Here is a 57,671-nt window from a genome sequence, read left to right on the forward strand (position 1 = left end):
CCCCACCCCCACCAACCCCAGGTAAACCCTCGTGAGTGTTTATCAGGGTTAGAACCCGGATAAACACTCACGACCCCCACCCAGCCAGGCTGGAAGGCGACAAGAAGGGAAAAGGCCCCGGACGAAGGCTCGATTTTACAAAGGGTGGGGGCGGCCGGAAACTCTCCGGTGCGGGGAGGCCCCGACTGCCTGCAGGGAGTGGCATGAGCATGGCTGTGGGGGTCTCCCCGGCTCCCTCCCCGAGGCCGCCCCAGGGCCCCCTTTGTCAAATCGAGCCGCCCCGCCCACGACAAGGAGCCCCAGCGCAACAGCAACAGAAAGGCCAGAAGCCAGACACCAAAGCGACCCGAAGGCCCAGAAGCCCAATGCCAAAGCGACCGGAAGGTCAAGGACTACCAGCCCAAGGCGGCCGGAAGGTCAAGAGCCACTGAACCAAGGAGACCCGAAGGAACCGGCCAAGCACAAGCCGACCGGAAGGGTCCGAGCCCAAGGACAAAGTGAGCGGAGAGCCCCAAATGCGGTCACAGAGTCAGCAGGGCCTGAACCGGCAAATGATCGGAAGGAAACTGCCCGCCCTGAGAGTAGGTGTTGATCCCAGCGGCCTGAACGGCAAACCCGTTTCGAGCCAGAATCCAGTCGATCCGGGCTCCGTCCGGCACAAGCGGGCGGTAACCGTGGAAGGTCGCGTAAAGCGGAGTCCGACGTTCAGCCGCAGCGACCCAGGTGTCCGTCAACCCGGCGCCTCCCATCAGGATGTCGTAGGTCGGAGTGCTTTCGGCGGCCGCGTTGAAGTCCCCGGTCAGCACCACGGGCAAGCCGGGAGCCAACGCGTTGATCCGATCCCGGACCAGCTCCGCGCTACGCTGACGGGAATTCTCCGACTCGTGATCGAAGTGCGTGTTGACGACAACGAACTGCCTGCCGGTACGAAGATCCCCGAACCGCACCCAGGTCACCATCCGGATGACGTTGTTGCCCCAGGACTTCGACCCGATGACGTCCGGGGTGTCGGACAGCCAGTAATGATCGAACTCCAGCGGATCGAGCCGCCGGGAGTCGTAGTAGACAGCCATGAACTCGTCACGGCTGCCGCCTGCCCGGCCCATCCCGATCCAGTCGTAATACGACGGCAGGTCGCGTTCGATGTCCTTCAGCTGCCCGTACAGGCCCTCCTGCGTGCCGAGCACGGTGGGTTGCTCACGACGCAGTAACTGGGCCATCACCGGACGCCGAGCGGCCCACGAGTTCGGCTCGGTCGCGGACGCGTAGCGCAGGTTGAACGACATGACGTGCAGCGCGTCCCCACGGGCGGGCCCGATCACGGGAGGCTCAGCCGCTTCGGCCGGCCGGACCATGCCGAGGGAGATCAACGCGGCGGCGAGCAGGCTCATGATTCCCAGTCTGGTCATGCCAGCTCCACCTGGTCGAGTTCGGCCCAGCGAGCGCGGTACTGGAAGCGCAGGGTGTTCCAGCCGGGATTGAGTGTCACGTCCAGCCCGGCTTCGGACCAGTTCTCCCAGCCGGTGTTCGGATAGGTCAACACCAGTTGCGTGCCACCGTTCACTGTCACAGTGTGCTGCGCATCGCCGTAACCAGCGGCATATCGGACGTACGCGGTGTAGTTTCCCGCGCCTGGCGCGTAAACGGTGATGTCGACCCAGCTGTCGGCGTAGTCGAGCTTGGCGACGACCGCGTTCTGCGAAGCGCCCGGTACGCCGGTACGGACCTCCGCGTGGTTGATGGCGCCTCGTTCGGCTTCATACCGGACACGGCTGCCGCGCACGATGGGAAAGTCGTTGGCCCAACCCAACTCCGCGACGTACATCCACCGCGCGTTGCCGACCCAGCCGTGGAAGAAGATGCGGTTCGGATGCACGTCCGCGCCGCCAGGTCCTTGTACCGCGCCGTTGACCGTGGCCGTGGTCATCAACGGCCGGAACGCCTTCGTGTAACCGCCGCGGATCGAGGGCGACACGGCATAGCTCGTGAAGTAGGTGTTCCCGCCGTACGAGCCGCCTGAGTAGAACAGCACGTACTGCGACGCCCGGCGGACGAGCACAGGTGCCTCGATCACTCCCGCTTCTTCCGGGCGGTCGTTGCGGATCAGCTCGGTCCGTCCGCCGATGAACGTCACGCCATCCGCCTGAACCTGTTGCAGCCACACGATCGCAGGCCTGCCGACGGCGTTGCCGTCGTTCTTGTACAACAGGTACCGCGCGCCGTTGGTGTCCACGAAGCTGCTGGGATCGATGTCGCCACCCTCGGCCGCGTCGCACACGAGCGGAGCGCCGCTTGTGGCTGTGAACGGCCCGGTTGGGCTAGTGGATGTGGCCGCGCCGATGCACATCCGTCCGGTAGCGGTGCTCGGGCCCGTGAAGTACATGAGGAATCGGCCGTCACCGCGTCGGGAGACGTCTGGTGCCCAGAAACCGCCGTTCCCGGCCCAGGACGGTCTTATGGGCAGGGCGTCACCGCGCACTGTCCACGGCCCGGACGGCGATGGCGCGCTGGCCACCGGCACGCGCCCGGCCCAGCTGCTGGTCGAGTACGCGTAGTACGTGCCGTCGACCTGGAGCACGTCCGGGTCGGGGAAATCCGCGTTGATCACCGATGCGGGCGGCACCGCCGCGCCGGCAGCACTTCCGCTGACGAGGAGAGAGAGGACAATCGCAGGAACCAGGAGCATGCGCATACGGCTGCCTCCAATGCAGGGATACTCCCTGTCATACAGCAACCAACTCACGTCCGAAAGTGTCAATCCTTGACCACGTGGTGAACGCTGAAGTGGTGCGCAGTGGTTTTTCCGCCTGTGCGGGCGGGTAGATCACGAGGTGGTGACTGAATCGAACGAAACTTCCCCGCGGTCGGCGGCAGTCGGCCTGCTCGCCGACCCCGGACTGCCCGCGGTGCTGGCAGACCTGCTGCACGACACGCTGTCCGACCGTCTCCGCGCTGAGGCCAGTGACGCGGTGAAGTGGACTGTGGACACAGTGCACGAGCCGTTCGAGGCGATGTATCCGGACGACGACCAGCTGATGGGCAAGGCACGCCAACATGTCCGCGACACCGTGTGGGACCTCGTGGTGTGCATCACCGACCAACCGATGTGGGACGAGTCGGGCGTTGTCGTCGCCAGCCTGCACACCGACGAACGGGTGGCCGTGGTTTCGTTGCCCGCGCTGGGTGCGTGGGATCTGCGCCGCCGGTTGGGTGACTTGGTGGTGCGGATCATCGCCTATCTGACCGGATTGTCGTCGCGGTTGCCCGGCGACGTGGTGCACGAATCGCCCTACGTGGACATTGTGCGGCCACGCCGGTGGGCCGTGGCGCGACTGCTGACGGGGATGGTCCGGATGAACCGGCCGTGGCAGTTGTTCTGTGGCCTGTCCAGGGCGCTCGCCGGTGCGCTGACCGGGATGACGTTCGGCGTGCTCTACTCGACGATCTGGACGCTCGGCGCGTCACTGGGGCCGTGGCGGCTGGCCGCGTTGACCACGGTGGCCGTCGGCGCCTTGACCGTCTGGATCGTCGCCGGGCATGACCTATGGGAACGTCGGCCGCACGTGCGGCTGCGTAATGCGAGTACGGTCGTCACGATCCTCGTGGGTACGGTCGCGTTCTTCCTGGCCATGTTCCTGATCGCGCTGGCCGCCGTGGCGCTGGTCATCCCGCCCGACTACCTGTCGAACACGCTCGGCCACGCGGCCGACGTGTCCGACTATGTGATCGTCGCACTGATGGCGAGCGTGCTCGGCACGATCGCCGGGGCGGTCGGCTCGGGCCTTGAGGACGACGTCACCGTCCGCGAGGCGACCTACGGCTACCGTGAGCAGCAGCGCCGCCGTCGAGTCGAACGCGAGGCCGAGGACGGCACGACGCCTACCCGCCGGTACCGCCGGAGTTGAGGTATCGGTCGGCGACAACGGCGGGCTGTTCGACGGGTTTGCCCGCGTCGATCGACCACGCCAGCCGGATGTACTGCGCGTGTGTCCACACCAGCGGTGTCGCGGACGTCGTCGGCGTTCCCGGTCGTTCACCGGGCGGTGCCTGGTGGTCCCATACCTGTTCCGGAAGCATCATGCCGTCGTTGGCGGTGGCCGCGATGGCGCGCAGCCGGGACTTGGCGGTGTGCGGCTTTCCGGCCAGCAGTTCGTATTCGCCGCGTTCTCCCGCGAAGATCGGCCATAGCCTGCCGTACGTGCGTTCTCCGCCGATGTCCCACGGGCCGCCGTCGGCGCGTTCGCCGTAGCCGTCGTTGGTGAACCGGTGCCAGAACTGCCCGGTGGGCGTGATCTCGCCCAGCACCCGGTCGACGACGGCGACGGTGTTGCGGATCGTCGCGTCCTGGGGGGATTTCACACCCAGCCGGACCAGTTCGAGGAAACTCGGGTCTACCTGGGTTCGCTGATCGACCGTGCCGGGGTAGTTGTCGCCGGGGTTGTACGCGGTGCCTTCGTTGGGCCTGCCGTCCTTGGTGAGCCGGAGGTAGTACGGCTGCGCTGAATGCGGCCCGTTGCTGGTGACCGTCCACGACTCGACGCGCGCGGCCCAGTCGTCGGCGATGGAGCGGTACCGCTGGGCGGTGGCCGCGTCGCCGGAACGCTCGATCATGTCGGCCGCGCACACCAGGCCCGCGATGGTCGCGGCGATCGTGCCGGGGGAGTAGCCGCTCTGGTTCTCCCAGCGTTCCTGCTGGCTCCACGGCGCCGAGAACCCGTCCTGCTCGTAGCCGACGATGAAGTCGGCGGCCCGCCGGACCATGGAGATCGTCTTCTCGTCCCGCCGGTCCAGGTGCCACGCCAGCACAATCGGCAGCGCGGACTCGTCGAGCTGGATGCTCGTCCAATAGGGACGGCCGGAAACGGTGTTGTTCTGCGGGAAGTGGCCGTCCGGTTGCTGCACGCCGATGAGGTGGTCGACAGCGCGGTTCGCGGCGTCCCGATCTCCCGCCGCGATCAGCGCGGTCGCGACCTGGTACAGATCCCGCGGCCACACCAGGTGGTACGGCCCCGGTGTCGGCGACAGTTCCGGATTCGTCCCGAACGCCCACGGCTCGGAGGGGGACGCGATGAACGCGCCGCGGTTGTGTTTGTCCTCACTCGCCGCGAGAACCAGCAGAGACGAGTCGTAGACGGCCCGCTGGGCGCTGGCCGGGGTCTTCAGGCCACGCAGATACTCCTCCCAGCCCTGGACGTAAGCACGGCGGACGTCGTGGAAACGTTGCTGCGCGGACGCTCGGGCGGTCGCGATGGCGCTCTGCTCGTTCTCGCCATAGCCGAGGACCACTACGACGTTCCGGTCGCGTACGCCGTCGACCGTCAGCTGCCCTGTCTGCCCGAGATTGCCCGGCCCGGCTTGGGGATAACGGGAGGTCAGAGCGCGATGGCGGGACAGGTCGGTCCATCCGTCGCTCGTACCGAGATAGCCCGAGGAGGTCGCGGAGAAGGGCGGCTGGGCCAGGAGCGCGCTCGCGGCGGACCCGTCGGTGGCGACCAGTGCGTCACCGACCGATTTTCCCTGGTCGTCGGCGCCTTTGGCGGACAGGGTCGGTTCGTGGAGAACGTAACTGTGCAACGGGCGGTGCGACCGCAGCTCGAAGCTGACCATCACCGACGGCCGAGCGGGATCGGTGATGTACGTGATCGTCGCCGTCCAGCCGCGTCCCCGCGCGATCCGGCGGTAGGACAGCCGGTCCTGGTCGGTGCGTACCGGCACGTCGGACACGCGTTGCACGAACGTCTCACCGTCCGTGACCACGAAGTCAAGGCGGCGGGCGGCCGGCGTGGACAGGTCCGGGTGGAACGTCTCGGTCAGCCCGCCGCGGCCGAGGGTGAACCAGACCGGGCTGCCGGCCGGGCGGGCCGTGCCGAAGCCCTGCTTGTCAGCGGGCGGATAGCCGGGGTTGACGCCGGGAGCGCCGGGTGGCGTGCCGGTGTCGCCGAGCGCGGGTGGAGCGATCATGATGAACAGACCTGCCAAGGCGGATAACAGCCGACGCCGCACTGCGTCCCTCCGTGCCGGTTTCCGTGAGCCCCACTTGCGAGTCTCCTCGCCGCCGCGCGATCCGCAACTTGAAACCGGGGACGTTCGGCGCGGGACCGGAGCGGGTAACAACCGGACATGACGGTCTTCGGGATACATGCCTCGCACGAACAGGTTCACCCGACCGCGCTGCTGGCTGCCGTGCGGCGCGCCGAAGCCGCCGGGTTCGGCGCCGGCATGTGTTCGGACCACTTCTCGCCGTGGAGCGAGCGGCAGGGGCAGTCCGCGTTCGCGTGGTCGTGGCTCGGGGCCGCGCTCCAGGCCACGGACCTGCCGTTCGGCGTGGTCAACGCGCCGGGACAGCGGTACCATCCGGCGATCATCGCGCAGGCCATCGGCACGCTCGGCGCGATGTACCCGGGCCGGTTCTGGGCCGCGCTGGGCACCGGTGAGGCCAGCAACGAGCACATCACCGGGGGTGGCTGGCCCCGCAAGGAGATCCGGGACGCCCGGCTGCTCGAATGCGTCGAAGTGATCCGTGAGCTGCTGGCGGGCAACGAAGTCAGCCACGACGGGCTGGTCAGGGTCGACCGCGCGCGGCTCTGGACCCGGCCCGCCGAGGTGCCCAAGCTGGTCGGCGCCGCGGTCAGCGTCGCGACTGCCCGCAGGTGCGCCGCGTGGGCGGACGGCTTGATCACGGTCAACGCGCCCGCTGACCACCTGCGGAAGATGATCGACGCGTACCGTTCGGCCGGCGGTCGCGGCAAGCTGTACCTCCAGGTGCATCTCAGCTGGGCGCCGGACGACGAAACCGCAGCGGCGATCGCGCACGAACAGTGGCGCAGCAACGTGTTCGCGCCGCCTGTCTGCTGGGACCTCGAAATGACCGAGCATTTCGACGAGGTGTCGCGGACCGTCACCGCTGAGGAAGTCGCGCGGGTGGTGAACGTGTCGTCGCAGCCCGACCAGCACGCCGACTGGCTCCGTCAGTACATCGACCTGGGGTTCGACGAGATCTACCTGCACCACGTCGGCCAGGAGCTCGACCCGTTCATCGACGTGTTCGGTGAGAAGGTACTGCCTCAGCTGCGAAGGGACGCGTCGTGAGACTCACCCGGACCGCCGACGTCTGGTGGAAGGACGCCGTCATCTACTGCCTCGACGTGGAGACGTACCGGGACGGCAACGGCGACGGCTGTGGTGACTTCCTGGGGCTGACCCAGCAGATCGACCACCTCGCCCGGCTCGGCGTCACCTGTGTGTGGCTGATGCCGTTCTTTCCCACGAAGGAACGCGACGACGGCTACGACATCACGGACTTCTACACCGTGGACCCGCGGTTGGGGACGTTGGGCGACTTCGTCGAATTCGTCCGGACGGCCCGCGACCGGGGGCTGCGGGTGATCTCGGACCTCGTGGTCAACCACACGTCCGACCAGCATCCGTGGTTCCGGAGTGCGCGCTCGGACCGCGATTCGCCGTACCGCGACTGGTACGTCTGGCGTGACGAGCCGCCGGCGGACGGTCCACAGGGGATCGTCTTCCCGGACAAGGAGAAGAGCCTCTGGGACTACGACGAGCGGACCGGTCAGTACTACCTGCACCGGTTCTACAAGACGCAGCCGGACCTGAACGTCGCCAATCCCGCGGTGCGCGACGAGATCGCCCGGATCATGGGGTTCTGGATGGAACTGGGCCTGTCCGGGTTCCGGGTCGACGCGGTGCCTTTCCTGCTGGAGACCTCGGGCCAGCTCGACGCCGCCGAACTGCCCGACCCGCACGACTACCTGGCGGATCTGCGCGCGTTCCTGACCCGGCGCAACGGTGAGGCCGTCCTGCTCGGCGAGGTCAACCTGTCCTATCCGGACACTTCGCGGTTCTTCGGTGACCCGCGGAGTGTCGGCGACGAGCTGACCATGTGCTTCGACTTCATCGCGATGCAGAAGTTCTACCTCGCCATGGCCCGGCGCTCGGCCGCGCCACTGGCCGACGCGCTGCGGGAGCGCCCGCGCCCGCCACGTGACGCCCACTGGGCCACCTTCGTGCGCAACCACGACGAACTGACCCTGGACAAGCTGTCGAAGGACGAACGCCAGGAGGTGTTCGACCAGTTCGGGCCGGACGAGAACATGCGGCTCTACGACCGCGGGCTGCGACGGCGGCTGCCGTCGATACTCGGCGACGTCGAGCGCACGAAAATGGCCTACAGCCTGCTGTTCAGCCTGCCCGGAACCCCGGTTCTGTTCTACGGCGAGGAAATCGGCATGGGCGAGAACCTCGCGGCCGAAGGCAGGCTGGCCGTGCGCACGCCGATGCAGTGGAAACCCGACCCCAACGGAGGTTTCTCCACCGCGGACCGGGACCGTTTCCCCGGCCCTATGGTGGAGGGTGAGTACGGCCCTGAGCATGTCAATGTGGCCGATCAGCGGCGCAGCGACGACTCGTTGTTGTCCTGGATCAGGTTGTTGATCGAGCGGTATCGCGAATCACCCGAGCTGGCGTGGGGCGAGTACGAAGTGATCGACCCCGGGCACCCGGCCGTGCTGGCCCATCGTTGCAGTATCGGCGACGACATCGTGATCGCCCTGCACAACCTGGACGAGGAACCGGCCGAGGTCTCGTTGACGATCGAAGGCCTGGACGATTCCTCGTCGCTGACCGATCTTCTCGTCGACGGCACGACGAAGGTGTCCCCGGACGGTTGTGCGAAGGTCTCGCTCGGCCGTTACGGCTGCCGCTGGTTCCGCGTTTGCCCGGCCGAATGATGGTGGTGTGGCAGCTCTGCCGAGAGGTTGCTGTCGCTGTGATCAGGCGCTGGTGCCGACGGGTTCGCGCGCCGGCGGCGCCGGCAGCGCGGCCGCGGCGTCCCGGGCGCGGGCCAGCTGGGCCACGCCGTAGCCGCTGAGCACCGCACAGACGACGGCGAAGGCGATTTCGAGGTTCGTGGTGGCGAGCTCCTCGCCGAGCAGTGCGACTCCGATGAGGGTCGCGGAGGCCGGGTTCACCAGGTTGGTCACGGCCAGCGGAGCGCTGAGCCCGTTGCGGTACGAGCGCTGCGTGAGCACGGTGGCCACGACCGCGAAGGTCGCGATCGAGATCATCGCGAAGATCGTGCTGGGCCACGCCAGTGCTCCGGCACCGGTGTCGCCCACTCGCACCACGACGGTCTGGCACAGCGCCGAACAGACACTGAACGCCAGGCCACCGGCGATGGCCTCCCACAGCGTCGACGCTCCTGGCCGCCGGCCCAACAGGCCGAGCACGACGACAACGGCGACGGTCGCGAGGATGAGCATGGTCAGCTCAGCAGACGTGAGCGTGTCCGGCTTGCCTGTGGTGGTGACGAGCAGAGCGAGCCCGGCGAGGCCGATCACCGTGTTGGCCATACCGGTCAGTTCGAGCCTGGTGGCCTTGCGGTGTGCCGTCACCGCCGCCAGCGGAACGGCGATGACGAGCGTGAGCACGCCGAGCGGCTGGATCAGCGACAGCGGGCCGAAGTTGAGCGAGGTCACGTGCAGTGCGGCGCCGAGACCGTTGAGCCCGATCGCGAGCCATAACACCGGAACGCGGACCAGTTCGAGCACGGTGAGGTGGGCGTAGCGGGCCTGGATGAGCGCCGCCGCCGCGTAGGCGATGGCCACTGCCACGCACAGCACGATCGCGATGATCAAGTCGGTCATGGCAAGCAGTCGCCCAATCTCGGTTCGCCCGACGGAACGGGGGTGGTTAAGCGTCCTCGTTCGGACGTGCCGAGGGCCCGGGCCGCTGTGGCGCCAGGACGCTCCTTCTCACCCTATCCTCCTGACGATCACCGCGGGGCAGTTTCGCGGTGATCTCAGGAATATCCGGCGGGCGGCGTAGCGCACCGCGATCATGCGGGCACGGATCGTCAAGCCCATTCCCAGCCGATGCCGATGACTCCGGGTTTCACGGCACGTTCGGCGCGATGGACCCAGTGACCCGAGGTGACCGCCAGTTCGTCGCCGACGATGACACAAGCGTGGGGTTTCGGCTGGGTGAAGCCGTGGATGCGGGCGGGCAGCACGTCATCGGCGAACCGCACGCACAGCAGGAACACGTCGGCCGGATAACGGAAGCCACGGCGGTAATCGAAACTGATCGCCGGTGCGGAAACCGTGACCTCGTAGTCGAAGAAGTGGGTCTCGCCGAATCCGAGCCTGCGGTCGAACAGCAGTTCCGCGGCGATCACGGGTGCGTCGGCATGCCGACGCACCCGGCCGAGGCGGCAGTTCGTGCCGGCTTTCACCGCGATCTCCGCGGAATCGGTGTCCGGCTCGGCGCAGTACACCGCCAGGTGCCGGTCAGGACCGTCCGCGGTGGCCTCCACCACCAGCCGGGTGTGCACCGAACGGATCGTGCGATCCGCGCCGACCAGCACGCTGTCCTCCTGGCTGAACACGGCCAGCTTCGAGTCGGACGGACCGAGCATCGGCGTGACGGCCTCGGCCAGTGCTTCGGCAGGCCCGAGAATGCCGTCGTAGTAGCGGTCCCGCTTGGTCCAACGGCCACGGGGACGAGGCGGGCCGAGCAGGCCTGCCAGGGAATGCCGGGGCATTCCGAGGATGCTCTCGATGGCGTGCACGGCCCGGAGGGAATCGGCGCGTTCCGGTCTGCTGCGGCCCTGCTGCCAGTAGCTCAGGCTGGTCACACTGACCCGGATGCCGCGCTGCGCCAGCCGGTGCCGCAACCGGTCGAGCGTCAGGCCGCTGTCCTCGATAGCGGCCCGCAACGCGGAATGGAACTGCTCCGCCATCACGGCACCCCCGGGTGATTTTGTGAACGAACACAGTCTTCGTCCGCCTGATCCCTCCAACGCCGCACCACGCCGCTGGTCACGGCCGTTCACAGTTTTGCGGCACACGTTCAAGGACTGCGGCGGACCACTGAGCGCGTTGTTCGTCGCCCGCTATCTCGGCAGGAAATGGCGGGTCGAACTGGAAGGCACGGCCGGTTTTGCCGAACTGGCCCGGCAGGCGCCGCGCGAGGTGGTCAGCGACAGCGAGAAGGACCTGTTCACACGGAACTTCGAAGTCCGGCCGCTGGCCGACACCGGGCTCGGGTTGCCGTGGCCGGAGGGCGTCGCGTGGTGGATGGGCGGTGGCCCGCACGGCAACAGCGGGCAGAGCCGGCCGTTCAGCTCGATCGACTTCAACGGCGGCGACGGCCGTGTGCTGGCCGCCGGGCCGGGCAAGGTCTACAAGAGCTGTGTCCGTGGCCGTAGCGCGCTGGTGAAAGTCGTGCACCCCAACGGATACAGCACGACCTACTACCACATGTACGACCTCACCACGCTGCCTGACGGCTCCGACGTGCAAACCGGGACCTATCTTGGGCACATCGGCAACGAACTGCCGTGTGGTGGCTCGAGTTCGGGCGCCCACGTGCACTTCTCCCTGCTGCGTGGCAACACGCACGTCAGCGTGAACAACCAGACCATCGGCGGCTGGACGTTCTACGAAGGTACGCAGGCATACCGCGGCTACGCCATGCGCAACGGCGTGCGTGTCAACGTCGGTGGACGCGTGACCAACTACGGCGCAGGCACGTCACTGCCTACGGGCACGGTGAACGCCGGGGACAACACGACCGTCAACATCCGGTCCGGCCCGGGTTTGGGCTATGACGTGACGGGCACCGTCGCGGACGGCGCTGTCGTGCGGATTTCCTGCACGGCACGAGGTGACACGGTGGAAGGCGTGTGGGGCCCGACGGACCTGTGGAACAAGCTCGACACGAACGGGTGGATCAGCGACGGATTCGTGGACACCGGTTCCAACGACCCTGTGGCTCCTGCCTGTACCTAGCCGCCTGGGAGTCTCACGGTCTGACGCGCCCGGCTGGGCGATCAGAACGGGCGCGGCAGGCGGCCGCCCCGGTTTCGGGGTGGCCGCCTGCCGCGACGAGGCGCGGTTCAGTTCCCGGAGCCGACGATGGCGGTGACGCGGATTTCCACGCGCATGGCGGCGAGACCGAGGGCCGTCACGCCGGTCTCGGTCCAGATCGGCGCGCGGCCGCCGAGGCGACGGCGGAACTGCTCGGCCATGACCTTGTTGTGGTCGTCCCCGATGACGTCGTCTCCCGGTGCGACCTTGTGGTACGAGTTGACGTGGATGACGTCCTTCCAGGTCGCGCCGACCGTGGCGAGCGTGCGCTCCACGTTGTCGAAAGCCAGGATGATCTCGTCCTCCAGCGAGTCGGGGACGACCAGGTCGTCGTCCACCCCGGCCTGGCCGGAGATCTCGACCCGGTCGCCGACGCGGACGGCCCCGCTGTAGCCGAGGGCCTTGTGCAGCTTCTCGCCGAAGCCCGGAGTGATGCCGAAGGTGACGGTGCTCATGATGCCTGCTCTTCCTGTCCACAGTGCCGCGTTCGCTCCTGAATGAGTTCACGCGTAAAGTGACGCTAGCAAGCGATCACTTCAAGCGCAAAGTGATGAACTTCGCCGGAGGAGCGGGAAGAGCCATGAGCGGCACGGAGGAACACGAGGACCACGAGGAGCCGCGATGGCTCGACGAACAGGAGAAGGCGGCGTGGACGGGGCTGATCTCCCTTGTCCTGCTGCTGCCCGGCAAGCTGGAGACGCCGTTGCGCCAGCAACACGGCCTCACCCTGTTCGAGTACCTCGTGCTCAGCCACCTGTCCGAGGCCCCGCGGCGCACGCTGCGGATGGGCGAGCTCGCCTTCCTCGCCAGCGGGTCGCTCTCCCGCCTGTCCAACGTCGTCAAACGCTGCGAACAGCGTGGCTGGGTCGTCCGGACACCCGACCCGGCCGACGGCCGGTACACCCTCGCCGAACTCACCGACGCCGGCTTCGACATCGTGCACCGGGCGGCGCCCACACACCTGCGCTCGGTACGCCGCATCGTGCTCGACTCGCTCAACGCGACCGACCAGAAGGCCCTCACCCGCATCGCGCACAAGCTCCGCATCGTCCCCGACGACTTCCTCTGACAGCCGTGGACGTCCAGCCGGGAAACTTGTCCGATTTCTGACATTGATACCCGCCGAACGGCTGTACCACCGCGCACGGGTTCCATGCGTGGATGGAGGTCAGCGCTTTTCCAACGTTGTAAAAACGAATGGGGATCGGATCAATGGCGAGAGTCGTCACCACGCTCGTCGCGCTGTTGCTGGCGGTGGGCGTCGCATCCGGGACGCCACCGGCAGGTGCGGCGGAACCAGTGCACGGGCTGAAGGGCGAGTACTTCACCACGTCGGCGCCGGGAGCACGGGACTTCGCGAACCTCGCGGGCACCGTGCTCGATGCCGAGGTCAACCACGCCGACCTGACGTCGGTGTTCCAGTTGCTGTCCGGACGCACCGAACACACGACCGCGCGCTGGACCGGCCGCCTCACCGCACCGCAGACCGGCGACTACACCTTCCACGCCATTGGGGACAACGGGTTCCGCCTGTTCGTCGACGGCAAGCCGGTGATCGACCACTGGGTCGGTGACTGGGACCGCGAGCAGACCAGCGCGCCGGTGCCGCTGACAGCCGGCCGCCAGTACGACTTCCGGCTGGAGATGTTCCAGGACACCGGCGGCGCGAACATGTTCCTGCGGTGGTCGAGCGGATCGATGGCCAAGCAGATCGTGCCGGAGTCGGCGTTCACGCCACCGCCGGACTTCCAGGCGGTTCCCGCCACGGCGGCGGTGGATGAGCACGGCCGTGTGCTCACCGCGGAGTTCGACGGGCGCGTCACGAACCTCGGGGACCTGCGAAACCACCTCCGGGTGGAGGTGGACTCGACGCCGATGCCGATCGCGCTCACCAGCGCCAACCGCAACCGTGTCACCGTCAGGCTGAGTGAGCGAGTGCTGCGGAGCCAGCGGGTGCGCCTGTTCTACGACGGCGCGGGCGAGCTGGAGGTTGACGGCGAGAAGGTGCCGAAGACCGCGCGCACCGTGGCGAACGCGTCGAAGCAGCGGCTGAAGACGCCGTGGGGCGAGCAGTTGGACACACGCAACCCGTTGCCGGAGTACCCGAGGCCGCAGCTGGAACGCGACAAGTGGCTCAACCTCAACGGGCCCTGGGAGTTCGCGGCGGCGAAGGCCGGCCAGCAGCCGGTGTTCGGACAGCGCCTGCCCGAGCGGGTGATCGTGCCGTTCCCGATCGAGTCGCAGCTCTCCGGGCTGGAACGGCACGAGGACCACATGTTCTACCGCCGCACAGTGACCGTTCCCCGCGACTGGCGGATCGGGGCCGGGCACCGGTTGCGGCTCAACTTCGGTGCCGTGGACCACAAAGCCAAGGTGTGGGTGAACGGCAAGCTTGTCGCCGAACACTCCGGTGGTTACACCGCCTTCAGCGCGGACGTCACCGACGCGCTGCGCCGTGGCGGGGAACAGGAAATCGTCGTCGGTGTCACCGACACGACGGGTCCGCACCAGCCGAAGGGCAAGCAGTCGCGAAACCCCAGCGGGATCTTCTACACCCCGTCGTCGGGAATCTGGCAGACCGTGTGGATGGAGCCCGTTCCGGACGCGGCGGTCGACGAGCTCAAACTGACGCCGGACGTCGCGACGAGCACGCTGACCGTGGAGGTCGCTTCCGCGTCGAAGTCCGCCACCGTCATGGTTGTCGCGCGGGACGCGAAGGGCAAGCAGGTCGGCGAGGTCTCCGGTCCGGCCAACACCAAGCTGACGCTGCCGGTGCCGAACGCGCACCTGTGGACGCCGGACGACCCGTACCTGTACAAGCTGGACGTCACGCTCGCGAACGGCTCCAGCAGGGACAACCTGAAGAGCTACTTCGGCATGCGGTCTCTTGGCCTGGCGGACGTCGGCGGGCAGCGCAAGCTGACGCTCAACGGCAAGCCGTTTTTCTCGCTGATGATGCTGGACCAGGGCTTCTACCCGGACGGCCTGAACACGCCGCCCAGCGACGAGGCGCTGGTGTTCGACCTGAAGGCGCAGAAGGACCTCGGTTTCAACTCCGTCCGCAAGCACATCAAGGCCGAGCCCGCCCGCTGGTACTACCACGCGGACCGGATGGGACTGCTGGTGTGGCAGGACTTCGTGTCCGTCGAGGACGGCTCCGTGGCCGAGGGCCAGCAGGCGTTCCTCACCGAGAGCCGCGAGTTGATGAAGCAGCTGCACAACTCGCCGTCGATCGGCGCGTGGATCGTCTTCAACGAGGGCTGGGGCGAGTGGGACCGTGAGGTCACCGGTCAGATCACGACCGACGTCAAGGCGGCGGACCCGAGCCGGATCGTCAGTGCCCACAGCGGCGTGAACTGCTGTGCCTCCAAGGGCGACTCGGGCAAGGGTGACGTCATCGACCACCACGACTACAACAACACCGACCCGCCGCGCCCGGACGGCGTACGCGCCGTGATGGACGGTGAGCACGGCGGCTTCACGCTGCGCACGCCGGGGCACATGTGGCCGGGTGCTCCCGCGAACATCTACAGCGGTGTGGCGGACAAGGCGGCGCTGACGGCGAAGTACGTCGACAACACCCGCACGTTCTACCTCGGGCAGGCCCGAGCCGAACTCTCCGCGTCCGTCTACACCCAGGTCACCGACCTCGAGAACGAGCTGAACGGGTTCTGGACCTACGACCGCAAGCGCATCAAAGTCGACCCCGGCCCGGTCCGCGAGATCAACCAGCGGGTGATCGCCGCCGGTGCGGAGGCGGGCAAACCGTACCCGTACCCGGCTCGTGGTCAGTGGGAGCTGAACGAGAACAGGGGAGCGGTGGCCAAGGACTCGAGCGGTGGCGGCACTCCGCTCACCCTCAGCCCGACCGGCGCCGCGTGGACGCAGGGTGTGACCGGCTCGGCATTGCGGTTCAACGGTGGCTACGCCGAGACCCTCGGTCCGGTGGTCGACACGACCGGCGACTACACGGTCTCAGCGCGGGTGAAGCTGGACGAACTGCCCGGGAACTACGCCACCGCCGTCAGCCAGGACGGCAGGCAACAGGAGAACCCGTTCTACCTGCAGTACGGCCAGGGCGGGTTCGCGTTCAGCACACCGGGAGGCAACCGGGCCAGGTTCGAGACGACGCCTGAGCTCGGTCGCTGGTACCACCTCACCGGTGTGCGCGCCGGTGGCGAGCTGCGGCTGTACCTCGACGGTGAGCGAGTGGCCACGACCGCGGCCGGTCCGGCGTTGCTCAGCACCGGGGCACTGGCGGTGGGACGGGCCAAGTACGGCGGCCAGAACACCGACTTCTGGCCTGGCGCGATCGACGATGTGCGCGTCGTCGGCCGGGCGGCGGGCGACGCCGAGATCGCGGCCTGGTGACAGCGGTCCACAGTGGAACGTTGAGCACCTGACCGGCTCAGCCCGGCTCCGGCGTGGTGCCGTGATGGCGATCACGGCACCACGCACGGGAGTCAGGTACCGAACCGGAGCGGAAGTGTTGTCGGGCCATGGATTCCGAGGGGTGGGTGCCAGGCGACAGGACCGGTGATGATGGGCGGCCCCAGTCGTTCGGTCAGTGCGGGCAGTGCCTCGCTGAGTTCGGCGCGGGCCAGTGCGGCGCCGAGGCAGTGGTGCGGTCCGGCCCCGAACTGGATGGGCGCGGCCTGCGGGGTGGCGGTGATGTCGAACAGGTGCCCGTCGGGGAAGACGTGTGGATCGCGCTGGGCCGGAACCACCAGGACCGTGATCATCGTGCCGGTCTTCAGGTGCAGGCCGCGGTAGTCGAAGTCCTCGGTGGCGAACCGGTAGACCGTGCCGGTGGACGGGCACCAGCGCATGATCTCCTCGATGGCGTTGCCGATCAGGTCGGGTTGCCGCGCCAGCAGCGTCCATTGCTCGGGGTGCTGGGCGAAGGCGACCATGGCGTTGGAGAGCTGGTGACGCGTGGTGTCGTGGGCGGCGAACACAAGCGTGACGATGAGGTTGCGTAGTTCCTCCTCGTTCACCTGTCCGTCGTCCCGCTGCACGGTGACCAGCGCGGAGATCAGGTCGTTGCCCGGCTTCGCCCTTTTCTCGGTGATCAGTCCGTTGACGTATCCGTACAGTCCGGTCACGGCGGCCTCGACCCGGGCCCGGATGTCCCCGCCGTGCGCGAGGCTGAACACCAGACCGATGTCCGTGGTCCACCGGCGGAAGGTCGAATGGTCGGCCGGGGGAACCCCCAGCAGTTCGGACAGCACCGCGAGCGGCAGCGGATCAGCGAAGTCGTCGACGAAATCGCATTCGCCCGCCGTGGCGACTTGATCGGCCAGTCGCTCGGCGGTATCGCGGATGAAGGGACGAAGATTGTTGACCATGCGCGGCGTGAAAGCCTTGCTCACCAGTCCTCTCAGGCGGCGGTGGTGGTCACCGTCGTGATTGACGATCATCGGCACGAACCAGTCGAAGATCGGTCCGTCGACAACTCCGTTCGCCGCGAGGTACTTGTCACCGCCGCCGTGGTCCATCCGCTGGTCACGCAGCAACTCCTGGGCCTCGGTGTACCGCAGCACGACCAGTCCGATCGGACTTTCGGCATACCAGTTGCCGTTCTGTGCCGCGATCATTTCCGGGCCCCGGAAATCGAACTCGGGGTCGATGACGTTGAGGAAGGGGATGGTGTCCGATGTCGCCGCTGATCGTGCAGCCGTTGACATTCCGCCTCCAAGCAGAGCAGTCCGCCTGTTCAGGGAAACGAGAAATTTCGAGTGTAGCGGAGAATCGCAGATCAATTGTTTGCCGAAAGGAAGTCGCCCGTGGTGGGTGACGCCTTCTCCGCACCGGCACCCATCGTTGCCCCGGAGCCGCGGGCCACCAGGTCGAGCCGCTGTCCTGGCGGAGTCGTCGGCTGATCACAAGAATGCCGCAAGCGCCCGGTGGGACGCTGGCTGGACCTGTCGGTGAAGGACTCACTCCTAGGGGGAATCCTGAACACGATCAAGCAGATGGCGGAAGAACGCCGGAACATCCAGGCCCCGCCGGCTCGTCCCGGCGAGCACCGCGGCAAGTGTGTCGGGGTGTACGAGGTCAGCGGGGTCCGCAAGGTCGTCCGTGTCCTGTTCGCCAGCGGATTTGTCGTCACCGCGTATCTCGGCGCCAGTGCCGTGACACCCGAGGTGGGATCCGATGTCGTGGTCGCGGGCGTGCTGGGCGGCGACTCCTCCGGGCAGGGCCGGGTGATCGACGCCGGTGACCCGCCTTATCCGGACCGGCCGGCCGCCCGCTACCAGATCGCCTGACGAGATGACGGCCGATCGCACGGTATCCCTGGTGACACTGGGCTGCACGCGCAACTCGGTCGACTCGGACGAGCTCGCCGCCCGGCTGGACCAAGCCGGGTGGCGGTTCGCCGAGGCGGACGAGGCCGCGGTGGTCATGGTGAACACCTGCGGGTTCATCGAGACAGCGAAGAAGCAGTCGATCGACGCCCTGCTCGCCGCGTCCGGGTCGGGCGCCAAGGTGGTCGCGGTCGGCTGCATGGCCGAGCGGTACGGCAAGGAACTCGCGGACGCGTTGCCTGAAGCCGATGCCGTGCTGTCGTTCGACGACTACCCGGACATCGGCGAACGTCTGGACGACGTGGTGCAGGGCAATGCCAGGACCGCGCACACGCCCCGCGACCGGCGCACGTTGCTGCCGTTGACACCGGTGCGGCGCAAGGAATCCACAGTGCACGTTCCGGGACACGCGCCCGCCGGCGGCCCACGGGTTCTGCGGCACAGGCTCGGCGGCGGGCCGGTCGCGCCGTTGAAGCTGGCGTCCGGGTGCGACCGCCGGTGCGCGTTCTGTGCCATTCCCAGCTTCCGGGGCGCGTTCGTGTCCCGGCCGCCGGACGACATCGTGACGGAGGCGCAATGGCTTGCCGCACACGGTGTTCGTGAGGTCATCCTGGTCAGCGAGAACTCGACGTCGTACGGCAAGGATCTCGGTGACATCCGTGCGCTGGACAAGCTGTTGCCGCGCCTGGCGAGCGTGGTCGACCGGGTACGGGTGAACTACTTGCAGCCAGCCGAGCTGCGGCCGGACCTGGTGGAAGTCATCGCCTCGACGCGCGGTGTGACGCCGTACTTCGATCTGCCGTTCCAGCACGCGAGCGGGCCGGTGCTGCGCCGGATGCGCCGGTTCGGCGACCGGGAACGGTTCCTCGACCTGATCGGGTCGATCCGGGCGGTGAACCCGGACGTGGGCATCCGGTCGAACTTCATCGTCGGCTTCCCGGGCGAGTCCGAATCGGACTTCGCCGAGCTGTGCCGGTTCGTCACGCAGGCGCGGCTCGACGTCGTCGGCGTTTTCGCGTACTCCGACGAGGAAGGCACCGAGGCCGCAGGCTTGGAGGACAAAGTGGACGCCGGAACGATCCGGGACCGGGCGGACGAACTGTCCATCCTCGCCGACGAGGTATCCGGTCACCGCGCCGAGGAACGTGTCGGCCAGACGATCGAGGTGCTCGTGGGACCCGGCTCTGAGGGGTGGGCCGGGCACCAGGCGCCTGACGTCGACGGCAAGGTCACGCTCAGCGGCGGTGATCCGCAGCCGGGTGACATCGTCCAGGCGGTGATCACCGGGACCCATGGGATCGACCTGTACGCGACTGTGCAGGAATGACGTGTGAGGGGTGCCGCACAGGACATGCGCGGCACCCCTCACACTCAGAGCGCCAACCGTTGCCAGGACTCCGTGTCCCGCAACAGTTGCCGGTCGTGCGTGGCGAGCACGACCGCCGCCGCGGTCACTTGCAGCGCGTCGGTCAGCTCGTCGACGAGCGTGGCGGACAGGTGGTTCGTCGGCTCGTCGAGCAACAGCACGTGGGGACGACCGGCCAGGACCAGCGCGAGATCGAGCCGTCGCCGGGCACCGACCGACAGCTCGGCCAGCGGCCGGCGAACGTCCTGCCGGTCCAGCAAACCCAGCTCGCCCAAGCCTGGTGCGGACTGTCCCGATCGGACGACTCGTTCGGCGTACAACTCCAAGGCGGTACGGCGGCCCGACGGATCGGACTCTTGCCCGAGCCGGCCGACCCGCACCGGCTTGGCGCGGTTCACCGTTCCCGTGCTGGGCGCCAGTTCGCCCGCCAGCACAGCGAGCAGCGTCGATTTGCCCGCGCCGTTGGGGCCGGTGACCACCAACCGGTCCGCTGAGTCCAGCGCCAGCGTGACCGGCTGTTTCAGTCGTTCAGCCACTGTCACGTTGTCCGCACGCAACAGTGTGGCGCCGCGGTACTCAGGCAGTTCCGGCATCGTGAACCGCGTCGGCGGTGGCGGCACCGCGACCACATGCGCCGCCAGCTCTTCCTGCCTGCGGTGCACGGCCCGGACCAGCCCAGGCGCCCGCGTCGCGCGGGTGTGCTTGCCATGGCCTTTCTCCGGGCGCCAGTTGTCACGCAACCTGTTCTGCGCCGCGGACAGGTCGTCGGCAAGCCGTTGCCGCTCAGCGACCTGGTCAGCGTGCAACGCTTCCCAGCGAGCTCGCTCAGCACGACGGCCTTCGACGTAGGCGGCGTAACCACCGCCGTACACCCGTGGCCTGCCGTCGCTGGACGGGTCCAGATCCACCACCGTGGTGGCCACGTCGGCCAGCAGGGCCCGGTCGTGGCTGACCAGCACGACCACACCTGGATAGGTGCGGAGCTGTTCGGTGAGGTGCTGCAGCCCGCTCGCGTCGAGGTGGTTGGTCGGCTCGTCGAGCAACAGCACCGAATGCCTCGCACCGAGCAGGCACGCGAGCCGCACCCGGTGGCGTTGCCCGACCGACAGGGTGCCGAGCTGGCGGGTGCGATCGTTGACAGCGGACAGCGCGGCCAGCGAGACCTCGACCCGCCGGTCGGCGTCCCACGCGTCGAGCGCCTCGGCCCGTGCCAACGCCGCGGCGTAGGCGTCGTCCGCGCCTGGACGCTCCTCGGTGAGCGCTTCGGTGGCGCTTTCCAGGTCGGCCAGTGCGTTGCGGACCGCCGCCAGTTCGAGGTCGATCAGGTCGCCGACGGTGCGGTCGGCGTCGAGCGGGATCTGCTGGTCGGCGACGCCGAGGGAACCGGCGCGGTGCACGTCGCCGCGGTCGGCGGGCAGGTCACCGGCAAGCACCCGCAACAGGGTGGTCTTGCCACGACCGTTCTCACCGACCACGGCGACGCGATCGCCCGCTGCGGCGACAAGGTCGACCCCGGCGAGCACAGGGCGCCCGCCGAAGGAGAGATGTACGCCGGACGCGCGGACGTGCGCCGCGCGCGCAGGGGCGAGCGAAAGGTGTGACGACATGAAGGAACTGCCTCCAGCGAAGAGGTGATACAGCAAGGACGAGGTACGGCACCGCGGTCCGCGGCACCGGTGGAGGCGTCGTCCCTCAGAGGAAGAGCAGTTGCTGTATCACGTCCGCCAGGTTAGATCATGTCGCCGGCGACCGTCATCCGGTTTTGTCCTACCGAACAGTGATGTTGGAGCTGCCGCTGCTCTGGTAGCCCTCGGTCGCCATGATCATGTAGTAGCGGAAGCTGCCGAGCGCCATTCCGGCCCGCGACCACGCGTCGAAGTGGGCTCCGGTGTTGATGCTGCCGCCCGTGCGGCGTTGTTGGCGGACGCTCCAGAATTGCGGGAATGTCTTCGTGCCTTCGACGGACGGGGCGTTGTAGCGCATTGTGCGATAGATGTCGTACGTGCCGCCGTCGCTGGTGATCGTGCCCCGGTGTTCGCCGGTCGGGCGGTAGTTGCCGAAGTTGTCGACGATGTAGTACTCGACCAGCGGGTTCGAAGTCCAGCCGTAAAGACAAAGGTAGCCGTTGCCGGACGGGCTGAAACTGCCGGAGTAGTTCACCGTGCGGCGGCTGCCATTGCTCCAGCCCTTACCGCAGACGAAGTTGCCGGTGTTGCGCCAGGAAGTGCTGTACTGGCCGCCCGAACCCATCGTCATCGACACGGTGTTCTGGGCATCGGTCCAGAAAGAGTAGTAGTACCCGTTGTGCGTGCCGGTCTGGTTGGTCGTGACGGTCTGGGCGTGTGCGGTGCCCGGGATCACGAGCGTGGACGTGGCCAGCGCCAACGCGCCGGCCCGGCCGATGAAACCGCGGCGGGTGAGTGGGTTGTCTTCCCAGTTCACGTCTTCCTCCTCGCTGAGGCCGACAGAATTTCCGGGCAGCATGAAAGACGCGGTTGTCTCACGATTGACGACCGGCGAATCAGCTCTCACGCGTGACCCGGATGGACAGGGGGTGAGTTCTGTCGATGGCGCCAGTATCGAACCAGCTCCGCAGAGTAGTCAACAACTTTCGGAAAAGTTTCGATAATCTCGGTCCTGCCGTGGATGCCCGGTTGACGCGTAATTCCTGGACAACCCGCCGATCTGCCTCGGGCAATCCGGAGTCGATCTCCACGGCGGCATTGAAAGATCATTTTTCCGGTCACGCGCGATCGAAACTTTCGATTCGGCGGTGCCCGCACTCACGTGTTCGTGTGCGATCAGTGAGCTGCGGCCGGGCAGTCGCACGGCCATGCCGGCTCCGCGCGGCCGAGTGCCAGTGCACGGCCGGACGTGGAGGTCAGCGGCCGGATATGACCCGGGCCAACTCTGGAATCAGTCGCATGTAGCTGTCGGAAGTGAGATGCAAGCCATCGTCTGCGAGCCCGTCGGTGCCGATGTGGGCACCTGTCTCCAGGCACCCTCCGGGCCCCACGGCCGACCGCAGAACCTCGCGATAAGCATCAAGCTCCCGATTGGTGCGCACGCCATTCTCTGACGTGACCGCTTCCCGGATCGTCGGCGGCAGAAAGCCCACCGCCCGGGCGCCTGCGAAAGCCTCGACAATCCCCGTGATGTTCGCGGCGAACTGGTCAAGCGGCACGTGCTTCCACGGAGCGCAGTCATTGGCGCCAAACGAAAGAACAACGACTGACCAGTCCAGCCGGCCGAGAGCGGGGGCACGGGCAAGGCCGTCCGAGCTGTCGAAACCGCCCGTGGCACAGGTGAAGACGGTGCAGCCCGCCCCGAGTTCCCGCTCCAACAGCTGAACGTGCGGCTTCCGAAGCCGGGCCACCATGCTGTCCCCGAACAGAAGCACGTCGCTCATGTGCACAGCCTATCGTCCGAAGGAGACGAACACGTCAGGTCGCCGTCGGGTTGCGGCCGACGGTGCTGGACGGAATTTCCAGGGTCTGGACGTTTGGTATAGGGTCTGGGTATGGAGTTCACCCAGGACGCGATCCTTGCCGCCCTGCACCCGGTGATCGAGGGGCTGGCGGCGACTTTCGGCCCGTCCTGTGAGGTCGTCCTGCATGACTACCGCAAAGGAAAGCATTCGGTTGTCGGCGTGGCCGGGCAGGTGACCGGGCGACGGGTGGGCGGCGCGATGAGTGAGATCGGGCTCGCCGTGCTGAGCAAGGGGCCCGAGGCGCAGAACGACCTCAACTACGTCACCCGGACGCCGGACGGCCGGGTTGTCAAGTCGTCGACCATGCCGCTGCGAGACGCTCAAGGCGAGGTGTTCGGGGCGTTGTGCGTCAACATGGACGTGACCGCGCTGCGCCAGGCCGGGGACATCCTCGGGGCGCTCGCCGGAACCGGCCCGGTGGAACTGCCGACGACGACGTTCACCAACGACTTCGACGACGTGGTCGACGCGGTGATCCGCAACCAGGAACTCGTCATGGGCAAGCCGTTCCCGGCGCTCAGCCGTGCCGAGCGGCTTGACGTGATCGACGCTCTCGACCAGCTGGGAGTCTTCAAGGTTCGCAACGCGGTGGCGCGTGTCGCCGAACGCCTCGGGATGTCACGTTCCGGGCTCTACGCCGATCTCGCCGCCGCCAGGAAGACAGGTGACACACGTGCTTGACGGTCCGGACACCCCTTTTCTGGCTCTGGATGAGGGAAAGCTCGACGCGAACATCGCCCGGCTGCGCGACCGGCTGGCGCGGCTGGACACGGCCCTGCGTCCCCATGTGAAGACCGCCAAGTCCATTGAGGTGGCGCGCAGGTTGTTCGACGGCGGGGCCGGTCCGATCACCGTGTCGACGCTCGCTGAAGCGGAAGCGTTCGCGGACGCGGGTTTCACCGACATCCTTTACGCCGTCGGCATTTCACCGGCGAAGCTCGGCCGGGTCGGCAAGCTGCGGGAACGCGGCGTCGATCTTGTCGTCCTGCTCGACAGCGTGGACCAGGCCGACGCGGTCGCCGGGGCGGGCATCCCCGCGTTGATCGAGATCGACTGCGACGGACACCGTGGCGGAGTACAGCCGAACTCGCCTGAGCTGGTGAAGATCGCGCAGAAGCTCGGAGCTCGGACGCGCGGAGTCCTCGCACACGCCGGTGAGTCGTACTTCGCCTACACGCCAGAGGCATTGGCCGCTGCCGCCGAGAACGAGCGGCGCTGTGCCGTGGAGGCCGCCGAAACGCTCCGCGCGGCCGGTCATGCGGTTGCCGTTGTCAGCATCGGCTCCACGCCGACCGCGCACTTCGTCGAAGACCTCACGGGCGTGACCGAGGTCCGGGCAGGCAACTTCGTCTTCTTCGACCTCGTCATGGCGGGGATCGGAGTGTGCCAAGTGGACGATCTCGCGTTGACGGTCGTGACCACCGTGATCGGGCACCAGCCGGACAAGGGGTGGATCATCACCGACGGCGGGTGGATGGCGACGTCCCGCGACCGGGGGACCGCGAGTCAACCCGTCGACCAAGGCTATGGCCTGGTCGCCGACATCAACGGTCGCGTCCACGAAGACCTGTTGATGACCGGCGCCAGCCAGGAACACGGAATCCTGTCCGTGCGTCCGGGCAGCACGGCCACACTCCCGGACATCCCGATCGGCACCCGGTTGCGTGTCCTGCCCAACCACGCCTGCGCGACCGCCGCGCAGCACGACCGCTACCACGTCATTTCGCCGGATTCCCAGCGTGTCTGGCACCGTGTCCGAGGATGGTGACCATGCGCTACTTGTCCGAGACCGAGTCGGCTTCCCTTGTCACGGAAGAACTCGCCTACACCGCGGTCAGGCAGGCGTTGATCGAGGCCGCGGACAGCCAGGCCACCGTCTTCCCGGTGGTGCACGGGCACGCGGCCGAAGCCACGAACCGGTTCACCGTGAAGTCCGCGTCGTCGCCGAGCCTGGTCGGCCTGAAGATGGGCAGCTACTTCCCGGGCAACGACGCCAGGGGAATTCCGCGGCACGGCTCCAGCATCCTGTTGCTGGACAAGGACACCGGCCGGCTGGCAGCCGTGGTCGAGGCCGCCAGGGTCAACGCCTACCGCACGGCTGCGGCTGACGCGGTGGCCGCCGATGTTCTCGCCCGGCCTGACGCCCGCACCTTGACGGTGTTCGGCACCGGCCATCAGGCGCTGTACGAATGCGTGGCGTTGAGCAAGATCCGGGACCTCAAAGCGATCCACGTGGCCGGACGGTCGGCCGAACGAACCCGGCAGTTCGTCGAAGCCCTGGCGGACAAGGGCCTGGACGCGGACCGTGCCGAACCGAGGGAAGCCTGCGAACAGGCGGACATCATCGTGACGGCGACCACGGCCACCAGCCCACTGTTCGAGGCGGACTGGGTCAGGCCGGGCACCCATGTGGCGAGCATGGGCTCGGACGCCCGTGGCAAACAGGAACTGCCACCGGACCTGCTCCGGCGTGCCAGGCTCTGCTGCGACCTGCCGTCCCAATCGGTCACCATCGGCGAGTTCCAGCACGTCGCGGACCTCGCGGACACCGTCACGGCGATCGGTGACGTCCTGGTGGGCGCGGCTGAAGGGCGTCGTTCCCCTGAGGACATCACGGTCTTCGACAGCTCGGGCATCGCACTTCAGGACCTGCATGTGGCGCAGGCTCTGCTGGCGATCCGTAAATGAGGCGGGATTCCGGCGAACAGCAACTATGGTGGATCCATGCCGTCGGTCAAGCAGTTCCAGGTCACCTTCGACTGCGCGGAACCGGAGCGCGTCGCTCGTTTCTGGTGCGAGGTGCTGGGGTACGTCGTACCGCCGCCACCGCAAGGGTTCGCCACGTGGGACGAGTTCGACCGCTCGCAGCCGCCGGAAGAGCAGGGTTCGGCGTTCGCCTGCGTTGATCCCTCAGGTGTGGGCCCGCGGCTGTTCTTCCAGCGTGTCCCCGAAGGCAAGGTCGTCAAGAACCGGGTGCACCTCGACGTGCGGGCCGGCACCGGCCTCGTGGGTGACGAGCGCCTCGCCACACTCGAGGCCGAGTGCGCACGACTGGTCGCGCTCGGCGCGGTACGCGTGCGCCTGCTGCCTGCCGATGACGTGAACGAGTCCTGCATCGTGATGCAGGACGTCGAAGGCAACGAGTTCTGCCTCGACTGAGGCGCCGCCCCGCAGGGCAGCGCCTCGGCCTCCGCACCGGCTGGTCAGTACGTGGTGTCCAATGTGGTGCGCTGTTCCTCGGTCAGTTCCAGGTCCACCGCGGCAAGGCTTTCCTCGATCTGCGCGACCGAGGAAGCGCCGACCAGGGGGATGACCGGGGTCTCGGCACCGATCATCCAGGACAGCACGACCTGGTTCACCGTCGCGCCGGTCTGCTTCGCGACCTCCCGCAAAGCCGCGCGCCGCAACGGGGTCCCGGCGTGATCCCAGTCCGGGCCGAGCGGACGGTCGTCACGGACGTACGCGCCGGCAAGCAGAGGCGAGTACGCCACCAGCGACAGTTCGGGCGTCTCACTCAAATACGCCAACAGGTCACCGCTCACATACCCCTGGTTGCCGTAGGGCGAACGACGTCCCGGCCGGTCCGTCCTCGCCCGCAGGTAGCTGTGTTGGTACTGCAACACCTCGTAACCCGGCAGCCCGGCGGCCGCGGCGAGCGCACGAGCCCGCTCCAGGCGCCATGACCAGTGATTGCTCGCGCCCAACAGGCCGACAGTGCCGTCCGCGACCAGCTCGGCGAAGGCTTCGACGGTTTCCCGCAGCGGTGTGACCGGATCTTCCACGTGCGCGTAGAGCAGGTCCAGCTTCGGCACGCCCAAGGTGTCGCGGCTGCGTTCGGCGGACTCGCGGATCGCCTTGGCGGTGAGGCCTTCGACGTTCTCCCGCTTGGCCGTGTCGGCGAAGCCGAGACCCGCCGCGACCGGGCGGCCGCCCAGCTTGGTGGCGATCACGACCTTGTCCCCGGCGTCACGGCTGGCGAGCCACCGGCCGAGCACGGCCTCGCTGTGCCCGCCCTGGCTGCTGTCGGCCCAGAACGCGTAGTTGTTCGCGGTGTCGATGAACGTGCCACCGGCCTCGACGTACCGGTCGAGGATCGCGAACGCGGTCTGCTCGTCGGTGCCGGTGCCAAAGTGCATCGCGCCGAGCGCGAGCACGCTGACCTCGCGGCGGGTGCGCGGATCATGGCCGATCGTGCGGTACTTCATGAGATTCGTCCCCCAGTGATCGTCTGGATGGCCCAGCCTACTCGTCCACTATGGATCCGCTCGCCCCCCTCGTGAGTGTTTGTCAGTGTTAGAACACGGACAAACACTCACGAGGGGAATGTGGGCAAACTTGCCGACCCGCGCGACCTGCCCGACTCGATAGGTTTCGCGAATGGTGGCGGGAGCGCTGAACGTCGAGCCCATGGATGCCCCGGTGTTCGGCCCGTATCGGATCCAAGGCCTGCTCGGCCGGGGAGGCATGGGCGTGGTCCACCGTGCCTACGACACCGTGCACGACCGCGTGATCGCGCTCAAGCGGCTGCCCCAGTCGGTCACCGACCGGGACTACCGGGCCCGTTTCAAACGGGAGGCCCGGCTGGCCGCGGCGTTGAGCCACCCGAACGTGATCCCGGTCAACGACTTCGGCGAGGTCGACGGCGACCTGTTCATCGACATGATGCTGGTCGAAGGCACGGACCTGCGCCGGGCGATGGGCGCGGGCACGCTCGATCCCGACCGGGCCCTCCACATCCTGACCCAGGTGGCGGCGGCACTGGACGCCGCGCACCGGGAAGGCCTGGTCCACCGGGACGTCAAGCCGTCGAACATCCTGATCGACGAGCATGATCACGCCTACCTCGCCGACTTCGGCATCGCGCGGGAGACCTCCCCGGAGGCGACCGCGCTGACCGGCTCCGGCGACCTGATCGGTACGTGGGACTACATGGCGCCGGAACGCTTGTCGGCGGGCCCGGTGGACGGCCGATCGGACCAGTATTCGCTGGCCTGTGTGCTGTTCGAGTGCCTGACCGGCAGGGCGGCGCATCCGGCGTCCGACCCGGCCGCCAAGATCGCGGCACACCTGTTGCAGCCACCGCCCGCGCCGTCGGTGTTCGTCCCGGCGATCACACGGGAACTCGACACGGTTGTCATGCGGGGCATGGCCAAGGACCCGGCACGCCGGTTCGCCACGGCCACCGAACTGATCACCACGGCGAAAGCGGCCGCGTACGCCGGGAACACCGCGAAGGCCGCGCCCGCCACCGAGGACCAGGCGAAACTGGTCAAGGCGATCCTGCGGTCGAGCGCACCACGGCTCACCCCGACCAAGCCGATCACCGCCACCGCGCCTTACCCGGGCCTGGCCGGGTTCGAGGAGCAGGACGCCGAACTGTTCCACGGCCGCACTCACGTCGTCACGGATCTGTTGGTACGAATGGCCGAACAGCTCGACGGCGGCGAACCCGTCGTGCTGGTCGGGGCCTCCGGGGCGGGCAAGTCGTCGGTGCTGCACGCGGGCCTGTTGCCGAGGTTGACCGACTGGCCGCACGTCGTCATCGCGCCCGGGCCGGACCCGATCGGCGCGCTGGCGACGGCGATCGCGCCGCACGTCGGCGGCGATCCAGCCGGGCTCGCCGCCCGGATCAGGCAACAGCCGGACGAATTCGGGGCACTGTACGGGCATGACGCGGCTGGGAACCGCATGGTGATCGTGATCGACCAGTTCGAGGAACTGTTCACCCACGGCGTTCCGGACACGGACCGCCGGGCGTTCGCGACCGCGCTGGCGCATGCCCGTCCCGCGTTGGCCGTCCTCGCGGTTCGCGCGGATCTGGTCGACCGGTGCATCGAGCTGTCGCCCCTGATCCCGGCGTTGACCGCGCCGGTGTTGCTGGGCGCCATGGACGCGACCGAACTGCGGCAGGCGATCGTGCGACCGGCGCGCGACTTCGGTGTGGACATCGAACCCGGCCTGCCGGAACGGTTGATCGCCGATCTGGGCGTGCGCGGGGAAACCGGCTACGACCCGGGCGCCCTGCCCAGGATGGCGCACGCCCTACGGGAGGCGTGGAACTTCCGCGAGGGATCAGTGGTGACGCTCGCCGCGTACCGCAAGGCGGGCGGGATCGACGGCGCGGTGTCCCGGACCGCGGAGGACATCTACGCGCGACTCGATCCGGCTGGGCGGGAGGCGCTGCGCTCGGTGATGCTGCGGCTGGTGACCGTGTCGGACGAGGGCACGGTCACCCGGCGGCGAGTGCAGCAGCACGAGATCAGCGGACACATCCTGGACGGCCTGATCAAGTCCCGCCTGGTGACGGTGGACGCGACCGGGGCACGGCTGAGCCACGAAGCGCTGCTCACGGCATGGCCGCGATTACGGGACTGGATCGACGAGGACCGTGCCGGTCTGATCCAGCACCGGCGCTTCACGGACGCGGTCCGAGTCTGGTCGGAATCCGGGCAGCAGGACGACGACCTCTACCGCGGTGCCCGCCTCGCGACCGTCAACGCATGGCTTGAGCAGGGACGTACCGAGCTGCGACCGTCCGAACAGGAATTCCTGGACCGGTCGAACGCCGCCGAGCACGCGGGGCAGATCGCGGCACGCCGCCGGACCCGGCGACTGCGCACCATGGTGGCCGCACTGAGCGTGCTTCTGTTGGTGGCCACGGGTGCCGTTGTCGTGGCGACACAGCTGCAACGCGATGCCAGCAACGAGCGTGATCGAGCCGATTCCGGCCGTCAGCTGAATCTGTCTCGTCAGCTCGCGGCGGAGTCCGAACTGGCCAGAGGCATCGACCACGCCCGGACCGGGTTGCTGGCGTTGGGGGCGTGGCAGGCCGGGCAGACCGTGGAGAGCCGCAGCGCTTTGCTGGGCGTGCGGGCGGATCACTACCGCGGCCGGATGCTCGGTCATGACGGGCCGATATCGGGGCTCGCGATGACCGTGGACGGCAAGCTCGCGGCGAGCGGTGGCCGTGACGGCTCACTTCGGCTGTGGGATGTGCCCAGCCGCCGTGAACTGGCTGTGTTGCATGACGGTGACGGGTGGTACCGCTCGGTTTCGCTGAGCGACGACGGCAGGCTCCTGCTGGCCGCCGACGTGCTCGGAACCAAGGTGACGTTGTGGAACGCGCCGGAGCGCAAGGAGATCTTCACCGTGCCGGGCAGGTCGCTCGACGGGCGGATCGCGCCGGACGGGAAGACCTTCGTCGCGTACACCGAGCAGGGGATGACGGTGTGGGACACGGCGAAGCTCACGCAGACCACACGGTTCGCCACCGCCGGCTCACTCGTGATGTCCTACAGCCCGGACGGCAGGTTCGTCGTGTCGACCAACGAGAAGAACGTCGACGTCCGGCGGGCGAGCGACGGAACAGTGGTCGCGACACTCACCGGTCACACCGACCCGGTGGCGGCGATGGCGTTCGACCGCGCGGGAACCATGCTCGCGACCGTGTCGCCGGACCGGCACCTCAAGCTGTGGGACACGGAGAAGTGGACACAGAAACTGGACAGGGAGATCTCCGAGCCCGGGCTGACGGCGGTCACGTTCAACTCCACCGGGACGTCGGTGCTCGCCGGTGGGGTGGGAACGTCCATCTATGTCTGGGATGTGGCGTCCGGCGAGCACATGTTGGGCCTCGGCACAGGGGCGGTGACCACGTTCGCACTCGCCATGAGCGGCGACGGGCACACGTTCCTCAGCGCGGACTCGGCCGGGCAGATCACCGTGTGGGCGTTCCAGCGAACCGTGCTGGGACCGCGGGACGGCGCGCTGGTCGGCGTCGCGTCCCAGCCGAACGGCAACCTGATCGCCACCGTGACCGGTGATGGCGCGATCCGGTTGTGGGACGGCACAAACGGTGATCTCGTCCGGCAGTTCACGCACGGCGGCAAGGCCGGGGCCCTGACCTTCACGCCGGACGGCACGCGGTTGATCACCGTCGGCCCGGACGGCGCGGCCGTCGCCTTCGATGTCGCCACCGGAGCCGAGAGACTCCGGTTCGGCAGGCCTGGTACGGAGTTCACCGATGTGGTGGTCAGCCCGGACGGCAGGACTGTCGCACTGGCGGGCAGGACGCCCGCGCAGAAGGGGGCGCAGCAGCAGGACCGCGACGAGATCGTGTTCCTCAGGGCCGACGACCTCACGATGACCAGCCGCCGGCCGACCCGGCAGGAGCCACGCAACGATTCGGTCGTCGACGCCAACTACCCGACTTCGGTCGTCTACAGCCCGGACGGCAGGACGTTGGCGACCACCCTGTCCGGCGGCCGGGTGGGACTGCTCAGCCTGGCCGATCCCACCGGCCCGATGAAGATCCTGCCCGGGCACACCGGTCTGGCCATGGACGCGCGGTTCACGCCGGACGGCAACACGCTGGCCACCGGCGGGTCGGACCGGCTCGTACGGCTCTGGCGGGTGCCGGACGGCCAGCCCGTCGGCGAACTCGGCGGGCACGACTCGCCGATCCGCGCGATCCGGTTCAGCCCGGACGGCAGGACCATGGCGACCGCGAGCCAGGACGCCGTCGCCCGGCTGTGGGAGTACCCCAGCGGCCGGCCGTTGGCGCGCCTTGACCGGCACGACGACGACCTCAACGACGCGACTTTCGACACCACCGGCACCCGCGTGCTCAGTGCGTCGGCCGATGGCACCGCACGGATCTGGGATCTCGACACCGGCGCGGCCGTCCGGGAGGTCTGCGGGCGGCTGGATCGGGCCACGCTGGCCGATCAGTGGGCGGCGATCGGTTCGGACCGGGGGAGTGTGCCGACGTGCCCGAGCTGAGTGTCATGGTGCGGGGAACCGGGATGGCTTCGGTGGTGCTCAAGCCGGGGGAGTCGGTGCTGTTCGGGCGGGCGCCGCACCACGCGGTCAAACCCGGTGGCATCGCGTTGACGTTGCCGGACTGTGCCCCGCACATCTCACGCCTGCTCGGCGAGCTGGTCGTCGGCACGGACACCGTGACGCTGACCTGGCTGGGTTCGGGCGAGGCGCAGCTGTCCGGGTTGTTCGACGCCCCGGGCGGCGCCCGGCGGGTGATCATGACCAGGTCGATGTCCGCGCTTCTGGACGACGGGGAGAACCAGCTCGTGATCCTGCTCGGCAGGCAGACCGCGCGGGGCCTCGCGGACATGCTGATCAGCATCGACGTCAGCCTCGCCCGGGACAGCCCGGCGGTTCCCGACGCCGTCACCGGCCAGGTCACCGCGGCCGGGCCGGGCCTGGTCCGGCAGAGCCGGGACTGGTACGTCGCCCTCGCGCTGACCGAACCCTGGCTGGCGGGCGAGGACGACTACCCGCGGCCGCCGTCCAACCGCGAGATCTACGAACGAGTCCTGTACTGGCATGGCTACGCCTGGAACCTGCAACGCCCGCAACGGGTCGACGACGCCATCCGGGTCATCTCCGCCATCGCCTTCGGCGCGCGTGACGACCCGTACCTGGCGCCGCACGACGGCAGGCTGCAGAACATCCGGTTCGCCGTGGCCCGTCGTGCGGCGGAGATGCGCCTGGTCACGGTGACGGATCTGGCTGAGGTGGAACGGGCGGCGCGGAACCGGCCCGTCGTCTGAGCAACCACACTCCGAGCCCGCCCGCGATGAGCGTCACCCCTCCGAAGACGTAGATGAGCAAGGTCTGCAGGGACGTCGCGTCGCCCGGGGAGCCACCCTTGGCCGCGGCCTTGGCCCGGAACTCGGCCGCGTGGGTGTTGGCCGGGGATTCGGCGACCACGGCGTCGAAGTAGTCGATGGCCGAGTCGTAGTTCCCGGCGTGGTAACGGCTGAGGCCCACCCGGTAGTTGCGGTCGTGCGCGCCCAGTTCGGGCTTGACGTCCCGTAACAGGCCTCTGGCCAGGCGAGCCTCGGCGATGGCGCCGTCGCGGCCGACGAGACCGACCAGACGGCCTTCCTCGTCGATCACCACGCCGCCGCTGGTGATGACGGCCGGTGGCCGGTCGTCGCGGATCTCCACGGAAGGCAAGCCGGATCGGGGGATTCGCAGCACGGCGATGTCACCGTCGGCGGGTGCGACGAGATCGACGACGGACGCGGTGTCGTCGCCGACGGTGATCACCCGGTCGATCGGCCGGTCCGGTGCGGCACCCTCCGCGACGGCACGCTCCGTCAGCATCCGGCGTGCCTTCGCGGGATCGCCGATCCGGCCCATCTTCGCCAGATCCGCCATGGCCCGCTCGACCAGCGCGGCCGTGCCACCCTCCGGTCCACTGTGGACGCAACTGCTGGTGGTGACGACGTACCCGGCCGGGTTGATCACCGCGCCCGCGCACCTGGTGGTGGCCTCGTAACCCTTGGCACCGCCGAAGACCTCGCCGGTCTGCTTGTCCCGTACCCAGCCGTGCCACGTCACGGTGACCGGCACCACCGATGGGCGGGCGATGTCCTCCGGATTCACCTGCGGTGGCGCGGGGAAGGCGACGAGCGAGGCCAGGAACACGGCGCGGATCATCCGTACACCCCGGTTTCCCCGGTACGAACCCACACTGACCGGAACCCGGTGACGGGCGCGCCGGTCTCGGTCAGCCGGGTGGCGTCACACGTGTACCCGTCCACCTCGTTGAGGTTCGGGTTCGCCCGCATCGGCTGTGTTTCGATCAGGCCCCGGTGGTCGTAGTACCGGTAGGTCACCGTCGTGGAGATGTGCCCGTGGTACGTGATCGCCTTGGCGTCCGCGCTCCACCGGAAGTCGAAGGTGCCGTCGCTGACCAGTTTCAGCACCCGGCCACTCCAGTGCCCGGTCAACGTGAACCCTTCGCGGCGTTCGCTGCCGGTCCCGTCCGGCCGGAAGGACAGGTAGCGGCCCCTGCCGGTGAACGGCATGGGAGGCTGGTCGGAGTAGAACTTGAAGTTCGTGTACTCGTCGACACTGCGCCAGGTCCCGATCAGGCACGCGGGTGGCCCGGTCACCCGGTCGGCCGAGGACCCCGCGGCCGCCTCGACGTCGACGACCGGCGGCGGCGCTTCGCCGGCGCGTTCGGGGACGTCGGCGGAGATGACGATCGCGGTCAACGTCGTCGCCGCGATGAACGCGCTTCCGGCGACGGCGAACAACACCACCACGCGACGGTGCAACGGTGAACTCCCCTCGGGCCAGATGTGCTGAGCGGTCAGGGTAGGGCCGGTCACGACCGGGCCACGAGGGGAGAACTACCGGAACTTTCCGCCACCGCGTGTCCACCATTCCGGCACCGCGTGTCCACCATTCCGGCACCCCGAAACACCCGTTGCGGCACCGCGAAAGCTCCCGCACGAACCCCGCTCAGGGATCTCGCCGTGTCGGTTTGCCGACGGACAGGCAGGGGCGCCCGGCTTCAGGCCTTCGCCCACCGGACCTGGCGCCGTCCCGGCCGGAATCGCCGATCGCACCACGCCGGTCCCGCCAGATCGGTCCGCTGACGACCAGCAGGGGCAGCCACCCTGAGACCCTCCGGGCCGGAACGCCACCGAACCGGCGGGTATCGGTGCGGCGGGCCCACAGGGCTCCATCGTGGACGTCCATTCGGAGCCATGCAGGCATTCCGGGGTGCTGGAACGTGCGACCCGCCGTGCCGGACAGGACGACACGGCGGTGGAACGGAACTTCTCGGCCATGGCGTACGTTCTTCGTTGCAGAGAGGCCCGTACCCGATCGAGAGAGGATCATGGACCCCTCCCGAAGTACCAGCCGCGCACGCTCCCAGGTGGAGGGTGCGCGATGACCATCCTGCTCGGTGTTCTCGTCGTGATCGCGCTGACCGCGCTCACCGGATATTTCGTGGCGCAGGAATTCGGCTACATGGCCGTGGACCGGTCCCGGCTCAAGGCTCGCGCCGCCGTCGGCGACACAGGTGCCACCCGTGCACTCGCGATCACCCGCCGTACCTCGTTCATGCTGTCCGGCGCCCAGCTCGGCATCACTGTGACGGGTCTGCTCGTCGGTTTCGTGGCCGAGCCGATGATCGGCGCGGGCCTGGGTGAACTGCTCGGCGGCGCCGGAATCCCGCAAGGCGTGGGCGTCGCGGTCGGCACTGTGCTCGCGTTGCTCTTCTCCACCGGCGTGCAGATGGTGTTCGGCGAGCTCGTGCCGAAGAACCTGGCCATCGCGCGCCCGGAGCCCGTCGCGCGCCGGCTCGCCCTGTCCACCGGCCTCTACCTCAAGGTTTTCGGCTGGTTGATCCGGCTGTTCGACCACGCGTCGAACCTGCTGTTGAAACTGCTGCGGATCACACCGGTGCACGACGTCGAGCACGCCGCGACCCCGCGGGACCTCGAGCACATCGTGGCCGCGTCCCGGGACAGCGGCGACTTGCCCGTCGAACTGTCCACATTGCTGGAGCGCACGCTGGACCTGCACGAACGGACGGCCGAGCACGCGATGATCCCCCGCCCGCGGGTCACCACGATCAGCGCGGGCGAACCGGTCAGCCGCGCCGTGGAGCTGATGGCGTCCGGGAACTCCCGGCTGCCGGTGCTGGGTTCCGACGTGGACGATGTGATCGGGATGATCTGCCTGCGGGACGTGCTCGAACTGGACGGTCGCCTGGACATCGCCGTCCGCGACGCGGCACGGCCGACCGTGATGGTTCCCGCTTCCCTGCCCCTGCCGACGGTGCTGGCGCGCCTGCGTGAATCGGGTGACCAGTTCGCGTGTGTCGTCGACGAGTACGGCGGCCTGGCCGGCGTGATCACGTTGGAGGACATCGCCGAGGAACTCGTCGGCGAGATCACCGACGAACACGACCCGGCGGACGAAGGCGTCGCCGAACCGGCCGAGGACGGCTGGTTGCTGTCCGGCACAACGCATATCGACGAGGTGGAACGACTGATCGGGCACGACCTGCCGGACGGCGAGTACGAGACCATCGCCGGTCTGGTGATCACGGTGATGCAGCGACTGCCCCAGCCGGGCGACACGGTCACTGTCGGCTTGCCGCGTGGCAGTGAGATGACCGTGACAGTGCGGAACATCGCCAGGCATGTGCCGGAGACTGTGCTGCTGCGGGTGACGGCGTGAGCGGCCTGAGCACGTGGGTGGCCGTGATGATATCCGTCGGTGCCGTGGCGCTCAGCGCGTTCTTCGTCGCCGTCGAGTTCGCCTTGGTCGCCGCACGTCAGTACCGGCTTGAGGAGGCGGCCGAGTCGAGCCTGCCGGCCCGCGCCGCGCTGCGTAGTTCACGAGAACTGTCGTTGCTGCTGGCCGGTTCCCAGCTCGGTATCACGTTGTGCACGCTCGTCCTCGGCGCGGTCACCAAACCGGCCGTGCACAACATGATGACGCCGTTGCTGCACAGCTGGAACCTGCCTGATGTGACCGCGGAAGTGATCGCGTTCATCCTGTCGTTGATCGTCGTGACGTTCGTGCACCTGGTGGTCGGCGAGATGGCGCCGAAGTCGTGGGCGATCGCGCATCCCGAGTTCTCGGCGACGCTGCTCGCCCTGCCGATGCGCGGCTTCATGTGGCTGACCAGGCCGCTTCTGGTGGCACTGAACAACATCGCCAACTGGTGCCTGCGCAGGTTCGGCGTCGAGCCGGTGGACGAGGTGAGCACCGGCCGCAGCGCGGACGACCTGCGTCAGCTGCTCGACCACTCGGCACGCGCCGGGGCGCTGGACGATTCACGGCACGAGCAGCTGGCCACCGCGTTGGAGCTCAACTCCCGGCCGTTGCGGGAGATCGTGCGCGCCGAAGTGGCGTCCGTCCCGCCCGATGTCAGCTGCGCGCGGATCAAGGCGGTGGCCCGGTCGAGCGGGCACCTCAGGCTGGTCGTGCTGGCCGACGGGCAGCCGGTCGGCGTCGTGCACGTCCGCGACGCGCTGCTGCGACCGCCGTCGACCACAGCCGAGTCGCTCATGCGCCCGGTGTTGACGCTGGACGCGCAGACCCCGATCTACGCGGCGTTGAGCACGATGCGGGAGACGCGTAACCACTTGGCGGTCGTACAAGCCGACGGCGCGATGACCGGCCTGGTGACGCTGGACGACGTCCTCAACCAGCTGCTGCCGGTAACCTGACGGTGTGATCGTCTTTCTGCATGGCGTGCCGGAGACGGCGGCCGTCTGGCGCAAGGTCCAGGCAGCGATCGGCGTGGAATCCGTCGCGCTGTCGCTGCCTGGGTTCGGCTGCCCTCGTCCGGACGGCTTCGGTTGCACCAAGGACGAGTACGTCGCCTGGGTGGCCGGCCGGCTGGACCAGTTCGACGAGGTCGACCTGGTCGGCCATGACTGGGGCGCGGGCCTGACCTACCGCCTCGCCATGACCTACCGGTTGCGCTCATGGGTCGCTGACGTCGCCAACATCATGCACCCGGACTACGTCTGGCACTCCATCGCCCAGGTCTGGCAGACGCCTGGCGAGGGCGAGGCCGCGATGCGAAGGACGCTCGCGACGCCCAGGGAGACACTCGCTGATCGGTATACCGCGTTCGGCGTGTCTCAGGAGGACGCGCTGGAGATGGCCCGCGGCCAGGACGAGACCATGGGCGGCTCGATCCTGTCGCTGTACCGGTCGGCGATGCCGAACCCGCACGACGACTGGGGTCCGCTGACCGCCACCGAAGCGCCAGGGATGGTGCTGCACGCGACCGGCGACCAGTTCTCCGACGAGGCCAGGGCGCGGGACGTCGCGAACGCACTGGGCGCCCGCTATCACCCGATCGAGGCAAATCACTTCTGGCCGTACCAGGCTCCGGACCGCGCCGCGGAGGTCCTGACGTCCTTCTGGAGCTCCGTCCCGCCGGGCCGGTGAAACGTCCACAGCGGACTTGCCGGTTTGGATGACCGCCTCTCCTGGTCATCCCGGAAGCATGAGCCCACGGCCACGCGGAGTCCTAGGTGTACTCGTCGCGACCACCGCCATGCTGACCGGGTTGGCCGTCACGCCCGCCTCAGCGCACACGTACAGCATCGTCGACGGCCACGCGGTGGACGTCCGGACGGGGCCTGGCATGCAGGAGGGGACGATCGGCGCCGTCAGCGGCGGACAACGTGTCGCCGTCGCATGCACCGTCCGCGGTGAGAGCGTCACCGGGCCGAACAGGACGACGGATGTGTGGGATTACATCCACCTGAAGGGCTACATCCCGGACGCGTATGTCCACACCGGAGTGTCCACGGCGGTCGGTCCGCCGTGTGGCGGCAGCGAGCTGCACTGGGACCCGTCCGAGATGAACCTGCGAGCCGAACAGCCGGGCACGCGCAGGCTCTACGACGAGATCAAGGCCAACCCGGCGTGGAACCTGCGCGGCGGGGACGCCCACTTCGCCGGGATCTACGCCGACAGACGCGGTGAGCACGGCGAAGGCCGGGCGCTGGACTACTGGATGGACGTGGACGTGCCCGCCGAGTTCACCGCCGGCTGGGAGCTCGCCGACTACCTGCGCGCCAACGCCGGGCCGTACGGCATCCAGACGATCATCTGGAACGACAAGGCGTGGCTGGCAGGCAACCCGGACGCGGGCTGGCAGGAGTACGACGAGATCGCCAACTGCGGCGCGTCGACCAAGACCTGCAAGCACAACGATCACGTGCACATCGGCCAGAACTGGGCCGGTGCCGTGCTGAAGACCGCACACTGGGGACACTGAGAACGAAGCGACGAACCCCGCTGACCACGGCATGCCTCACGGGGCAGGGCGGCCGTCAACTCGTCGGCGCTCCAGAGGCCTGGCGGCTGAACTTCCGATTCGAGCGTTGCCTCCGTGGAGGGCCTCCCGGGCCTACCTCTGCGAGGCCGCTCGGGCACCCACCAGGAGCGAGGCCCGGCTCCTTCGTCATACCGCCCGGGGACAAGGCACCAGGAGTCCGCCCAGGGGAATCCCGGGGTGTCGCAAAGGCCGACACGGGGTGCCGGAACGGGGATTTCGGGGTGCCGGAATGGTGGACACGGGGTGGGGCCAGGGGATTGTTGTTGCCGGTGGGTGGCTGTTGCGGCGTTGTCGCTTCGGATTCTCGGTCCTATCTTGTGGGACATGGGTCACGGGCATGGACACGGGCACCGGAAAGGTCTTCTGGCGGCGCTGAGGCCGCACAGCCATGCCGCCGGGGACATTGTGGACAGTACGCTCGAAGCCAGTCGCCGGGGCATGCGGGCGTTGTGGATCTCCTTCGCCGCCTTGATGATCACGGCCGTCGCGCAGGCCGTCCTGGTGGCCTTCACCGGATCCGTCGCACTGCTTGGCGACACGCTGCACAACTTCGCCGACGCGTTGACCGCTGTGCCGTTGGGAATCGCGTTCCTGCTGGGCAGGCGGGCGGCGACCCGGCGGTTCACGTACGGACTCGGCCGCGCGGAGGACCTGGCCGGGCTGGTGATCCTCGCGGTGATCGGCACGTCCGCCGGACTGGCGGGCTGGGAGGCGGTCCAGCGCCTGGTCGAGCCGCGCGACATGCGCAACGTCGGCTGGGTGGCCGCCGCCGGGCTGATCGGTTTCCTGGGCAACGAACTCGTCGCCCGTTACCGGATCACGGTCGGCAGGCAGATCGGATCGGCCGCGCTGGTCGCCGACGGGCTGCACGCCCGGACCGACGGATTCACCAGCCTCGCCGTCCTGCTCTCGGCCGGTGGTGCGGCGGTGGGCTGGCAGTGGGCCGATCCGGTGGTCGGCCTGCTGATCACCGCGGCCATCCTGTCGGTGTTGTGGGGCGCGGCCAAGCAGGTCTTCGGCCGCCTGCTCGACGGCGTCGACCCGACTCTGGTCGACCAGGCCGAGCACGCGCTCGCCGCGTCGCCGGAAGTGCTTGCCGTGCACCAACTCCGGCTGCGCTGGGTGGGCCACGCCCTGCACGCGGAAGCGGAGTTGTCCGTCGACCCTGGGCTGACGTTGACAGCCGCACACCGCATCGCGCACGACGCCGAACACAGGCTCATGCACGCGTTGCCCCGGGTGTCACGGGCGGTGCTGCACGCCCATCCCGCCGCACCGCACTGCGACGCCGCGCACGAGCTGGTGGCGCATCACCACTAACGCGGTCCCTCGGGCGCTCCGTCCGACGTGAGCGCCCCTTGCCCCGGCTTGGACGGCAGGAAGATGTGGGCGTGCCCGCGGCCGGAGTCGATGTTGAGCACGTCGAGCTGGGTGGCCGCGATCGACCAGGTGACGATCGCCGCGTCACGCTGCCGTCCTGCGGTCTGCAGCCAGGTCTCCTTGCCGGGGGCGTCCAGGGCTTGGGCGTACGTGTCGACGGCCAGGTCGAGCTGCTGCACGCTGGAGGCGAGGCCGGAACGGGCGATGTTCACGGCGGTCCCGGCTGACGGCCGCTCCGCGAACTCGGCCACGTAACCCTTCGTGATCTGCTTCCAGCCGCTGACCTGTTCCTTCGTGGCCGTGGTGGTGTTCAGGCCCTCCAGCACGGGCAGCAGGCCGTCGTGGATGCGCCTGGCCTGGTCGGTGAGCGTGCCGATCTGGGCGTGATCGCGTTGCGCGTCCTGTTTCTTCATCTCCGCGACCGGATCGGACTCGGCCGTGATCTCGGCGGCCGGGCGCCCGAGGAACAGCCCGGCGACGAACGCGACCACGATGATCGGGACCGACCACCACAGCTTCGCCCGGCCGGATTGGTCCGAGGATTCGCCGCCCCAGCGTTCACTGCGCACAGGACGAGGACGCGAGCGCACAACCGCCTCCAGTGGTAGCCGACCCGGCCCGTCATGTTATTGGTCGGACCTATCCGGCGAAAGACTCAAACGTCGATCTTTCCCGCGTGGAACAGCGCTTGGTCGAGCAAGCTCCGGACGTGCTCGTTGGCGGCCGAGTAGTACACGAACGTGCCCTCCCTGCGGCCCTTGACAAGACCCGCGAGCCGGAGTTTGGCCAGGTGCTGACTGACCGCGGTGGGCGCGGCGCCGGCCAGTTCGGCGAGGCACGCGACCGAGGACTCGCCCTGCAACAGCGCCCACAGCACCCGGATCCGGGTCGGATCGGCCAGCAGCCGGAAGGTTTCGGCGGCGAGGTGGACCTGCTCGTCGGAGGGCATGTCGAAGTCCGGCAGTGACGAGTGCATACCTCAGCATAGCCCGCATAGTCAACTGGTTGCGTATCTGCATGACTGCGCAGATAGGATGTCAATGTGCTTGTTGACGTGGAACGCCCAGCCGCTCGGTCCGCCCGCCGAGTGAGCGCGTGGACGCTGCCTGAAGTGCGGTGGGCGACCGTCGCGACCGCGCTGTTCGGCCTCGGCCTGCTCGCCCAGGTCTCGGGCGCGCCCGCGTGGTCGTGGTGGGGTCTATACCTGGCCTGCTACGTCACCGGTGGCTGGCAACCGGCGCTGGACGGGCTGAAGGCGTTGCGTGACCGGACGCTGGACGTCGACCTGCTGATGGTCGTGGCGGCGGCGGGCGCCGCGGCGATCGGGCAGGTCTTCGACGGCGGGCTGCTCATCGTGATCTTCGCGACGTCCGGCGCGCTCGAGGCCATCGCGACCAAGCGCACCGAGGATTCGGTCCGCGGCCTGCTGGACCTCACGCCCCAGACGGCGACCCGGCTGACCGCCGACGGCGCGCAGCAAGTCGACGCGGCGGAGCTGCGGGCCGGGGACGTGATCCTGGTCCGTCCCGGTGAGCGGATCGGCGGTGACGGCGAGGTCATCGACGGCGCGAGTGAGGTCGACCAGGCCACGATCACCGGCGAACCGCTGCCGGCCGCGAAACACGTGGGCGACGAGGTCTTCGCCGGGACGCTGAACGGCACCGGCGCGCTGCACGTGCGCATCACCAGGCCCGCCGAGGACACGGTGATCGCCAGGATCGTCGCGATGGTCGAGCAGGCGAGCGCGACCAAGGCCCGCACCCAGCTGTTCATCGAGAAGGTCGAGCAACGCTATTCGGTCGGCATGGTCGCCGTGACGCTCGCCCTTTTGGTCGTGCCGTTGCTGTTCGGCGCGGCGTTCGAACCGACACTGTTGCGTGCCATGACGTTCATGATCGTCGCGTCGCCATGTGCCTTGGTGTTGGCGACGATGCCGCCGCTGCTGTCGGCCATCGCCAACGCGGGCAAGCACGGTGTCCTGGTGAAATCCGCGACCGTGCTGGAGCGCCTCGGCACGGCCAAGCGCGTGGCCTTCGACAAGACCGGCACACTGACGTCAGGCACGCCTGAGGTCGCCGTGGTGCACCGGATCATGGACGTCGACGTGCTGAGTCTCGCGGCAGCCGTGGAAAGCCGGTCCGAGCACCCGGTGGCCCGCGCGATTGCCGCCGCGTGCCCGTCCGTTCGCCCGGTCACCGAGTTCGTTTCCCTGCCCGGCAAGGGAGTCTCCGGCCGGGTCGACGGGCGTCTGGTCGAAGTGGGCAGCCCGGCCCACCTGCCCACGGGCCCTGTGGTGGACGAGGTGGAGGCCGCCGGGCACACCGCGATCGTGGTGTGCGTCGACGGTGCCCTCGCCGGAGTCATCGGCGTGACGGATCGGCTCCGCGCGGGCGCGGCCGGCGCTGTGTCCGATCTGGCCGAGATGAACCCCGTTCTGCTCACCGGGGACAATCCGCGCGCGGCCGCCAAGATCGCCGCGGACGTCGGGATCACGGACGTCCGCGCGAGCCTGCTGCCCCAGGACAAAGTGGCCGCCGTGCGGGAACTGCCCAAGGCGATCGTGGTGGGCGACGGCGTGAACGACGCACCCGCCCTGGCGGCGGCGCACGTCGGCATCGCCATGGGCCGCAGCGGGTCCGACCTGGCGCTGGACACCGCCGACATCGTGATCACCCGAGACGACCTCACCACCGTCCCCGCCGTGGTGGCGCTGGCCCGCCGGGCGCGTCGAGTCGTGATCGCGAACCTGGTCATCGCCGGGACGTTCATCGTGGTCCTGGCGGCGTGGGACCTCTTCGGAACGCTGCCGCTGCCGCTCGGGGTCGCCGGCCACGAAGGCTCCACGGTCATCGTGGGCCTCAACGGCCTTCGCCTGCTCCGCCGGTCGGCCTGGCGGGCCTGACCACCGCTCCAGCGGCATATCACCCGTAGGGGCTAAGTCGCATAACGGTGTCTTGGCCGGGTAGTCCACATGCGCCAGACAACGACACCGGGAGGAACCAGTGTTCGAGAAGGCCAAGGAAAAGCTGCAGAAGTTCACCGAGGACAATCCGGAGAAGACCGACCAGGGCATCGACAAGGCCGCGGAGCTCGCCGACGAGAAGACCGGCGGCAAGCACGGCGACAAGATCCAGCAAGGTGCCGACAAGCTCAAGGACCACATGCAACAGCAGCGCCCGGAATGACATGCCCGGAACGCGTCCAGGCAGGCCGAGGGTGGCCTGCCTGGACACCCTTCATGCCGGGGCGAGGATCTCCCGCATGAAACCGACCAGCCAGTGCTGGGCCGGGCTGCGGGCATGGGCGTGCCTGGCGTAGACCGACACCTGGACGGGGTCCATCTCCAGCGGCAGTTCCAGCAGCCGGACCCGGTGTGTGCCGGCGAAGACCTCGGCGACATCGCGGGGAACCATCGCGAACAACTCGCCTTGCTGAACCAGGTATGGCAGCGCCGCGAACCTGGTCACCTCCAGCACGACCCGGTCGAGCAGACCGTGTGCCGCCAGAGCTTTGCGTGGCCCGTCGTGCCCGGCCGGGCCGAACACCGTGATGTGCCGTTCGGCGGCCAGTGCCCGCAGACCGACCCGGTCGCCGCGTAGCCGCGGGTGGCTCTCGGCGACCATGCCGACGTACCCCTCGGAGAACAAGGGGATTCTGGCCACCCGCTGGGATCTGATCAGCGGTGACGCGACGAACGCGTCGATGTCGCCCCGGCCGACCTGGTCGGCGGCGTTGTCCACGTCCAACGGCCGGACGGTCAACGTGACGTGCGGTGCGTGGCTGGGCAGGGCTGCCAGCAACCGCGGCAGCAACGACACCTCGCCCAGATCGGACAAGCAGAGCGTGAACGAGGCGCGGGCGGACGCCGGGTCGAACGAAAGCGTGCCGCTGACCGCCGCCTCGATGTCCGCCAGCGCGCCGTGCAGCGGTTCGTAGAGCTCGCGGGCCGTCGTCGTGGGCACGAGGCCGCCCTTGGCACGGCGGAACAGTTCGTCACCGAACCGGCGGCGCAGCTTCTGCAGGCTGTAGCTGATCGTCGGCTGCGTGACGTGCAGCGACTCGGCCGTGGCCGTGACACTTCGGGTCTCGTACAGCAGGACGAACGTGCGCACCAGGTTCAGGTCGAAGTCCGGCATCATCGATCCCGTCGATATCGGTCGTCGGCGACATCTATTGGAACATGCCCGAGCGGTCCGCCTATGGTCCAGCCATGCCGACCGTCCGCCAGCTCGCCCATGAATTCCTGGAACGCCGCGGCCTGACCACCATCTTCGGCAACCCGGGGTCGAACGAACTGCCGTTCCTGGCCGATCTGCCCGATTCGTTCCGCTACGTGCTCGGCCTGCACGAAGGCGTCGTGGTCGGGATGGCCGACGGTTACGCGCAGGCCACCGGCCGGCCGGTGCTCGTGAACCTGCACGCCGCCGCCGGCTCGGGCAACGCCATGGGCGCGCTGACCAACGCGGTCTACTCCCGTTCCCCGTTGGTGATCACCGCGGGCCAGCAGGTTCGGCCGGCCATCGGGCTTGAGGCGATGCTCGCCAACGTCGAGGCCACGCAGTTGATGCGGCCGCTGGCCGGCTGGTCCGGCGAACCGAGCTGTGCCGCTGACGTGCCACGGTCGCTCGCGCAGGCCGTGTTCGAAGCGGAGTTGCAGCGTCGGCCGACCTACCTTTCGGTGCCTTACGACGACTGGGCCGTGGAACTCGACACGAACGCGGCTGTCACGCTCGCCCGCACTGTCCGGCGCGGGCTCTCGCCGGACGAAGCCCACCTTCGTGAACTCGCCGAGCAGGTCGGAACGGCGCGGAATCCCGTGCTGGTGCTCGGCGGCGACATCGACGCCACGGGATTGTTCGACCGTGCCGTGGCGTTGGCGGAACACCTCGACCTGCCGGTGTGGGTGGCGCCGTCGCCGCACCGGCTGCCGTTCCCGAACCGGCACGGACTGTTTCGTGGCGTGCTGCCCGCCGGGATCGCGCCGGTCTCCGGCCGGCTCGCCGGGCACGACCTGATCCTGGTGCTCGGCGCGCCGGTTTTCCGTTACCACCAACACGTTCCCGGCCCCTACCTGCCCGAGGGCAGCAGGCTGGTCCAGGTCACCGACGATCCCGGCGCGGCGGCGCGCGCCCCGATGGGGGAGGCGCTGGTGGCCGATCCCGGCGCGGTGATCGAAGCACTCCTGGCCCGGCTTCCCTCGCGCCGCCAGGCACGTGACTTCGTGCCGAACCCACCGGCCGAGACCGCCGAGGCGGCCTTGCACCCGGAACAGGTGTTCGCCGCGCTCCGCGACACGCAGCCCGCGGACACCAGCTACGTCGTGGAGTCGACGTCGACGAATTCCGCGTGGTGGCGGCAGATGGACCTGCGGCACGACAGTTCCTACTTCTTCCCCGCGTCCGGCGGGCTCGGATTCGGCCTGCCCGCCGCGGTCGGAGTGGCCATGGGCCGGCCTGACCGGCCGGTGGCCGGCGTGATCGGCGACGGCTCCGCGAACTACGGCATCACTGCTTTGTGGACAGCGGCGAACTACGCCGTACCGGTCACTTTTGTCATTCTGCGCAACGGAACCTACGGCGCCCTGCGCTGGTTCGCCGGTCTGCTCGGCACGCCGGACGTGCCGGGCACCGACATCCCGGGCCTGGACTTCACCCGGATCGCCGAGGGCTACGGCGTTCCGGCGACCGCCGTCACCGAACTCGACGAGCTGCGTTCGGTGTTGAAGACCACCACTGACGGCCCGCGCCTGATCCAGGTCGACACCCAGCTGACCACACCGGAGTGATCACATGACGACCGCCGTGAAGCGTCCAGTATGGACGGCCGTGCTCTGCTGGCTGACCGTCCTGATCGAGGGGTACGACCTCGTCGCCCTCGGCGCCGCCATCCCGACCCTGCTGAAGAGCGGGGACGTCGGCTTCACTCCGGCCGGGGCCACCCTGGTGGCCACGGTCTCCCTGGTCGGTGTCGCGGTCGGCGCGGCCGGGCTCGGGCCGCTCACCGACCGGTTCGGCCGCCGCTGGATGCTGATCGGCTCGGTCCTGGTGTTCTCGGTGTTCACCCTGGTGATCCCGCTGGCGCCGAACGTCGCGGTGTTCGGGTTTTTCCGGTTCCTGGCCGGACTGGGACTCGGTGCCTGCATGCCGGTCGCGCTGACCGTGATGACGGAGAACCTCCCCGCGGGGCGCGGAGCCAGTGCGAGCACGTACACCATGACCGGTTACCACGTCGGCGCGGTCCTCACCTCGCTGCTTGCGTTGGTGGCCAAGGAGAACTGGGAGCTGCTGTTCTACGGCGGCGGCATCGCCGGACTCGTCGTGCTGCCGGTCATGTGGTGGAAACTGCCGGAGTCGTCGGCGTTCCTCGAAGCCAGACAGCGCGGCGACACCGAACGGTTCGCGCTGCGGGAACTGGTCGGGCCGCGGTTCCGGCGGATCAGCGTCGCGGTGTGGACCGGCTCGTTCATGGGACTGCTGCTGGTCTACGGCCTGAACACCTGGCTGCCGCAACTGATGCGCACTGCCGGGTATCCACTGTCTACTTCGGTCACCTTGCTGCTCGTGCTCAACGTCGGCGCGATCATCGGGTTGCTCGTGGCAGGCACTGTCGCCGACCGCCTGGGCATCCGCCGTATCGCCCGGATCTGGTTCGGTGCCAGTGCCGTGCTGCTCGCCGCGCTCAGCCTGCGGATCGACAACAGTTTCCTGCTCAACGTGATGGTCCTGCTGACCGGTGTGTTCGTGTTCTCCGCCCAGGTGCTGATCTACGGGTATGTCGCGCAAGCATTCCCGGCGCAGGCAAGGGGAACGGCCTTGGGCATGACGTCGGCCGTCGGCAGGCTCGGGTCGATCGTCGGCCCCTTCATCACCGGCGCGCTGGTGACGGCGGGTGTCGCCTACCCTTGGGGTTTCTGGGTCTTCGCGGCAGTGGCGGCGTTCGCGTTGCTCGCTGTGCTGCTGCTGGGAAAGGACGGCTTGCGGCCGGTCGGATAGCCGCAAGCCGCCCCGAAGGCACCGACGATCGGGATCAGTGCCCGGATCAGTGCGCTGTCAGAACGTCGTGTTGGCGAATCCGTGCCGGGCGATCGCGGACAACATCTGCTGGTAGGGCGTGGCGCCGCTGGTGGGATCGCCCGTGATGCCCAGGGCGGACTTCGCGGAGTTGTACGCGGACTGGGTCAGCGGGCCCCAGTCGCCGTCGACCGTGAGCCCGGTGTCGCGGAAGTTGTTGCACATGGCCTGGATGAACTTGGTGTCGCTCGCCGAACCGGTGCCCAGCCGGATCGGCAGACCACCGAAGTCGGCGTGGATGTGGTCCGCGTGGTCGGCGTTGTACCAGCCGTCCAGGACGTACCGGAACCTGCGCCGGGTGACCGCCTCGAGCGCGAGATAACGCCTGCGCAGCGCGGCATTGCTGGACGCGTGATGCCGATCCAGCGGCGTGCAGACGGTTCCGCTGCTCCACTGGATGTGGTCGATGTCCACGGCCGTGCCCGCGCCGTGCTCACCGGGCTTGTTCACGTAGAACCCGGCCGACACGATGTAGGAGACGCTGCCGTAGGCGGTGGAAAGTGACCGCAGATCCCGGATCCAGAGCACGAGGCGGTCGTAGAACTCCTGGGTGCACTGCCAGTTGCGGGCCGTGGTGTTCGGCCGGTTCGAGCGCCAGTAGTAGACCGGCGTGCCGTCGATCTTGCTGAACGTGATCATCGCGGGCCTCCTCAGATCCCAGCCGTGACGAGGCGGCCATCGACGAGCCAGTAGGACAACGGACCGCGCCTGGTCCACACCGCGCCGACGGCATGCGCGTCCTCCCGGACAGCCACGGGCCCGCGGCCTCCGCCGACCGTGCCGGTGATCGCCGCGGACCCGCCGATCGCGTTGGCCACCCAGCGAACCGCGCCGTTGCCGTCCAGCAGAATGCCCTGCACCGCGGCGTCCTCCAGCCGGCCTGCGGCGACCGCGGCCCACGCCGAACCGTCGGGGGAGTGGTACAGCGTCGTGGCCTCCTGGGTGATCGCGGCGGCGACCCAGCCGGAACGGTTGCCCGACAACGTGGTGATGGCGTGTTCGGCGGTCTGTTCCAGTCCGGTGACCGGGATCTGCGACCACGTCCGTTGCCACCGCCGGGCGGCGACCGTCCTCGCCGGGGCACGTTCCTCGGTCAGCGCGGAACCCAACGCCATCGCCGTGCCCGGACCGAAGCCGACCCCGGTGAACTCGGTGTTCGTGCCGGCCAGCCGCATCACCTCGGTCCAGGTCACGCCATCCGCGGACTGCCAGATCGTGGCCTCGGTGAACGGCGGCGCGGGACGCGACCCGACCGCCAGGACGCCGCGGTCGTCAGCGGCCACGTCGATGACGTCGGCACCTTCCAGTCCGGTCGTCGGATACGTCGTGCCGTCCTCGTCGACCAGGACCCAGCTGGTGCCGAGCAGGCATAACGCCTTGGCCGACTGACCGAGCACCGCGACGCCGGCGGCCCGGGTGAACAGTGGTCGGGCGGTGGCCGTGGTCCCGGCGGCGGACGCCGCGGCGACTATGCCCAGTACGAAGGTCCGTCTGCCCAGGGCGCGATCCATCGCGTCTCCGTTCGGTAGTGACAACCTAGCAGGGGTGGTTGGTTTTTCCTTTACCGAAACGGATGCGAGTGTATGAGCGGCTTGGTCATCCGGGATACGGCCGTTCTGCGCAATGTGCGGCGAACGTCCCTTCAGGAACCTGCATCCCGCCCGGGCTCGTCCGGGTCCTGTCAGCTCGTGCGCAGGCAGGTGATCCAGTAGTCGCCGTTGGTGTCCCTGGTGACTCCGTGGGTCTCGCTCGGGAAGCCGGGGAAGTGCCGGTCGAAGTCCTCGAGAGCTCGCAGGTACCGCAACGTCGGCTCGTCGTGTTTCCCGGCGTTCTCGCCGGGCATGAGCACTGGGATGCCGGGTGGCGTGGTGACGACCTGGGTGGCCACTGTGCGGCCGGCGAGTTCGCCGAGACGGACGGGCTCGGTCCCGCCTCGCAGGAGCCGTTGGTAGGTCTGTGCGGGCGTCAGTTCAGGGCGAGGTGGATGCGTGAACGCGTCGTCCAGCAACGGGATCAGGTTGCTGGCACACAGGTGGGCGTGCATCTGGTCGCACAGATCGCGCAACGTGAGACCGCGGTACCGGTCGGGATGCTGTTTCACCAGGTCGGGGAGGACCGCGACGAGCGGAGTGGCCGCGTCGTAGAGGGCCTTGAAGTCGAGCAGCGCGTCGATCAGGGTGCCCCACTTGCCCTTCGTGATGCCCATCGAGAACAGGATCAGGCAGGTGTAGGCGTCGGTCTTCTCCACGACGATCCGCCTGGTCTCCAGGTAGGCCGTGAGAATCCTGGCCGGGATGCCCATCTCGGCCCGCGTGCCCTGCGCGTCGGTGCCCGGGCACGTGACGCTGACCTTGATCGGGTCCAGCATGCAGTAGCCGGACTCCATGCCCGGGAAGCCGTGCCAGTCCGCGCCGGGCTCCAGCGTCCAGCAGGACGGCTCGGTCCGCAGCAGGTCCAGTGGGGCGTCCGCGAAACAGTAGCGCTCGCCGTCGCGCGGGTCGGTGACCGAGTCGGGTTGCCACGTGCCGAAGAACCACGGTGGACGGTCTCCGGCGGCGGCGATCCGCCTGCCGATGCGAGCCAGGGACTGGCGGAAGCGGATCGCCTCGGTGATCGCCTCGTCGGTGAGCCACTCACCGCCCGCGCCGTCCATCATGCCCGCCGCCACGTCGAGCCCGGCGATCATCGGGTACATCGGCGACGTGGTGGCGTGCATCATGAACGTCTCGTTGAACTGGTGGTGGTCCACTGGCGACCGCGGCGAGTTCTTCACGTGCAGCATGGCGCTCTGGGAGATCGCGGCGAGCAACTTGTGCGTCGACTGCGTCGTCAGGACCGTGGGCCGGATGTCATCAGGCACCGCGTCCGCGTCCACGGACATGCCGTACCGGCGTGCGTAGAGCGGGTGGAACCGGGCGTAGGCGAACCACGCCTCGTCCAGGTGCATCCGCGGCACGTTCGGTCCCAACAGCTCGGCCAGACGTACGGCGTCGTAACAGAGGCCGTCGTACGTGGAGTTGGTGATCACCGCGTACACAGGGGACGAGCCGGTGCCGAGCGGGCTTCGCCGCAGCTCGTCGTCGACGGCCTCGCCGGCCATCGCGGCCGGCGGGATGGGCCCCATGAGCCCGTAACCGTTGCGGGTCGGCACAAGGTAGACCGGGCGGCCGCCGGTCAGGGTCAGGCCGTGGTAGATCGCCTTGTGGCAGTTGCGGTCGACCAGCACCAGTTCGTCGGTGGCGATGCTGGCGTGCAGGGCGAGCCGGTCGGCTGTGGAGTCGCCGTGCAGCACGAAGTACGTCAGGTCCGCGCCGAAGATCCGGGCCGCGTTGCTTTCCGCGTCGCCGATCGGTCCGGTGTGCTCGAACAGCGACCCCAGTTCCGCCACCGAGATCGACAGGTCGGTGCGGAACAGCCGTTCGCCGTAGTAGTCGAACAACGCCCGTCCGACGGGTGACTTCAGGAACGCCACCCCGCCCGCGTGTGCCGGAGTGTGCCAGGAGTACTCGTGCGTGTCGTCGAAGCGGCGCAGTTCGCGGAAGAAGGGCGGCAGCAGCTCGTCCTGGTAGCGTCGCGCGGCCACGCCGATCCGGCCGGCGATGAAGTCGGGGGTGTCCTCCAGCAGCCACACGTACCCGCACACCACTTGGGACACCCACAGCGGCAGGTCGTCGACGGCCGTCGCGGTGGTCACCAGGAACACCGGAAGCCGCGTGAACCGGCCCAGCAACGCCTTCAGGACCGCCTCGGCCGGTCGCTGCACGACGCCTTCGTCGTCGTGCAGGTCCCAGCTCACCAGCGCGGCGGTCAGGTCCGCGCGGCTTTGCACAAGCGCCAGCGCGTCGTCGTCGGTGCCCGCCCGTACGACGTCGTGGCCGTCCTCGGTCAGGTGTCTGCAGATCCGCTCCAGCTGGTCCGCCATCACGGTTCGATTGGTGATGTCGTTGAGTGCCAAGAGGATCGTCGAGCCGGGCATGGGTCAATCCCCCGTCCGCGGTAGCCGTGTACCGGACAGGTATATAGGCCGTTCGGGGGTAAACGCGAGAGCCCGAATGGCTGAGTGACCCCACCCCCCGTTCAGGTGACCCACCCTCCTCTCGTGAGTGTTTATCAGGGTTAGAACACCGATAAACGCTCACGAAGCGTGGCCAGGTGAAATAGACTTGTGACCGACTCACCGAGGGTGAGGCGCGTCTAGGGTTCCGTTCCGCACGCGGGAGTCTGGTCCGAGGGACGCAGGCGGCAGTGCGGATGCCGTCCCACGGCGGGACAAAAGCCCGGGAGACAGCTGGTGGTGTCGGCTGTTTCCCGCCGGTGCCCGACTGTGGAGGAACGGACGTGCACTACAACCCCAACCGCCCCGGCCATACCCCGGACGGCGAGCCGATCGACCCGGTCCAGGCCGAACAGGACGCCAAGCAGTTGCACGGCAACTACGGGCCCGAGGCCGCCTACGCCGTCGACGCCGAGGCCAAGCTGCCCACCACGAAGTACGAGGAAGAGATCGCCCGCGGCCTCGAGCTGGGCCTGCCGGGCGCGGACTCGATCGTGGACCGCACCATCCCGACGTTCTCCCGCGGCGAGTTGCCGCACTTCGCGGGCATCAACACGTTCCTCAAGGCACCCTACGTGGAGGACGTCCGGCGCTGCGGCGAGTACGACGTCGCGGTGCTCGGCGTCCCGTTCGACGGCGGCACGACCTACCGGTCCGGCACCCGGTTCGGTCCGCAGGGCATCCGCAAGATCTCCGCGCTGTACGGGCCGTACTCCTTCGAGCTGGGCGTCGACCTGCGGGAGTCCATCACCATCGCCGACCTCGGCGACGTCTTCACCATCCCCGGCAACATCGAGAAGTGCTTCGACCAGATCACCAAGGCGGTCTCGCACGTCTACGAGTCCGGCGCGTTCCCGGTGGTCCTCGGCGGGGACCACTCGATCGGCTACCCGACGACCCGCGGGGTCGCGCCGCACCTGAACGGCGGGAACCTGGGGATCATCCACTTCGACCGGCACGTCGACACCCAGGAGACGGACCTCGACGAGCGGATGCACACCACTCCGTGGTTCCACGCCACGGACATCCCGAACGTGCCGCCGAAGAACCTGGTGCAGATCGGCATCGGTGGCTGGCAGGCGCCGCGGCCGGGCGTGAAGGTCGGCCGGGAGCGCGGCACGACGATCATGACGGTGACCGACTGCGTGGAGATGGGCATCGAAGCCGCCGCGCAGAAGGCGTTGGACGTCGCGTGGGACGGCGCCGACGCCGTGTGGCTCAGCTTCGACGTCGACTGTCTCGACGCGGCGTTCGTGCCGGGCACCGGCTGGCCGGAGCCGGGCGGGTTCCTGCCCCGTGAGGTGCTGAAGTTCATCCAGATCATCGCCGACGCCCGTCCGCTCGCCGGGATCGAGGTCGTCGAGTGCGCCCCGCCGTACGACAACGCCGAGATCACGGCACTGATGGCCACCCGGGTCATCTGCGACACGCTCGGGTGCCTCGTGCGGTCGGGGCACCTCCCGAAGCGCAAGTCCTGACGTGTCAGCGCGGCAGCTTGGCGGCGGCCGCCGCCAAGCTCGTCGCCGGGGCGCAGTACTCGTCGCCTCGCCGCTCGCCGCTGACTGTCAGCACCATCACGTCGACGGTTGCCCGCCGGGGCCGGTCGGCCGGCACGTGCAGCACGCTCACCGTGCAGCTGGTGCCCGAATCCGTGTCCAGCTTGACGAAGGCGTCGTGGCCGGCGAGCCAGGTCGGCTGGCCGGTGATCGGCTCCAGCGCGGCGTGCTGGTCGTAGCGCAGGTTGATCTCGGTCCGGGTCGCGTGGTGGTACCACTTGCACGCCCACTTGCCGAACCCGTCGACCGCGGACCGGGGGTCCACCCCGGGCAGCACGGCCAACGCGGTTCCGTCCACCAGCGGACAAGCGTCCACATAGGCCAGTGAGCCTTCCGGGAAAGGCGTGCCGCGCCGGGGAATCGGCCCCTGGCGCAGCGTGTCCATCACGGCGTTCGTGGCCACCTCGGCGATGTCGCACAGGTTCATCGGCGGATCGGGGACCTTCGCCGTCACCCGGATGCTGTACTTGTCGTCGACCGGGATCGACCGGTCGCATTCCTCGGCGCTGGACGGTTCCTCGACGACTTCGAACGGTTCCCCGCGCACCGGCCGTGACTTGCGGGTGATCAGTTGCACCTCGACGTCGACGGTCTCCCGGGCGCCCACGTTGACCAGCAGGTCGCAGCGGTTGAAGTTGCCGTAGGTCGTGTGCAGTTCCACCGGGCCGAACTGCGCCAGCGCCGTCCGGTCGATCAGCGCGCACGGATTCGCTGTCCGCTCGTCACCGATGAGATCGGTGCTGGACATGGATATGGTGCTCGGTCTGGGCACGGAGTCCGCCGGGACGAAGATCACCGCGCCGGCCGCGCCGGCCACCGCCAACGCCGCGAGCGCCTGGTAGGCCGGACGGCGCCAGAGCGGCGTCCGGGCGGCCGCGATCGCCGGGTTGGGCGTTTCCCAGTCACCGACGAACTGCTTGAGCCGCTGGTGAACCTGGCTCGCGGTGGGCCGTTTCGCCGGCCGCGCCTGGAGGATCTGCGACAGCAGCGGAGCGAGCGGGCCCGCCAGCCGCATCGGGAGCATCTCACCGCGGCGCGCCCGGTCCAGCATCTCCTCGGGCTGACCGTGGCCGAACGGCGGCACACCCTCCACCGCCGCGAAAAGCGTGGCACCCAGGGAAAACACGTCGGACGCCTCGGTCGCCGGTCTGCCGTCGGCCACTTCGGGCGCGGCGTACGCGGGCGTTCCGCTGATCGTCCCGGCGTCGGTGAGGGTCTCCGCACGCCAGATGGAGATGCCGAAGTCGGTGAGCTTCGCGAAGTCGTTCGCGTCGAGGAGGATGTTGCCGGGTTTGACGTCCCGGTGCACGATGCCGCGGGCGTGCACCGCGGCCAGCGCCGCCGCGACCTGCATCCCGATCCGCGCGACCCGTTCCGGCGGCATCGGGCCACCCGTGACCAGCACCTGGTCGAGGCTCTCGGCGGGCGAGTACTCCATCACGAGCCAGCACTCGTCGCCGTCCACGGTGTCGAACACCGAGACGGCGTTCGGGTGATGGACCTGGGCGGCGGTCTCGGCCTCGCGGCGGAACCGGAGCCGATCGGCCTGACTGGCCACCACGTGCGGCCGTTTGAGCGCGACGATTCGTTTCAGCTTCTTGTCGAAGGCAGTCCAGACCACGCCGCCGCCCCCTGAGCCACGGGCGTCTTCCAGGCGGTACCGCCCGTCAACCACATCCCCGGTGCGCACTCTGCGTAGTCTAGCCATCGCACCGGCATGACGGGACCGTTCGGCGGGTACCACCACCTGAATGCAGACGTTTCTCCCGTATCCGGGCTTCCGCGCCACCGCGGCCGTGCTGGATCCACGACGGCTCGGCAAGCAGCGCGTCGAGACGATCCAGGTGCTCAGAGCGCTGACGATCCCGGGCTACGGGTGGCGCCACCACCCCGCGGCAGCCATGTGGGCGGGCTACGAGGAGGCCCTGACCCGATACGGTATCGACATCTGCGAAGTCTGGTGCGAGACGGGACGCCAGGACACCTGCCAGGCGACCCTCCGTACGGACCTGTACGCCGCGACTGGGCTGGAACAGGTGCGTGACCAGGCGGAACTGGCCGAGGCCGAGGAGTTGCCGCCGTGGCTTGGCGACCCTCTGTTCCACGACAGCCACCAGTCCGCGCTGGTCCGCAAGGACCCCGCGTTCTACCGCCCGCACTTTCCCGCCGTGCCCGACGACCTGCCGTACGTGTGGCCCTCGTCGGACCGGCCGCGGCGGGCGGCTCAGCGGTCGTAGTAGTTCGGCGGCGGCTGGTCCCACTGCTGGGTGGGCGCGTTGTCCGCTGTCCGCTCCCGCCGGACGGTCTGGGACGCGGCGGCGACGCTGTTCAGGGTCGCCGTGATGGCGAGCCCGATCGCCAGGTTGACCACGGCGGTCGCGACCTTGGCGCCGGGCTCGACGGTCAGGGTGAGCGGCAGCACCACGGCGATCAGGGTCGCGAGCACCATGATCCACGTGAAGAACTGGCGGGGCGCGGCCACCGCCAGCATGAGCAGGTGCATCAGGCCCGTGGCCAGCAGCGCCGCCAGGCCGGACAGCAGGGCGTAGGTGAACGTGTTCGCGTTGCCCCAGATGCCCTCGCCCTTCGGTGCCAGCACGGGCACTTCGAAAATGCCCCTGGCGATCAGGATGCCGGCCACGGCCAGCAACGCCGCGACCACGGCGGCGGCCAGGCCGCTCGCCCACAGCCTCCCGGCGTCGACACCGGGACGGTCGAACCGGGCATTCCCGCCGTAGTCGGACATCAGGCGAATCCCTCCGTGGTGACGAGCCGGGATGACGACCGGACAAGCCGATTGTCACCCGTCCGGCCGGGATTCGCCCGACCAACGCTCAGCCGCCGAGGAACGCCTCCAGCTGCTCGACGACGAACGCGTGATCCTCTTCCTGCGGCAGCCCCGACACGCCCACTGTCCCGATAGGACCGGTCCCGCGCACGATCACCGGGAACACGCCGCCGTGCGCGGCGTACAGCTCCGGGTCCAGCCGGGACTTCTCCTCGAACGAACCGCCGCCGTTCTCCTCGTTCAGCATTCCCATGTAGTAGGAGCTGTGCCCGTAGCGGTCGACGATCCGGGCCTTGCGGTCGACCCAGGCGTCGTTGTCCGCCGACGTGCCGGGCAGCGCGGCGTGGAACAGTCGCTGGCCGTTGCGGCGCACCGAGATCACCAGTGGCAGGCCACGCTCCCGTGCGGCGGTGAGCATTCGCTGGCCCAGGGCGATCGCGGTGTCGTTGTCGAATCGGTCGAACTGCAGCCGTTCTTCCTGTGCTGCGAGTTCCTGACTGGTCGCCAAGGCATTCCTTCCGATCAGGCTGACGTGCCTGTCAGGTGTATCACGTCAGGAGCCCGCGGAAGGCCTCCTCGGCGGTGTGGGGATCACCATCGAAATCCAGCAGCCGGGGCAACCGGCCCACGGGGAAGTCGAGGTACCGGGCGGCCCGCCGGGCGATGGCCGCGTCGTCCGTGCCGAGGCCGTGCTCGACCAGCAGCGCGGCCGCCTCGCGCCACAGGCCGGGCGTGTCGAGCAGATCGCGGACCGTCTCGACCGGACGGGACATGGGCTCCAGGTCCGGCACCGTCCAGGAATGACGGCCGTGCCGGATGTCGAACGGTTCCCGACCAGGCAGGTGAACGGTCGCCGTGGCTCCTGCGGGGATGACCGCTTCGACGATCACCTGTCCGTCCGCACGCCGCCAGCCGGCCGACGCTTCGCCGTAAGGCGTGAGATGCCGTGCGGACGCGTGGGACAGAGCACTGTGCGGGATCGGCTTGACGGTGATATGGCGGTAGCCAGGAGCGGACGCGGACAGTCCGGCGAGCGTTCGGTGCATCCAGTCGGCGACGGCACCGAGTGCGTAGTGGTTGAACGACGTCATCTCGCCAGGATTGATGGTGCCGTCGGGCAGCATGCTGTCCCAGCGTTCCCAGATCGTGGTGGCCCCCATGGTGACCGGGTAGAGCCAGGACGGGCAGCCCTTCTCCAGCAGCAGGCGGAAAGCGAGATCCGCGTGCCCGCTCGTGGTCAGCGCGTCGGTGATCAACGGCGTTCCGACGAAGCCAGTGGCGATCCGGAAACCGTTGCCACGCACGAGGTCCGCGAGGCGACTTGCCGCATGCCGGCGCTGCTCCGCGGAAGGCAGGAGCGCCCACTCGATGGCGAGCGCGTACACCGTGGGTGCGTCGGAGATGATGCGACCGCCAGGCGTGACGTAGTGCCGTGCGAAGGCCTCTCGGGTCGCTGCGGCGAGCTTTTCGTAGTGTTCGCCGTCGCGTCCCAGCACGGCGGCTGCTTCGGCGACGATCTCGGCGGAGCGCGCCAGGTACGCGGTGGCCACAACGTCGCTGTCGGCCTTGGCGGCGAACGGATCGTCCGGCGGCGCGGTGGGGTCGAGCCAGTCCCCGAACTGGAATCCGCCTGCCCAGACGCCGTCGGTGGTCAGCGACGCGATCTTGTCGACCCAGCCGCGCATCGAGTCGAACTGCCGTGCCAGGATCTGCGGGTCGGCATAACGCTGGTACAGAACCCACGGAACGACAGTCGCGGCATCACCCCACGCTGTGGCAGTCGGCGCTTCTGTGCCGAGCACTTCCGGAACGACGTACGGGACCGAACCGTCAGGATGTTGTTCGACGGCCAGGTCGGCGAGCCACGAGGAGAGGAATCCCGCGGTGTCGAACAGGAAGGCGGCGGTGGGCGCGAAGATCTGGATGTCGCCGGTCCAGCCCAGCCGCTCGTCGCGCTGCGGGCAGTCGGTGGGGATGTCGACGAAGTTGCCGCGCATGCTCCAGACCACGTTGCGGTGGAACTGTTCCAGGTCGGCGTCCGAACAGGAGAACCAGCCGGTACGGCGCAGGTCCGAGCCGATCACCACGGCCCGCACGTCCTCAGGCCGTACGTCCAGGCCGGTGACTTCGGCGTACC

48 protein-coding genes and 1 riboswitch (1 of these 49 running past the window's edge) are annotated in these 57,671 nt (G+C 68.6%); of the genes, 25 read left to right on the plus strand and 23 right to left on the minus strand.

All coding sequences use genetic code 11. The annotated features are described in order from the left end of the window. Positions 1-521: 521 nt before the first annotated feature. Positions 522-1,409 (minus strand): endonuclease/exonuclease/phosphatase family protein, encoded by an 888-nt coding sequence (locus GC106_RS22890; protein WP_173134276.1) that lies wholly within the window; start codon positions 1,407-1,409, stop codon positions 522-524. Further along, on the minus strand, positions 1,406-2,686 hold the full coding sequence (locus tag GC106_RS22895; RefSeq protein ID WP_217280850.1) for a family 43 glycosylhydrolase: 1,281 nt from the start codon (positions 2,684-2,686) through the stop codon (positions 1,406-1,408). Before GC106_RS22895 ends, GC106_RS22890 begins: the two co-directional genes overlap by 4 nt. A 148-nt stretch (positions 2,687-2,834) precedes the next feature. Here GC106_RS22895 and GC106_RS22900 point away from each other — a divergent pair, with 148 nt between their 5' ends. Next, positions 2,835-3,905, plus strand: coding sequence for a CBM20 domain-containing protein (locus GC106_RS22900; protein WP_173134282.1), 1,071 nt, complete (start codon positions 2,835-2,837; stop codon positions 3,903-3,905). On the opposite strand, the gene GC106_RS22905 is transcribed toward GC106_RS22900, so the two are convergent. Beyond that, positions 3,880-5,961 carry a glycoside hydrolase family 15 protein gene (locus tag GC106_RS22905; RefSeq protein ID WP_217280851.1) on the minus strand — a complete coding sequence of 694 codons (2,082 nt, stop codon included), beginning with the start codon at positions 5,959-5,961 and terminating at the stop codon, positions 3,880-3,882. The genes GC106_RS22900 and GC106_RS22905 overlap by 26 nt on opposite strands. A 159-nt stretch (positions 5,962-6,120) precedes the next feature. Here GC106_RS22905 and GC106_RS22910 point away from each other — a divergent pair, with 159 nt between their 5' ends. Then, complete coding sequence (locus tag GC106_RS22910; RefSeq protein WP_173134288.1) at positions 6,121-7,089, plus strand: TIGR03885 family FMN-dependent LLM class oxidoreductase; 969 nt, start codon at positions 6,121-6,123, stop codon at positions 7,087-7,089. Then, positions 7,086-8,747, plus strand: coding sequence for an alpha-amylase family protein (locus GC106_RS22915; RefSeq protein ID WP_173134291.1), 1,662 nt, complete (start codon positions 7,086-7,088; stop codon positions 8,745-8,747). The genes GC106_RS22910 and GC106_RS22915 overlap by 4 nt, the downstream gene beginning before the upstream one ends. A gap of 42 nt (positions 8,748-8,789) precedes the next feature. On the opposite strand, the gene GC106_RS22920 is transcribed toward GC106_RS22915, so the two are convergent. Both GC106_RS22920 and GC106_RS22925 read right to left on the minus strand, forming a co-directional pair. Next, the gene (locus GC106_RS22920; protein ID WP_173134293.1) at positions 8,790-9,662 is read right to left on the minus strand and encodes a DMT family protein; all 873 of its coding nucleotides are present in this window, start codon (positions 9,660-9,662) and stop codon (positions 8,790-8,792) included. Between the two features lie 209 nt (positions 9,663-9,871). Next, positions 9,872-10,756, minus strand: a complete 885-nt coding sequence (locus GC106_RS22925) for a helix-turn-helix domain-containing protein (RefSeq protein WP_246366627.1) — start codon at positions 10,754-10,756, stop codon at positions 9,872-9,874. Between the two features lie 22 nt (positions 10,757-10,778). On the opposite strand from GC106_RS22925, the gene GC106_RS22930 reads away from it, so the two are divergent. Further along, on the plus strand, positions 10,779-11,807 hold the full coding sequence (locus tag GC106_RS22930) for a peptidoglycan DD-metalloendopeptidase family protein (protein WP_312872792.1): 1,029 nt from the start codon (positions 10,779-10,781) through the stop codon (positions 11,805-11,807). A 107-nt stretch (positions 11,808-11,914) separates the two neighbouring features. Here the strand turns inward: GC106_RS22930 and GC106_RS22935 are convergent, their stop codons facing one another. Beyond that, positions 11,915-12,340 (minus strand): Rid family hydrolase, encoded by a 426-nt coding sequence (locus tag GC106_RS22935; protein ID WP_173134297.1) that lies wholly within the window; start codon positions 12,338-12,340, stop codon positions 11,915-11,917. Positions 12,341-12,465: 125 nt separating this feature from the next. Here GC106_RS22935 and GC106_RS22940 point away from each other — a divergent pair, with 125 nt between their 5' ends. Beyond that, the gene (locus GC106_RS22940) at positions 12,466-12,954 is read left to right on the plus strand and encodes a MarR family winged helix-turn-helix transcriptional regulator (RefSeq protein WP_173134299.1); all 489 of its coding nucleotides are present in this window, start codon (positions 12,466-12,468) and stop codon (positions 12,952-12,954) included. A gap of 143 nt (positions 12,955-13,097) precedes the next feature. Continuing rightward, entirely contained in the window at positions 13,098-16,256 is a 3,159-nt protein-coding gene (locus GC106_RS22945; RefSeq protein WP_173134301.1) for a LamG-like jellyroll fold domain-containing protein, read from the plus strand. Between the two features lie 92 nt (positions 16,257-16,348). Here GC106_RS22945 and GC106_RS22950 read toward each other — a convergent pair whose 3' ends face one another. Beyond that, entirely contained in the window at positions 16,349-17,572 is a 1,224-nt protein-coding gene (locus GC106_RS22950; protein ID WP_173134302.1) for a cytochrome P450, read from the minus strand. A gap of 219 nt (positions 17,573-17,791) precedes the next feature. Between GC106_RS22950 and GC106_RS22955 the strand changes: the two genes are divergently transcribed. Together GC106_RS22955 and rimO are read left to right on the plus strand one after the other, a co-directional pair. Then, a complete protein-coding gene (locus GC106_RS22955; RefSeq protein WP_173134304.1) occupies positions 17,792-18,154 on the plus strand; it encodes an uS12 family ribosomal protein in 363 nt (120 codons plus the stop codon). A 4-nt stretch (positions 18,155-18,158) separates the two neighbouring features. Next, positions 18,159-19,520 carry a 30S ribosomal protein S12 methylthiotransferase RimO gene (gene rimO / locus GC106_RS22960; protein WP_173134306.1) on the plus strand — a complete coding sequence of 454 codons (1,362 nt, stop codon included), beginning with the start codon at positions 18,159-18,161 and terminating at the stop codon, positions 19,518-19,520. Positions 19,521-19,564: 44 nt separating this feature from the next. On the opposite strand, the gene GC106_RS22965 is transcribed toward rimO, so the two are convergent. The 3 genes from GC106_RS22965 to GC106_RS22975 form a co-directional block, all read right to left on the minus strand. After that, on the minus strand, positions 19,565-21,166 hold the full coding sequence (locus tag GC106_RS22965) for an ABC-F family ATP-binding cassette domain-containing protein (RefSeq protein WP_173134308.1): 1,602 nt from the start codon (positions 21,164-21,166) through the stop codon (positions 19,565-19,567). Positions 21,167-21,326: 160 nt separating this feature from the next. After that, entirely contained in the window at positions 21,327-22,001 is a 675-nt protein-coding gene (gene xynA / locus GC106_RS22970) for an endo-1,4-beta-xylanase XynA (protein WP_312872793.1), read from the minus strand. A 439-nt stretch (positions 22,002-22,440) separates the two neighbouring features. Continuing rightward, positions 22,441-22,968 (minus strand): SGNH/GDSL hydrolase family protein, encoded by a 528-nt coding sequence (locus tag GC106_RS22975; protein ID WP_173134310.1) that lies wholly within the window; start codon positions 22,966-22,968, stop codon positions 22,441-22,443. Between the two features lie 111 nt (positions 22,969-23,079). Here GC106_RS22975 and GC106_RS22980 point away from each other — a divergent pair, with 111 nt between their 5' ends. From GC106_RS22980 to GC106_RS22995, 4 genes are read left to right on the plus strand one after another with little or no spacing between them, the layout of a single operon-like run. Then, a complete protein-coding gene (locus GC106_RS22980; protein WP_173134312.1) occupies positions 23,080-23,730 on the plus strand; it encodes a helix-turn-helix transcriptional regulator in 651 nt (216 codons plus the stop codon). Then, positions 23,714-24,817 (plus strand): alanine racemase, encoded by a 1,104-nt coding sequence (locus GC106_RS22985; RefSeq protein ID WP_312872794.1) that lies wholly within the window; start codon positions 23,714-23,716, stop codon positions 24,815-24,817. Before GC106_RS22980 ends, GC106_RS22985 begins: the two co-directional genes overlap by 17 nt. Positions 24,818-24,819: 2 nt before the next feature. After that, on the plus strand, positions 24,820-25,737 hold the full coding sequence (locus GC106_RS22990) for an ornithine cyclodeaminase family protein (protein ID WP_173134314.1): 918 nt from the start codon (positions 24,820-24,822) through the stop codon (positions 25,735-25,737). Between the two features lie 36 nt (positions 25,738-25,773). Then, positions 25,774-26,208, plus strand: coding sequence for a VOC family protein (locus GC106_RS22995; RefSeq protein WP_173134315.1), 435 nt, complete (start codon positions 25,774-25,776; stop codon positions 26,206-26,208). 44 nt (positions 26,209-26,252) lie between these two features. On the opposite strand, the gene GC106_RS23000 is transcribed toward GC106_RS22995, so the two are convergent. Next, positions 26,253-27,254, minus strand: a complete 1,002-nt coding sequence (locus GC106_RS23000) for an aldo/keto reductase (RefSeq protein ID WP_173134317.1) — start codon at positions 27,252-27,254, stop codon at positions 26,253-26,255. Positions 27,255-27,426: 172 nt separating this feature from the next. On the opposite strand from GC106_RS23000, the gene GC106_RS23005 reads away from it, so the two are divergent. Together GC106_RS23005 and GC106_RS23010 are read left to right on the plus strand one after the other, a co-directional pair. After that, complete coding sequence (locus tag GC106_RS23005) at positions 27,427-31,830, plus strand: WD40 repeat domain-containing serine/threonine protein kinase (RefSeq protein WP_173134319.1); 4,404 nt, start codon at positions 27,427-27,429, stop codon at positions 31,828-31,830. Continuing rightward, positions 31,818-32,618 (plus strand): hypothetical protein, encoded by an 801-nt coding sequence (locus GC106_RS23010; protein WP_312872795.1) that lies wholly within the window; start codon positions 31,818-31,820, stop codon positions 32,616-32,618. Before GC106_RS23005 ends, GC106_RS23010 begins: the two co-directional genes overlap by 13 nt. Here GC106_RS23010 and GC106_RS23015 read toward each other — a convergent pair. Further along, positions 32,560-33,513, minus strand: a complete 954-nt coding sequence (locus GC106_RS23015) for a hypothetical protein (RefSeq protein ID WP_173134322.1) — start codon at positions 33,511-33,513, stop codon at positions 32,560-32,562. The two genes, GC106_RS23010 and GC106_RS23015, sit on opposite strands and share 59 nt — an antisense overlap. Further along, on the minus strand, positions 33,510-34,136 hold the full coding sequence (locus GC106_RS23020; protein ID WP_173134325.1) for a hypothetical protein: 627 nt from the start codon (positions 34,134-34,136) through the stop codon (positions 33,510-33,512). Before GC106_RS23020 ends, GC106_RS23015 begins: the two co-directional genes overlap by 4 nt. Before the next feature lie 622 nt (positions 34,137-34,758). Between GC106_RS23020 and GC106_RS23025 the strand changes: the two genes are divergently transcribed. The 5 genes from GC106_RS23025 (at position 34,759) to GC106_RS23045 (ending at position 40,006) form a co-directional block, all read left to right on the plus strand. After that, positions 34,759-36,057, plus strand: coding sequence for a hemolysin family protein (locus tag GC106_RS23025; RefSeq protein ID WP_173134328.1), 1,299 nt, complete (start codon positions 34,759-34,761; stop codon positions 36,055-36,057). Continuing rightward, the gene (locus GC106_RS23030) at positions 36,054-37,055 is read left to right on the plus strand and encodes a hemolysin family protein (RefSeq protein ID WP_173134331.1); all 1,002 of its coding nucleotides are present in this window, start codon (positions 36,054-36,056) and stop codon (positions 37,053-37,055) included. The genes GC106_RS23025 and GC106_RS23030 overlap by 4 nt, the downstream gene beginning before the upstream one ends. Positions 37,056-37,059: 4 nt before the next feature. Further along, positions 37,060-37,788, plus strand: a complete 729-nt coding sequence (locus GC106_RS23035; protein ID WP_173134334.1) for an alpha/beta fold hydrolase — start codon at positions 37,060-37,062, stop codon at positions 37,786-37,788. A gap of 58 nt (positions 37,789-37,846) precedes the next feature. Continuing rightward, positions 37,847-38,626 carry a VldE C-terminal domain-containing protein gene (locus GC106_RS23040; protein WP_173134337.1) on the plus strand — a complete coding sequence of 260 codons (780 nt, stop codon included), beginning with the start codon at positions 37,847-37,849 and terminating at the stop codon, positions 38,624-38,626. A gap of 384 nt (positions 38,627-39,010) precedes the next feature. Next, entirely contained in the window at positions 39,011-40,006 is a 996-nt protein-coding gene (locus tag GC106_RS23045; protein WP_173134340.1) for a cation diffusion facilitator family transporter, read from the plus strand. Here GC106_RS23045 and GC106_RS23050 read toward each other — a convergent pair. Together GC106_RS23050 and GC106_RS23055 are read right to left on the minus strand one after the other, a co-directional pair. Continuing rightward, the gene (locus GC106_RS23050) at positions 40,003-40,635 is read right to left on the minus strand and encodes a hypothetical protein (protein ID WP_173134343.1); all 633 of its coding nucleotides are present in this window, start codon (positions 40,633-40,635) and stop codon (positions 40,003-40,005) included. The two genes, GC106_RS23045 and GC106_RS23050, sit on opposite strands and share 4 nt — an antisense overlap. A gap of 86 nt (positions 40,636-40,721) precedes the next feature. Next, positions 40,722-41,042 (minus strand): ArsR/SmtB family transcription factor, encoded by a 321-nt coding sequence (locus GC106_RS23055; protein ID WP_173134346.1) that lies wholly within the window; start codon positions 41,040-41,042, stop codon positions 40,722-40,724. Positions 41,043-41,108: 66 nt separating this feature from the next. Here GC106_RS23055 and GC106_RS23060 point away from each other — a divergent pair, with 66 nt between their 5' ends. After that, positions 41,109-42,968, plus strand: a complete 1,860-nt coding sequence (locus tag GC106_RS23060; protein ID WP_173134349.1) for a heavy metal translocating P-type ATPase — start codon at positions 41,109-41,111, stop codon at positions 42,966-42,968. Between the two features lie 100 nt (positions 42,969-43,068). Further along, on the plus strand, positions 43,069-43,251 hold the full coding sequence (locus GC106_RS23065; protein WP_173134352.1) for an antitoxin: 183 nt from the start codon (positions 43,069-43,071) through the stop codon (positions 43,249-43,251). 51 nt (positions 43,252-43,302) lie between these two features. Here the strand turns inward: GC106_RS23065 and GC106_RS23070 are convergent, their stop codons facing one another. Beyond that, positions 43,303-44,202 carry a LysR family transcriptional regulator gene (locus GC106_RS23070; RefSeq protein ID WP_173134355.1) on the minus strand — a complete coding sequence of 300 codons (900 nt, stop codon included), beginning with the start codon at positions 44,200-44,202 and terminating at the stop codon, positions 43,303-43,305. Between the two features lie 74 nt (positions 44,203-44,276). Between GC106_RS23070 and mdlC the strand changes: the two genes are divergently transcribed. Both mdlC and GC106_RS23080 read left to right on the plus strand, forming a co-directional pair. Next, complete coding sequence (mdlC, locus tag GC106_RS23075; protein ID WP_173134357.1) at positions 44,277-45,851, plus strand: benzoylformate decarboxylase; 1,575 nt, start codon at positions 44,277-44,279, stop codon at positions 45,849-45,851. Positions 45,852-45,855: 4 nt separating this feature from the next. Next, the gene (locus GC106_RS23080) at positions 45,856-47,058 is read left to right on the plus strand and encodes an MFS transporter (RefSeq protein ID WP_173134360.1); all 1,203 of its coding nucleotides are present in this window, start codon (positions 45,856-45,858) and stop codon (positions 47,056-47,058) included. Positions 47,059-47,115: 57 nt separating this feature from the next. Here GC106_RS23080 and GC106_RS23085 read toward each other — a convergent pair whose 3' ends face one another. The 3 genes from GC106_RS23085 to GC106_RS23095 form a co-directional block, all read right to left on the minus strand. Then, complete coding sequence (locus GC106_RS23085; RefSeq protein ID WP_173134363.1) at positions 47,116-47,775, minus strand: extensin family protein; 660 nt, start codon at positions 47,773-47,775, stop codon at positions 47,116-47,118. 11 nt (positions 47,776-47,786) lie between these two features. Then, positions 47,787-48,647 carry a hypothetical protein gene (locus GC106_RS23090; RefSeq protein WP_173134366.1) on the minus strand — a complete coding sequence of 287 codons (861 nt, stop codon included), beginning with the start codon at positions 48,645-48,647 and terminating at the stop codon, positions 47,787-47,789. 170 nt (positions 48,648-48,817) lie between these two features. Further along, positions 48,818-51,112 (minus strand): Orn/Lys/Arg family decarboxylase, encoded by a 2,295-nt coding sequence (locus GC106_RS23095; protein ID WP_173134368.1) that lies wholly within the window; start codon positions 51,110-51,112, stop codon positions 48,818-48,820. A 207-nt stretch (positions 51,113-51,319) separates the two neighbouring features. Then, positions 51,320-51,422: riboswitch (guanidine-I (ykkC/yxkD leader) on the plus strand. A gap of 52 nt (positions 51,423-51,474) precedes the next feature. Here GC106_RS23095 and GC106_RS23100 point away from each other — a divergent pair. Beyond that, positions 51,475-52,668 (plus strand): agmatinase family protein, encoded by a 1,194-nt coding sequence (locus GC106_RS23100; protein ID WP_312872796.1) that lies wholly within the window; start codon positions 51,475-51,477, stop codon positions 52,666-52,668. Between the two features lie 4 nt (positions 52,669-52,672). Here GC106_RS23100 and GC106_RS23105 read toward each other — a convergent pair whose 3' ends face one another. Continuing rightward, the gene (locus GC106_RS23105; protein WP_173134371.1) at positions 52,673-54,436 is read right to left on the minus strand and encodes a serine/threonine-protein kinase; all 1,764 of its coding nucleotides are present in this window, start codon (positions 54,434-54,436) and stop codon (positions 52,673-52,675) included. A 61-nt stretch (positions 54,437-54,497) separates the two neighbouring features. Between GC106_RS23105 and GC106_RS23110 the strand changes: the two genes are divergently transcribed. Beyond that, positions 54,498-54,983, plus strand: coding sequence for an MSMEG_6728 family protein (locus tag GC106_RS23110; RefSeq protein WP_173134374.1), 486 nt, complete (start codon positions 54,498-54,500; stop codon positions 54,981-54,983). On the opposite strand, the gene GC106_RS23115 is transcribed toward GC106_RS23110, so the two are convergent. From GC106_RS23115 to GC106_RS23125, 3 genes are all read right to left on the minus strand, one after another. Then, positions 54,971-55,492 (minus strand): DUF6069 family protein, encoded by a 522-nt coding sequence (locus tag GC106_RS23115; protein ID WP_173134376.1) that lies wholly within the window; start codon positions 55,490-55,492, stop codon positions 54,971-54,973. The genes GC106_RS23110 and GC106_RS23115 overlap by 13 nt on opposite strands. Positions 55,493-55,580: 88 nt before the next feature. Continuing rightward, positions 55,581-56,042 carry a heme-degrading domain-containing protein gene (locus GC106_RS23120; protein WP_246366629.1) on the minus strand — a complete coding sequence of 154 codons (462 nt, stop codon included), beginning with the start codon at positions 56,040-56,042 and terminating at the stop codon, positions 55,581-55,583. Between the two features lie 40 nt (positions 56,043-56,082). Then, positions 56,083-57,671 carry the 3' portion of a family 78 glycoside hydrolase catalytic domain gene (locus tag GC106_RS23125; protein ID WP_173134380.1) on the minus strand. Its footprint extends 1,135 nt past the window's final position, so only the last 1,589 of its 2,724 coding nucleotides appear in the window; its start codon lies off the right edge, out of view — the gene reads right to left on this strand; the stop codon is at positions 56,083-56,085.

This window comes from Kibdelosporangium persicum (genome assembly GCF_013280595.1).
Classification (GTDB): Bacteria; Actinomycetota; Actinomycetes; order Mycobacteriales; family Pseudonocardiaceae; genus Kibdelosporangium; species Kibdelosporangium persicum.

Coding starts and splice junctions, on each gene's coding strand:
- GC106_RS23045 (WP_173134340.1), top strand. CDS start 39,011: ATGGGTCACGGGCATGGACACGGGCACCGGAAAGGTCTTCTGGCGGCG.
- GC106_RS23115 (WP_173134376.1), bottom strand. CDS start 55,492: ATGTCCGACTACGGCGGGAATGCCCGGTTCGACCGTCCCGGTGTCGAC.
- GC106_RS23000 (WP_173134317.1), bottom strand. CDS start 27,254: ATGAAGTACCGCACGATCGGCCATGATCCGCGCACCCGCCGCGAGGTC.
- mdlC (WP_173134357.1), top strand. CDS start 44,277: ATGCCGACCGTCCGCCAGCTCGCCCATGAATTCCTGGAACGCCGCGGC.
- GC106_RS22940 (WP_173134299.1), top strand. CDS start 12,466: ATGAGCGGCACGGAGGAACACGAGGACCACGAGGAGCCGCGATGGCTC.
- GC106_RS23080 (WP_173134360.1), top strand. CDS start 45,856: ATGACGACCGCCGTGAAGCGTCCAGTATGGACGGCCGTGCTCTGCTGG.
- GC106_RS22905 (WP_217280851.1), bottom strand. CDS start 5,961: ATGATCGCTCCACCCGCGCTCGGCGACACCGGCACGCCACCCGGCGCT.
- GC106_RS22920 (WP_173134293.1), bottom strand. CDS start 9,662: ATGACCGACTTGATCATCGCGATCGTGCTGTGCGTGGCAGTGGCCATC.
- rimO (WP_173134306.1), top strand. CDS start 18,159: ATGACGGCCGATCGCACGGTATCCCTGGTGACACTGGGCTGCACGCGC.
- GC106_RS23025 (WP_173134328.1), top strand. CDS start 34,759: ATGACCATCCTGCTCGGTGTTCTCGTCGTGATCGCGCTGACCGCGCTC.
- GC106_RS23040 (WP_173134337.1), top strand. CDS start 37,847: ATGAGCCCACGGCCACGCGGAGTCCTAGGTGTACTCGTCGCGACCACC.
- GC106_RS22975 (WP_173134310.1), bottom strand. CDS start 22,968: ATGAGCGACGTGCTTCTGTTCGGGGACAGCATGGTGGCCCGGCTTCGG.
- GC106_RS22925 (WP_246366627.1), bottom strand. CDS start 10,756: ATGGCGGAGCAGTTCCATTCCGCGTTGCGGGCCGCTATCGAGGACAGC.
- GC106_RS22890 (WP_173134276.1), bottom strand. CDS start 1,409: ATGACCAGACTGGGAATCATGAGCCTGCTCGCCGCCGCGTTGATCTCC.
- GC106_RS23090 (WP_173134366.1), bottom strand. CDS start 48,647: ATGGATCGCGCCCTGGGCAGACGGACCTTCGTACTGGGCATAGTCGCC.
- GC106_RS22995 (WP_173134315.1), top strand. CDS start 25,774: ATGCCGTCGGTCAAGCAGTTCCAGGTCACCTTCGACTGCGCGGAACCG.
- GC106_RS23015 (WP_173134322.1), bottom strand. CDS start 33,513: ATGATCCGCGCCGTGTTCCTGGCCTCGCTCGTCGCCTTCCCCGCGCCA.
- GC106_RS23110 (WP_173134374.1), top strand. CDS start 54,498: ATGCAGACGTTTCTCCCGTATCCGGGCTTCCGCGCCACCGCGGCCGTG.
- GC106_RS22990 (WP_173134314.1), top strand. CDS start 24,820: ATGCGCTACTTGTCCGAGACCGAGTCGGCTTCCCTTGTCACGGAAGAA.
- GC106_RS23085 (WP_173134363.1), bottom strand. CDS start 47,775: ATGATCACGTTCAGCAAGATCGACGGCACGCCGGTCTACTACTGGCGC.
- GC106_RS22945 (WP_173134301.1), top strand. CDS start 13,098: ATGGCGAGAGTCGTCACCACGCTCGTCGCGCTGTTGCTGGCGGTGGGC.
- GC106_RS23055 (WP_173134346.1), bottom strand. CDS start 41,042: ATGCACTCGTCACTGCCGGACTTCGACATGCCCTCCGACGAGCAGGTC.
- GC106_RS23005 (WP_173134319.1), top strand. CDS start 27,427: ATGGTGGCGGGAGCGCTGAACGTCGAGCCCATGGATGCCCCGGTGTTC.
- GC106_RS22980 (WP_173134312.1), top strand. CDS start 23,080: ATGGAGTTCACCCAGGACGCGATCCTTGCCGCCCTGCACCCGGTGATC.
- GC106_RS22965 (WP_173134308.1), bottom strand. CDS start 21,166: ATGTCGTCACACCTTTCGCTCGCCCCTGCGCGCGCGGCGCACGTCCGC.
- GC106_RS22910 (WP_173134288.1), top strand. CDS start 6,121: ATGACGGTCTTCGGGATACATGCCTCGCACGAACAGGTTCACCCGACC.
- GC106_RS22895 (WP_217280850.1), bottom strand. CDS start 2,686: ATGCTCCTGGTTCCTGCGATTGTCCTCTCTCTCCTCGTCAGCGGAAGT.
- GC106_RS22935 (WP_173134297.1), bottom strand. CDS start 12,340: ATGAGCACCGTCACCTTCGGCATCACTCCGGGCTTCGGCGAGAAGCTG.
- GC106_RS23095 (WP_173134368.1), bottom strand. CDS start 51,112: ATGCCCGGCTCGACGATCCTCTTGGCACTCAACGACATCACCAATCGA.
- GC106_RS23070 (WP_173134355.1), bottom strand. CDS start 44,202: ATGCCGGACTTCGACCTGAACCTGGTGCGCACGTTCGTCCTGCTGTAC.
- GC106_RS22950 (WP_173134302.1), bottom strand. CDS start 17,572: ATGTCAACGGCTGCACGATCAGCGGCGACATCGGACACCATCCCCTTC.